Here is a 57,671-nt window from a genome sequence, read left to right as displayed (position 1 = left end):
ATGCCGTACTGCTGGCAAAGCCCGCCTGGTAGGAGATGTCAGTGATGGACAGCTCCGGGTTTGATAAAAGCGTCTGGGCATAGTTTATGCGCATCTGCTGAAGATACTGATAAAATGTTGCTCCGGTATAGTCGCTGAAAATCCTCTCGAAATGGTATTTGCTGAAGCCTGCGTAGGCTGCGATGCTCTCAAGGGTAAGGTCTTCGGTGAAATGCTCCGAGATATAAGCGCATACGTTGCTAAGAGGAATGCTGTTTTTAAAAGTGCCTGACTCTGCAGATAAAGCCGATCCCTGGAAAAGAGAAAGGTTCTTGCCACAGTAGGAAATGAACTGCATCAGTATTGAGTAAATCTCAATCTCGTCGTAGGGTTCAAGCCTGGTAAAGGCAATTGATGTGTCGTCATCATCAATCTGATCCAGCTGCTTTTGCAGAGCAGAACCGAAATATAACTTCATAATTTCATCAATATATTTACAGAGCCTGTCATACACATCCGTAGGACAGGTCTTTTTCTTTATATGAAGAGCAGGAGACATAAGTCTGAATGCTTTCTCAATTTCTTTTAGCGTAATGATCCCTGAAAAGTCGGCCTGAATATAGACCCTTGCACCCGGAGTCGGGGAAAAGATCTCGTGGAGAACCGCAGGGCAGATCATGAGGATATCATCTATCTCGACGTCATAGGTCTGATTTCCGCAGACAACCCTGTAGGGAGCTTCCTTGGGAATGATGATCTCGATGTCCGTGTGCCAGTGCGGAGGAAAGTCGGAATGAAGACGGTTTATGAACATACGAAGATTGGTGCCAACCTTATGATTGACCTTTTCTTTGGCACTGAAACTTAAGTCGAGCTGACTCTTCATACAGATATCCTCCTATCACGATTCTCATAGGCTAAAAATTGCCATAATTCTAAACAGAATATAAATAAAAAGCCTAAATAGTTGCCTTTTTAATGGGTATTATAGCATACAAATTGCGAAATAAATAAAAAATTATGAGCATGTTGCACATTTCAGATAGCAATTTTTGCATGGTGCATAGCAATTATTTGTGAGCATTATTTCGTGAACTCCTTTAAAGTTAAGTCATCGGGGGCAGAAATTATCTGCTAAGAAAAAATAGGAGGGTATAGTATGAGAAATAAAATAATGGCAGTTTTATTTGCATCGGTATTGTCAGTAACAACACTGGCAGGCTGTGGAAGCCAGCCTACAGCTCCGGCAGGAGGCGCTTCTGACACAGGCGCAGCACAGACTGCACAGACAGACACAGCAAAGGCAGATGCTACAACAGCAGATGCACCGGCAGCATCAGCAGGAAAACAGACGGATGGCAAGAATCTTCCTGAGCTTACAACAGAGCCTATGACAATCACTCTTTGGGACATATCCACTGAGGATCCCAACAAGTCTATCTCAGAAGGCGCAGTTGCAAGATTCATGGCTGACTATCCTAACATCACAATCAACCAGGTTCATCAGCAGAACGACAACTACAAGCAGCAGCTGGTTGTAGCAATGAGTTCAGGACAGTGTCCTAACATCTACTGCCACTGGGGCGGCGGTCCTATGGCTGAGTACTACAAGTCAGGCTTTGCAAATGACATCACAGATATGTATGCAAAGTACGATCATCCTGAGTTCGTAGATGCTGCAGTTGCACAGTCAACTTACGATGGCAAGATGCTTGCGATTCCTTTCAGCGGACTTACAGGCTGTGACATTTTCTACAACAAGACAATATTTGCCCAGCTCGGTATCGAAGTTCCTACAACCATCGATGAGCTCGAGGCAGTTTGCGAAAAGCTTAAAGAAAACGGAATCATTCCTTTCTCACTTGCAAACGCATCAAAGTGGACAGGATCTATGTACTACATGTACCTCGTAGCACGTCACTCAGGAAATGCTGAGTTCGATGCAGCCTACACACAGGAAAACGGCGGTTCATTCACAAGCCCTGCATTCATCTATGCCGGCACAAAGATCCAGGATTGGGTTAAGAAGGGATACTTCCCTGACGGCGTTAACTCCCTTTCAGCAGATGATAACCAGGACAGAGCACTCCTCTATGACGGATCTGCAGCAATGATGCTTCACGGCTCATGGCAGGTTGGCGGAATCAAAGCTGATAACGAAGAGTGGTACAACGAGAATATCGGCGTTTTCCGTTTCCCGGAAGATACAGAAGCTAAGGCAGCAGGCGTTCCTCAGAACGTTGAGATCGGAACAGCCATCGGTATGGGACTTACATTTAACTGCTTCAAAGAAGACGGATCTGTTGATCAGGATATGCTTGATGCCTGCTACGTACTTGCAACTCAGTACTTCAATGATGATACCTACAACGCAGCACAGGTTGCAGCAGGAACAGTTCCTTCAATCAAGGGCTTCAACGAGAACATCGAAGATCCTAACAACAAGTACATCATCGATGAGTTCTTCAAAGCATCAAACGTTCAGCTTTGGTACGACCAGTATCTTCCTGCATCTGTAACAGAAGTTCACAAGAACTGCATGACAGAACTCTTTGGACTTGAGAAGACTCCTGAGGAGATCGGACAGGAACAGGATGCAGCAATGCAGAAAGCTTTGGCGGAATAACACACATCCTTAAATATTTTAAACGCTGCCCACGGGGGAGATACTTTCCTGTGGGCAGTTTCCCATGAAAAGATAATTTTGACATAAATCAGGAGGATATATATGGGGAAGGGGAGTAGTAATATAGGGCTCGCAAAGGCTAAAGCCAAGAGTACAGCCCAGGCAGCGACGGTATTTCTTTTACCTGCGCTGATACTTATAGCGGTTTTCATCGTATATCCCGTCATTGATACTTTCTTGATCAGCGGATTTAAGTGGAACGGTATTTCAGCGGACAGGATATATATTGGTCTTGATAACTGGAATTCTCTCATACACGATGAGATGTTCTGGAAGTCTTTTACCCATAATCTCATCGTAATGGTTTTCTCAATCCTGTTGCAGATTCCCATTGGCATGCTTCTGGCTACATTTCTTGATGCCGGAGGCAGGAAATTCAATATCTTTAAGATCATATGGTTTTTGCCGTATCTTATGAGCTCGGTTGCCATCGCATTCCTCTTTGTATATGCGCTTGCGACCAACGGCGGACTTGTTTCCTCCCTCGCAACCATCATTCAGGGTAAAAGAACTACCGTCGACCTTCTCGGTACTGCACCAAATGCTCTTTACACCGTAATAGGGGTTATGGCGTGGCAGTTCACACCCTTTTATATGGTTTACTTTATTGCCGGCTACGGAAACATCGATACGACTATCTATGAAGCTGCGATCATCGACGGAGCAACAAGGGGACAGTACATCCGTCACATCGCGATTCCTCTTCTTGGCCCTATCTTCAAGACTGCCTGCACAATGTCACTTATCGGGTCACTTAAGTACTTTGATATGATCTGGAACATGACCCAGGGCGGACCGGCAGGCACTACAGAGCTCATGGCGACTTACATGTATAAGCTTTCCTTCCAGCAGTTCAATATGGGCTACGGCTCAACGGTTGCTGCAGGAATGTTCATACTGATCACGGCCATAGCACTTCTCTTTAATAGGGTATTCAAGGTTACGGAGGATTATTGATATGAGGGAAAAGACAATTCAGGATGATTATCGTGCATCCAAAATAAAATCAAGAATTGCATGGACCATAGCGATCATTTTTGCGGTTGTTTGGCTCGTCCTTACGCTTACGCCTTTCTTCTTCATGATAATGAACTCTTTCCGTAAGCAGTTTGACATGCTTCAGCAGGGTGTTTTTCATCTTCCGGACCCCTGGTATTTCCAGAACTATGTTGAGGTTGTTACCCATGGATTCTTTGGATATTTCCTGCGAAGCGTTATAGTGGTTGCGATTTCACTGGTGCTTATGCTTGTGATATCTGCATTTGCAGCATATCCTCTTGCAAGAATGAAGTTTAAGCTAAATGTCTTTATATATGCAACAATTGTGGCCATGATGTCGGTGCCTATGCATGTGACTTTGATACCTATCTTCAAGCTCACAACAGCTGTGGGCCTCTATGACAAACTCTGGTCACTGATCGGGCCTTACGTTGCATTTGCACTTCCGATGTCTGTCTTTATCCTGACAGCATTTATGAAAACAATCCCAAAGGAGATCGAGGAATCTGCAGAAATTGATGGTTGCAATCGCTTCCAGAATTTCTTTAAAATGATATTACCACTGTCCAAATCGGGATTATCAACACTGGCAATTTATAACGGCGTTTCAATGTGGAATGAGTTTGCATTTGCTAACACATTTCTCCTATCGCCGGAAAATAAGACTCTCCCTCTGGCACTTGGACAGTTCAAGGGTGAGCACTCACTTAACATACCTATCAACATGGCAGTTCTGACACTCTCAGTCCTTCCCATGATCATTTTGTTTATCGTTTTCCAGGATAAGCTGGTCAAAGGAATGATGGCAGGAGCAGTTAAGGGCTGAGCAAAAACTAATCGAGAAGAAAGAGGTCTTTTATGGTAATTTATGTTGATGCTAATGCAAAGCATGACGGCAACGGAAGTAAGAGTCTGCCCTTTAAGAGAATAAATGAGGCAGCAGCTGTTGCTAAGGCGGGCGATGAAGTCCTGGTTGCACCCGGAACTTACAGAGAATATGTAAATCCCGTAAATGCAGGAAGAGAAGATGCGCGCATTGTTTATAGGAGTCAGGAACCACTGGGCGCTGTTATCACAGGCGCAGAGAAGGTCACGGGCTGGACAAATTATAAGGGAGACGTTTGGACGGCAAGAGTTAAGAACGGTATTTTTGGCGGATACAATCCATACACAACTCTTGTTTACGGCGACTGGTATTTCGCAACTCCCAACAAGCACACAGGCTGTGTGTGGATAAATGACCGCGCTCTCTACGAGGCACTCAGCATTGAGGAGTGCGTGGCAGCAGAGGTTTATGACTGCTCCTGGGATCCGGAGAACTCCAAATGGAAATGGTATGCCGAGCAGGACAAGGAGAAGGATGAAACCGTATTCTACGCAAACTTTGGCGGCGCAGATCCGAACAAGGAAAACGTTGAGATCACCGTAAGGCGCGAGTGCTTTATGCCTGAAAAAGAGGGCGTTGGATATATTACAGTAACAGGCTTTAATATCAACAAAGCAGCAACTACCTGGGCTCCGCCTGCAGCTTATCAGGACGGAATGATCAGTCCTCACTGGAGCAAGGGCTGGATCATCGAGGACTGTGAGATCTGGGGAAGCAAGTGCGCAGGAATCTGTGTCGGACGCTACTACGATCCCGAGAACAGCAATTTCTATACAACCAAGCACGTTAAGAGTCCTACCCAGATGGAGAGGGATTCGGTCTGCCGTGGTCAGTACTATGGTTGGTTAAAAGAGAAGATTGGCGGACATATAATTCGCAGAAACAATATCCATCACTGTGAGCAGGGCGGAATCATCGGCCGTATGGGCGGTGTTTTCAGCATCATCGAGGACAACCATATCCATCACATCAACAACATGATGGAGCTGGGCGGCGCTGAGATCGCAGGTATCAAGATGCATGCAGCCATTGACGTTGTGATGAGACGAAACCACATCCACCACTGCACCATGGGAATCTGGTGCGACTGGGAAGCACAGGGAACAAGGATCACTCAGAACCTCCTTCATGACAATGAGCGTCCTTCATTTGCCAAGCAGCTTCAGGGCGGAATGACCTGTCAGGATATCTTCGTTGAGGTCAGCCACGGACCGACACTTATTGATAACAACATTCTCCTGTCCGATGTTTCACTCCGCATCGCAACTCAGGGCGTAGCTATGGTGCATAACCTCTGCGCAGGCTCATTTACCATGGTGGGAGAGGGAACAACCTGGAGATACACACCATACCATATGCCTCACAGAACAGAGGTTATGGGCTTTATGACAATACTTCACGGAGACGACCGAATCTACAACAATATCTTCATTCAGAAATGGCCTTCTGAGGATCTGGTTCTTGAGAACGACTCTGACCCGAGCCAGAAGCAGATTGAGAACAGAAAGGTCGGAACCTACTGTTTTGACGAGTATCCTACCTATGATGAGTGGATAGAGCAGTTTGATATGGATGAAGAGCATCCGAACATGATGAAGCATGCTGAGCCCCACTTTGGACATCTTCCTGTCTGGATTGATGGAAACGCATACTTCGAGGGTGCAAAAGCCTGGAAGAATGAGAAGAACTCTTTTGCTGATGAATCAGGAAAAGTATTTGTCGACGTTGTGGAGAAGGATGGAGGTTACTTCCTGGATACAAATATCTATGAAGTGCTTAAGGGCTTCAAAGCTGACATGATCTCAACAGATACTCTGGGTGAAGCTTTTGAGCCTTCACAGAAGTTCGAGAATCCTGATGGAACACCGATCACCTTTGATGTGGATTATCTTGGTGAACACAGGGGAACAGAAGTAATTCCCGGACCATTTGCAACTGCAGACGGAGCTTCAGAGAAGCTATACTAAATTGAACATGCTTATGTTATATCCCGCCCGGTCATTTCGACCGGGCGTTTTTGAGCCCTAGGGACGGAGTCAGTGGCTCATTTTTGACCCCTAGGGACGGAGGTAAAGGCGCAGCATAAAGAAACTCCCCCAGTGACTCACACATGCTATAATAGTTCCCAGAGGAGAAAATTGTATTATGAAGATAAAATGTGATTACTGCGGAAATACATACGAGGATACTCTGCACCAGTGTCCTGACTGTGGAGCTCCCAACCCTTCCCACAAAAACGAGAAGGGCCCCAAGACCATTGAAGAACTGCAGCAGTGGTACAAGAACAGAAATCTCCCGGCCCCTGAAGTGACACGATTTTTCATCGGTGTCGATTACAAGGAGCCAAGAGCTTTCGGTATTTATAAAGATGACAACGGAGATTTTATTGTCTACAAGAACAAAGGTGATGGCTCAAGAGCCGTTCGCTATCAGGGCAAGGATGAAGAATATGCTGTAAATGAGCTCTACCAGCGCCTTAAGGATGAGATTGTTCATCAGAAGGCGAATAATAAAGGCGGAGGCGTAACGCGCTCCGGAGGCGGAGGTGGCTTCGGATCAGGAGGGAGATCCGGTTCCGGCGGCGGTTTATTTAATGGTATAAGAAGTCTCTTTTACATAGTAGTCGTCATCATAATGATAAGTGTCTTTGTCAGCAGTCTTCGCGAAAACAGGCACAGAGGCTATTACAGATACGACAATGATGTCTACTACTACATAAGTGATGACTGGTACGTCTATGATGATGGCTGGCGGGAAGTCAGCAGTACTGCTCCCGGCCCTGCAACAATATCGGAGAACTATGATGAATACTATGTTTCAGATACCTGGGATTCATCAATGGGCACAACTGACTGGGATGAATCATCCTACTACGACAGATATCATTCATCCAGCGATGACAATGACTCAGACTACGACTGGGGCAGCGATGACAGCTGGGATTCCGGCGGAACAGACTGGGATTCTGACTGGTAATTCTTTTTTTACGGAGGGACTGTCATGTCCGAGAAATACAGCCTTATTTTTCCTGACCAGAAACTTGAATATAAGAAACTGAGTGACCTCACTGTCCATGACATCGGCATGGACAGTGTTCTTATAAAGCTCTCTAAGGAAAAGAATGAGCAGACCTATATAACAAATGTCATGAAGCTCGTGACTGCCGATGCCCACAACGCACAGTACAGGAGCGATGTCTTTGACGACATTTACAGAAACAAGGCCATGCGGGAAGAACTCTTAGAGCTCTTGGACCGCGTCAATTTCCTGAAAGAATATGGAAGCTATAAGCATGACGGCGACCACGAACCCGGAGTCTGGGACCTGGTCCACAGGCTTGAGGAAATCCGCGACTATATAGACAGCATCGAGGCGATCCAGAAGTGCCTTGATGGCGCTGACCTTCATTCTGAGGGGCTTCTTGGGCTTAAGAAGTATGTAAACGACCTCTATGAGGACAACGGCTTCGAGGGCCTGAAAAAAGACATTGCAGAGCTCAAGGCAGATACCAACAATCTTAAGAGTGTGACCGTCGGCATCAACCTAAATGAGCGCTTTGAAGCCTGCGGAATAGGCCTTATTTCCGTCAATAGCAGGCCATTCTCCAAGTCCACCATGGTCAAGCACTTTGTAGACAAGGTTTCGGCAAAAGACAATGTTCAGGCCTCCACTGACTGGGACGATAATTACAGATTTGATGAGATTCAGGCCAAGGCCCCACTGGGTACAGGTGCAGACTTTATTCCTCCTGTATTCAGCCCGCTTGCCATGATGAGCATGATGAAGGTGTCGGAAGCGGATGATACTACAAAGTCCGTCACCAACTACATGGATAAGATAACAGACAGGATGCTGAGCCAGACGGTCAAGCATCTTAGAACCGTTCTCAATAAATACACTATGGTCACCGTGACCGATATAACCGACCTGATGCCGGAGTTTATCTATTACATCAGGTGGGCTGAATATGTTGAAAGCATGACCGGGAAGGGAGCTGTCTTTTGCAAACCATGTGTCCATGAAGCCGGCAGCAGCGAAAAGTCCATGGATGCACAGGGTATCTACAACATCAAACTCCTGACTGAGCATGCCGGCGAAACAGCTGCAGACATAGTTAAGAACAACCTTGATTTTACTGATGAGCACACGCTTTATATCCTGACCGGCGCCAACATGGGCGGTAAGACTACGATAACCCAGACCGTGGGACAGCTCTTTTTCATGGCACAGGGCGGAATCTATGTGCCCGGAACCAAATTTGAATATGTGCCTGTAGATGCAATTTACACGCACTTCCCGGCGGATGAGGACAAGACCATGGACCTGGGGCGCCTTGGCGAGGAGTGCAAGCGCTTTAAGGAGCTATACGAACCGGCTACGGGAAAGAGTCTTTTGCTGCTAAATGAAACTTTCTCAACCACTTCGTTTGAAGAGGGGTACTTCATTGCCAGAGACTGCTCCAAGGCAATCCTTAAAAAGGGCATCAGGACCATTTACAACACTCACATGCATAAGCTCGCCATCGAGATTGATGAGATCAATGACGACGCAGTTACTGCCAAGGCAGCATCCCTTGTGGTAAAAGCTGATGAGGGGCGACGCCTTTATGAGGTAGAGGTCGGTCCGCCAAAGGGTCTTTCTTATGCAAAAGACATTGCGGAAAAATACGGAGTGACTTATGATATGTTATGTGAAAATTGAGAAAGAGAGGAAGCTTTAATTGAAAACACTTGCAATAATTCTGTTTGTGGCAATGTATGTAGGGCTGATCACATTCCCCAAAAGGCGTGCGATCATAGCGCTAGCCGTTGCTGCAATATATATAGTTACGGGGATACTTCCGTACAACACGGTATTTTCTGTTGTTGACTGGAACGTCCTACTGATGATTTTCGGTACGCTGCTACTTGTTGATTATTTCATCGATTCCAAGATGCCGAACCTGATCGCGGATCACCTATTGGATCTGGCACCCAACGTTATGTGGGTTACGATCTTCATGTCACTGTTCTCAGGTATCATTTCAGCATTTATCGACAACGTGGCTACACTCCTTATGGTTGCGCCCGTTGGACTTGCGGTTTGTAAAAAGCTTAAGATCAATCCGGTTCCTATGATCATTTCAATCGCAGTATCATCCAACCTTCAGGGAGCTGCAACACTGGTCGGTGATACTACATCAATCATGCTCGGCGCTTATGCCAAGATGGACTTCAACGATTTCTTCTGGATGAACGGAAGACCGGGTATCTTCTTTGCAGTTGAGCTTGGAGCTCTTTTAACCGTTCCGATCATGATGATCCTCTTTAGAAAAGACAAAGAGCCTGTATCTGCAGAAGAGAAGACAAAGGTTACAGATTATGTTCCTACCATCATGATGGTGGCACACGTAGTTCTCCTCATGGCTGCTTCATTCATTCCTGAGAAGCCTGAGATCACAAACGGTCTTATCTGTCTTGGATGTTCAATCGTAGGTATGGTTTGGGAGTACTTTAAGGATCACGATGCTGATCGAATCGTGAGAGTTGTCAAGAATCTTGATTATGACACTGTGCTTCTTCTTACAGGTCTTTTCATGGTAATCGGTGGAGTTACAAACGTTGGACTTGTTGACGATCTTGCAAACTTTATCGTTAAGGCAGGCGGAAACAATCTGTTCCTGCTGTTCACAATAGTAGTTTGGGGATCAGTTCTTATCTCTGCATTTATTGATAACATTCCTTACGTTGCTACCATGCTTCCTGTTCTTCAGGGAGTTACTGCATCCCTCGGAATTGCACCTTATCTTCTGTATTTCGGACTGCTATGCGGAGCAACACTTGGCGGAAACATCACTCCTGTAGGCGCAAGCTGCAACATCGCAGGCGTTGGAATGCTAAGAAAAGAGGGACACGAGGTTTCCTTCTGGGATTTTGCAAGGATCGGAATTCCATTTACTCTGGCAGCAGTAATCGGAGCGTATGTTTTCCTTTGGGTTTTGTGGAGATAATGGTATAATCGATTTTAATATTTTGAATATAAAGAGGAGCTTTAGTTATGGCAGAAGTATATAACCATCACGCAATCGAAAAGAAGTGGCAGAAATATTGGGAGGAGCATCAGACCTTTAAGACAGATGTCTGGGATTTTTCAAAGCCCAAGTATTATGCACTTGATATGTTTCCATATCCTTCAGGAGTAGGTCTTCACGCAGGTCATCCGGAAGGATACACAGCTACAGATATCATGTCACGTATGAAGCGCATGCAAGGATATAACGTTCTTCATCCCATGGGATACGACTCCTTCGGACTTCCTGCTGAGCAGTATGCTGTAACAACAGGTAATCATCCTGCAGGATTTACAGAGAAGAATATTCAGACCTTCAGTAAGCAGCTCAAAGAGCTCGGCTTTGACTACGACTGGTCCAAGATGATCGCAACCAGTGATCCCAAGTTCTACAAGTGGACACAGTGGATCTTCAAAAAGCTCTACGAAGCAGGCTATGCTAAGCACATCGACATGCCTGTTAACTGGTGTGAGGAGCTTGGTACAGTTCTTTCAAACGATGAGGTTATTGACGGTAAGTCAGAGCGTGGCGGATACCCTGTTGTAAAGAAGATGATGAAGCAGTGGGTAATCGACCAGCAGGCATTTGCTGAGGAGCTTCTTGATGGCCTCAATGAGATCGACTGGCCTGAGTCAACAAAAGAGATCCAGAGAAACTGGATCGGTAAGTCAACCGGTGTAGAGGTTGATTTCAAGATTGTTGGCGGCGGAGAGTTCTCAATCTTCACCACATGTATCGAGACAATTTACGGTATCACATTCATGGTTCTTGCTCCCGACGGAGAGATTGTTAAGGGACTTATGGACCGCGTTGAGAATCCTGAAGAAGTTCAGGCATACATTGACGAGACACTCAAGAAGAACGACCTTGATCGTACAGATCTTAACAAGACCAAGTCAGGATGTCCTCTTAAGGGACTCTATGCTATCAACCCTGTAAACGGCAAGGAAGTTCCACTCTTTATCGGTGATTTCGTTCTTGCAAGCTACGGTACAGGTGCTGTTATGGCTGTACCTGCTCACGATCAGAGAGACTTCGAGTATGCAGAAGTTCATAAGCTTCCGCTTATCCAGGTAATCAACAATGCAGAGGGAACAGTTGATATCTCCGCACATGCATTTGAGAAGCAGGATTACCTCGGCAAGGGATGCATCCTTATGAACTCTGAGGAGTTTGACGGCCTTACAGTAGAAGAGGCCAAGAAGGCTATTACAGCTAAACTCGTAGATATGGGAGTTGCTAGGGAAAAGGTCAACTACCACTTCCGTGAGTGGATCTTCGCAAGACAGCGTTACTGGGGCGAGCCTGTTCCATGTGTATACAAAGAGGACGGAAGCATCGTATTCCTCGATGATTCAGAGCTTCCTGTCATCCTTCCTGAGCTTGAAGATTACAAGGGTAAGAACGGTAAGGCTCCTCTTGAGAATGCAACAGAGTGGAAGGCCTATGACAAGAACGGACTTAAGGGCACAAGAGAGACATCAACAATGCCCGGTAGTGCAGGTTCTTCATGGTACTTCTTAAGATATATCGATCCGGATAATGATAAAGAGTTTGCTAATCAGGAGCTCCTTAAGCACTGGATGCCTGTTGACCTTTACATCGGAGGACCCGAGCATGCTGTAGGACACCTTATGTACTCACGTATCTGGAACAGATTCCTTTATCATAAGGGCCTTTCTCCTGTAAAAGAGCCTTTCAAGAAGCTCGTACATCAGGGAATGATCCTTGGCGAAAACGGAATCAAGATGGGTAAGAGATTCCCTGAGTTCGTTGTTAATCCAAGTGATATTGTTGAAGAGTACGGCGCTGACACACTTCGTCTCTACGAGATGTTCATGGGACCTCTTGAGGTTTCAAAGCCCTGGAACTCAGCAGCAGTTACCGGCGCAAGAAAGTTCATAGGCCGTGTATATACATTCTTTACAGAGCCTTCTAATATTACTGAGCAGTCAGGCGGAAACCTCGAGAAGGTATATCACCAGACTGTTAAGAAGGTTTCAGGTGATTTTGAGGAACTTGGCTTCAACACAGCCATCGCCCAGATGATGATCTTCGTAAACGCAGTTTACAAGGAAGGCAAGTGCCCAAGAGAGTATGCTGAGAACTTCATCAAGATGTTCTCCTGCATCTGCCCTCACGTAGGTGAGGAAATCTGGCAGCTCCTTGGCCACGATAACACCATCGCATTTGAGCCATGGCCAACCTATGATGAGTCCAAGTGCGTTGAAGATACTGTTGAGATCGCAGTTCAGATCAACGGTAAGGTTAAAGAGAAGCTCTCCATCGGCAAGGAAGATCCTAAGGACGAAGTTATCGCCAAGGGTAAAGAGCTTATTGCTGATAAGCTTGAGGGCAAGACTATTGTAAAAGAGATTTATGTACCGGGCAGGATTGTTAACATTGTTGTTAAATGAGCCATGCAAATAAGTGAAAGAAGTGCGACTTGAGTTTACTCAAAAGTCGCACTTTTTTTGCTTATTTATACGGCGAATGCCGTCAAGCGACACTAGAAGTGCAGAAATCTGCGATTTCGTTGCACTTCTGCGCACAGAGTGGGAATCGCAGGGCGATTTCGAGCGGGCATGGCGGGGTAGAGGGATTCGCCATGCGATTTCGAGCGAGCATGGTCTCTATTGACTTATCGTGTAGACCAAAGTCATGCTCTTGTGCAAATATTTGATTTGGCATGACTTTGGAACCATGGAAAGTCATGCTCTTCTAAAAAATCTTGATATAGCATGACTATGTTATCATGCGCAACAAGAAAAAATGCTATTGGCATGACTTTCACTACAAATATATTCATGCCGAATAGGCGAATTGGTGCATCCGCATGACAAGCCCTAAAGTGCATGTCATGCCAGTTGATATTTTCCTCTATTGGCATGACTTTTGCTAACGCTTTTGAGTAAATTCATAAACAGTGCTGCGCTATTCAATATACAAGCTTGATCAAGTGCTTTATATGAGCGATATTACGTAAAATTCTTAAGATATACCCTCTTAAAATTAATAATTCTTCATAAATTCTTAAAGACTAATCAGTCTAAATTATGCTAATATCATCATCAGTCTGATACGGATTGTGAAGTATAATCTGAATGTTGATCAGTTATATACCGGTAGTGGCGTTCTGCCATCATCACATCAAATCTCACTGTATTCATTACTAAATCTATCAGTTTTATTACACGAGAATTATCCAGATGACCGGTTCCACCAATTTTTAAGAAATGTCATTGTTAATTGTAGATTATACCAGTGACAAAAAATATCAGAGTAAAGGAAAGTAAAAAGTACAGAAAGCTAAAGGAATAACTATGGAAGACAATAAGAGAGAACTGGAAAAGCAGCTTATTCTGCTGAAGAAACTAAAAAAGCGCTCAGATGAGAATTTGAAAAAACTGAAGAATGCGCCTGAAGAATGTATTCGGACATCCTCAAGAGGAAACTTTCATCAGTATTATCGCAAAGATGAAAATTCGGGAAAGCGTATCTACGTGAATAAGAAGAAGTTTGATGAAATCCGTCCTATCATCCAAAAGGAGTATGAGCTGAAGGTTAATAAAGTGATTAACGAGCAGATTAGCATATTGGAGAAATATATAATTCATAGCAATATTAATGCAATCACAGATATTTACAAAGAAACCAGTAATGCAAAGAAAGCTATGATAACTCCTATAATCTCAACCGACGAGGATTATATCAAAAAATGGCTGGCATCCATGCCACCATGTCAGAATCCATATCCACCAAAGAGATCATTTGAAACCATGAATAAAGAGATATCTAAGAGTAAGAGTGAAAAGATAATAGCTGATACTATGTTTAATATGAAAATTCCGTATATATATGAGCCGCGTTTGGATTTAGACAACCGTATTACCAAGTATCCTGATTTCGTGGCTCTAAATATCAAGAAAAGAAAGACCATATATTGGGAGCATTTAGGCAGGCTTGGAGATGCGGATTATTGCCTGGATAATTTTAACAAGTTAATGATATACGAACAGAACGGAATTGTTCTTGGCGATAATCTGATCATAACCATGGAATCCAATGATATAGATCTGGATATTCACAGTGTATATGAGAATATCAACAGATACCTAATGTAGCCCACCCATCCCCAAAAAAGCATTTGCAAATATACAAAGATGTGATACAATTAGATTGCGCGAAATACAAAACAATTCAGCTTGCACAAGCTTTAAATCAAGAATAAAAGCCCGGGATAACAGGCCTAAAAAATATGGAGGCAAAGTATGAGCACATTAGTAACATTTTTCAGTGCTGAAGGCACAACAAAAGCAGTAGCAGAGGGATTTGCAAAGAAGATCGGAGCTGATTGTTTCGAGATCGTTCCGACAGAGCTTTACACAAAGGCAGATATTAACTACCTCAATCCACTTTCAAGATGTAACAAGGAACAGGTTGGTAAAAAAGATGTTCCTGTTAAGGGAAAGGTTGAGGATTTCGATAAGTATGACGTTATCTACATTGGTTTCCCTATCTGGTATGCAGCAGCGCCAAGAGTAATTTACACATTCTGCAAGGATTATAATTGGGAAGGCAAGAAGGTTTACGCCTTCGCAACTTCCGGCGGAAGCGGAATCGGTAAGACAGCCGAGAAACTCGGAGAGTATATCAAGGGCGCTGCGGTATTGGATGCCAAGCTTGTACATAACGCAGATGAAGTAGCAAATTGGTAAAAGAGATATTAACACAATAAACATTAAGGAGGAAAGATAATGATCTACGATTACACACTTAAGACAGGAAAGGGAGAGGAACTTTACCAAGTTCATCATTGACCGCGAAGGAAACGTGGTTGCAAGATTTGAGCCAACAGCCGACGTAGCTGACGTTGAGGCTTGCATCAGCTCACTTCTTTAATATTTTAAATAATTATACAATTTCCTTCACAAGCATTCTTGACTAACACGCTTTAAAGCGTTACAGTATTAAATAGAATGTTTGTTGGAGGGAAAATCTTATGATTATCAAAGCACTGTTACTGGTGGTATTCTTTGCGGTAATGCTTACAATCGGCTTCATCTGCAGGAAGAATTCCACTGATGTCAATGGTTTCGTTTTGGGCGGAAGATCTGTTGGCCCCTGGGTTACAGCTTTTGCTTACGGAACATCTTATTTTTCGGCAGTTATTTTCGTTGGTTATGCCGGTCAGTTTGGCTGGAAATACGGAATAGCATCTACCTGGGTCGGAATCGGAAATGCCCTTATCGGATCACTCCTTGCATGGGTAATTCTTGGACGTAGAACCAGGATCATGACACAGCATCTTAATTCCGCAACAATGCCTCAGTTCTTTGCGGCAAGATTTGGCGGAAGATCTCTTAAGATTGCAGCTTCAATCATCACTTTCATATTCCTGATACCATACACAGCATCATTGTATAACGGTCTTTCAAGACTTTTTGGTATGGCATTTAATATCGATTATTCTATCTGCGTTATTGTTATGGCAGTACTCACCGGTATTTACGTTATCGCCGGCGGATACATGGCTACAGCCATCAACGATTTCATTCAGGGTATCATCATGCTGATCGGTATCTGTGCAGTTATTTTATCTGTACTTAACAGTCAGGGCGGATTCCTTGCAGCTCTCGACGGCCTTGCAAGAATAAGCGATGAGAGTGTTTCAACAACACCCGGCATCTTCGCATCCTTCTTTGGACCCGATCCTCTTAACCTTGTGGGCGTAGTACTTCTTACATCCCTGGGTACATGGGGACTTCCTCAGATGGTTCAGAAGTTCTATGCGATAAAGAGTGAGAGAGCAATTTCCAAGGGAACAATCGTATCTACATTCTTTGCTTTTGTAGTTGCCGGCGGATGCTACTTCCTTGGCGGCTTTGGAAGGCTCTTTTCCGATAAGGTTGATATCGCTAATGGCGGATACGACTCAATCATTCCTACAATGCTCTCAGGCATGCCTGATATCCTTATAGCTGTTGTGGTTGTGCTGGTACTTTCAGCTTCAATGTCCACACTTTCATCACTGGTTCTTACCAGCAGTTCAACTCTGACTTTGGACCTTTTGAAGGGCCATGTTTACAAGGAGATGGATGAAAAGAGACAGCTCCTTATCATGAGGGCTCTCATAATTGTATTCGTTGCCATCTCTGTTGTTATCGCAATCATTCAGTACAAGCAGAACGTGACCTTCATCGCTCAGCTCATGGGTGTTTCATGGGGAGCTCTGGCAGGTGCATTCCTGGCTCCGTTCCTCTATGGACTGTACTGGAGGGGCACAACCAAGGTTGCTGTATGGGTTAACTTTGTATTCTCTACAGTTGTAATGCTTGCAAATATGGCATTTAGAAGCAGCTTCCCTAAGCTTCTTCAGTCACCGATCAACGCCGGAGCATTCTGCATGCTGGCAGGACTTGTTATTGTTCCTGTGATATCTCTTTTCACAAAGAGACCGGATGCTGCACTTGTGGATGGTGCCTTCGCCTGCTACAACAAGGAGGTCATGGTTCACCAGAGCACATCCCTTTCAGACGAAGAGGAGTAATTATAAAGACTATACGCGCGCCCCGGGGAGACCTGGGGCGATTTTAAATTAAGACATGATTGGAGCGATTAACCGATATGGTCATTGATATTCATACACATACATTTCCGGATAAGATTGCTGCCGGAGCAATAGACGCGCTGAGCAGGGAAGCACACATTAAGGCACATACGGATGGGACAGTTAGTGGGATTCTGGCCTCTATGGAGGAAGCTGACATAGATGTCTCGGTGGTTGTTCCTGTTGCGACAGCTCCGTCGCAAGTTGTGAAGGTCAACGATTCATCGCTGAGAAATAATGAAAAATACTTTGATGAGAATAATGACAGTGATGTATCTGGAAGGAGAAGAGTTCTTTCCTTTGGCTGCATCCATCCTGAGTTTTCTGATTATCGGACGGAGCTAAGAAGAATAGCAGAACATGGGATTAAGGGAATCAAGCTCCATCCTGTCTATCAAAAATGTGACATAGATGACGTAAAGTTCCTTAGAATAATTGATTGCGCAGCGGAGAACGGACTTATTGTTCTGACACATGCTGGCATTGATATCGGATTTCCGGGTGTAGTTCATTGCTCACCAAAGATGTGCAGAAATGTTTGGAATGAGATTGAAGGTAATAGCCATAATCTGATCCTGCCGGGAGAAGGTGACAAGAAGGATAGTGGTTTTAAGTTTATACTTGCTCATATGGGTGGCTGGACAAACTGGGATGAGGTTCCGGAGCTTCTTGCTGATACAGGGGTGTACCTGGATACTTCGTTTTCATCTGATTACATTGAGCCTAATGGCGATGGCTACTGGGATGATAAGGACACCAGAATGCTTGATTCTAATGGTTACATGAAGATCATCCGCGCCTTTGGCCCGGAACATATGCTCTTTGGCTCCGACAGTCCCTGGACTAAACAGAAAGAGAGCAGGCGGTTTATTGAAAAATTGCCTTTATCAGAGAAAGAGCAAAAGCTCATCCTTGGAGAAAATGCAGCCAAGCTTTTGGAAATATGAATCAATCAAATAAAAGGAGTCAATGGGGAGTCAATGGGGACGGTTCTTTTTGACTCTTTTTTGTTGCCTAGTCCTTTAAGACGGCTGTATACATGCAAAACCTATGTGCATACCGTAAGCGGAAATCACTGCATCATGCAAAGCTACTGTATATGAACGAAAAGTTTGTATTTACAGTCAGAGAGAGCACAAGATTCAGTGAGATGCTACTGTATGGAAATAGATTTGCAATAGATACTGTTGAAAAAGTTGCTAAAAAGCTCTTACATATGGATATGGTATGGTTTAACAAGGAAAATCTTACTGTATAGAAAGTAAAAACATGCATATACAGTAGGTACTTGCGTAGATAGTAAAAAACGCTACTGTGCCAGGATAAAAATAACTTCTATACAGTAGATCAGACGAAAATTGTCCTATGACTCCGTCCAGGGACCCCAAAATGAGCCACTGACTCCGTCCCCGGGGCTCAAAAAGTGGTATAATGGTGGCTGTAGTTTTTTTAGAGGAGAAATGTTATGAAAAGACGAATACTTACGATAATTACAGCCACTGCGCTGATTACAGCATCATTGTCGGCATGCGGGAAGACTAATGAGAACGCGGGAACAGAGAGCGCCAGCGTTGAGGCAGCAGAGACGGATGCAAGTAGCGAAGAAGGCGCAAGTGAAGGGACTGCCGAAGGTACAGGAGATGAAGATGCCAAAACAGACGAAAAGCCCATCACCATCGTAACCCACCCGGTATCCTGCGAGGTTTCAGGAAAAGAGGTTTCTACCGGAAGCTACCCGGAGATTGCGATGACTCCAGAGTTTTCCGGCCAGTACTTAAACCTGTATTCTGAAATATATAACCTTAACGCCTTTTGGAAAGACAGCGTTGAGTACAGCGTTAACGAGTACGCTTTCTATCAGATGGACAGCGAGACACCTATCGATTATCCCTATTCATCTGAGATATCTGCTGATGTAGTAAGGGCAGACGATGCTCTGTTCACCGTTCTTGTAAGCTACTACGACTACTCAGGCGGAGCACATCCAAGTCACAGCACTGAATCAGTCAATATTGATCCGGCAACAGGCAAAACCATGGAGTTCGCAGAGGTTTTAAACGACACAGCCAAAGCAGCCAAGGCAATCCATGACGAGCTCTACGCCTCATACCCTGAACTAAAAGATGAATTTGATTCCTTTACCTTCCTTGATGAGGGTCAGACAATTAACGATTATTACGAGGCCAAGATCAATAATAACCTCTACACCTGGAATATCACCACAGAAGGACTTCACATAGTATTCTCGCCCTATGAGATGGCTTCCTACGCTGCAGGATATCAGGAAATCCTTCTAACCTATGATAAGTATCCTGACCTTATCAAGGAAGAGTACATCCCCACATCTGACCTGGAAAAAGAGACAATGGTCGGAGCAAGAGAGATGGAAAAAGAGATGATACAGCCCTCAAGTCCCAACTATGTAGAGGACGAAAACGGCGAGTTCCACCTGGTAAATAGCGAGGGTATCAAGGTTGCAAACAAGAGCTGGAAAGCCTTCACAGAGGACGGAAGAGGCCCCGATGACGGAGAGCACATTACCCTGACGAAGACCAATGAGGAAAAGACAGACTGGCTTGATACCGAGGCCTGGGCAGACCAGCACGGGTTCGAGGTTGCAAAGCTCCCTTATTCCGATGATGACTACACCTACGTTGGTGAAATGCCAATGGACTACGCATACATGTACAACCGACTGGATATTTACGACCACTCAGGAGACACACTTCTCTACAGCCTTGATCTGTACGATCTCTGCAACGGACCTGATGAGGAGACAGGCACTTACTCAAGGACAACCCAGTACATCAGGTGGGCCAAGATCTACGACGGAACACTTTATGTTTCAATTGGCCACAACGGCTATTCTTCCGAGGAGCCAAACAGCAGCTACATGGTAGCAATTGCTCCCGACACCGGATACGTTCTCTGGAGAAGTGAACCTCTTGTTGCCAACAGCAACAACTTCCTTCTGGTAAAAGACACTATCATCTGCGGATACGGATTCACAGCCGAGCCTGACTTCATCTATCTTCTTGACAGATTTACAGGTCAGATCATGGAAAAGATCCCTGTAAGGAGCGCGGCATACCAGTTTAATGCAGTAGGCGACACCCTTTACGTAGCGACCTATAACACGGCTTACGAATTTGAAATAACAACTAAATAACCATAAAAAGTTATTGTTTTTTAATACATTTATCCCGCTGAATATCGTACAATTTTATTATGGAATATTATGCAGAAATATGTCCTGTCAACGAATAACGGAGATGATAGCGTGGGATATTGGATAGCTGTAGTAGATGATGATGCATTGTTGCTTAGAAGCGCAAAAGACCTGCTTGAAGGGTATGCTATGCGCGTTAGCCCTTTGCGCTCAGGTGCTGCGCTTTTAAAATTCATGGAGACAAATACACCGGACCTGGTAGTCCTGGATATTCTCATGCCCGATATGGATGGATTTGAAACATTCCATGCCCTTAGGGCTCTTGAGGAGAAACTGGGAAGACATACCACTCCGGTTATTTTTTTGTCCGGCGAAAACGATACGGCGGCAGAAAGAAGAGGCCTTAGAGACGGCGCTTCAGATTTTGTAAGAAAGCCGATTGATAAAGATATTTTTATAAGCCGTATTTTCAATACTATCGAAAGTCATAAAACCATTGAGCTCCTGACTGAAAAGGCTACTCTCGATAAGCTTACCGGTTTTATGAATAAGGCCAGCGGAATTGAGAAAATAACAGAGATATGTCAGGATCACACCGGGGCAATGCTGCTCTTTGACCTGGATAATTTCAAGCTGGTCAATGATATCTACGGTCACGATATGGGAGATCAGGTGCTGATCGCCTTCTCTGAGATCGTGAAGCATAACACAAGAGAAGAGGATGTAATAAGCAGGATAGGCGGCGATGAGTTTCTGGGATTTTTCGGAAACATTACTTCTGAGAATGCGGTAAAAAGTCTCACTGACAGATTAAACGATCAGATCCTGAACAGGTGCGTAAAGCTGATGGGAGAAGAGTTTGATCTGCCTATAGGTATTTCAGTAGGCGCAGCCTTTGTTCCGAAGCATACAAGAGATTATACCACTCTCTTTAAGTGCGCCGACTCCGCCATGTACAGAGCAAAGGAAAGTGGCAAGCATGGTGCCCAGATTTATGATGAGGAAATTTATGATAAGGCCTCGGACGATGAGAGCGATTTAGAGGCTGATCTTTCAAGACTTAGCCGTATCATGGAGGAACGTGGCGAAGCCGACGGTGCAATGGTCATAGGAAAAGAGACTTTCTACCAGATCTATAGATTTTCAATCCGCTTCCTCTCCAGATATAAAAAAGGTGCCGAGAAGATACTCTTTAACCTGTCGGTTGATGAAGATGAGAACTTATCAGACTTTACAAAGCAGTTCATTGAAATGCTTAAGAATAAACTCAGGAAAAGTGATGCCATAGTACAGATCAAGTCAGACCAGATTCTGGTATTCTTGCCCATTATCACCAAAGAAGAAGGCGATATGGTTGCAGGGCGCATAGAAAAAGCCTTTGCTGAGATGAATACCGGATCGGCCAAGATGGAATATATAGCTAAGCACGTTTCTTTTGAGAGTAATGAGGAATAATATGAACCGTAGTAATAACGAGAGACTTATCATTCTGCTTATATCCATTGGCTGTATCGGGCTTTCAATCGAGAGCCTTATGCTTGGGTGGGAATTCTGGGTTCCGCCACTTCTTATGGTAGGAGCTGTTTCGTTGTGGGGCATGCACATCACAGGAAACCCTGAATATAAAGTAAGGCAGGTGGCATATCTGGTCTATGTTATGCTTATGGTATTCTATCATGGCGTACATGGAACTTCTTATTATGATGTAGCCATAGTCATTGTTCTTGTTATGGTTGCGCTTTCCCTCTTAAATCATATTTACATCTTAAATCTTCTCTTTGTTGAATACTGGATCGTCCTTGGAATCCAGCTTTATCTTGCGGGAAAAGAGAAGAGCGCTCCCTTTGACACAGTAAATACCTCAAGACTGCTGCTTCATATAGCCATAGTTACTATGGTTTATTTCATCTGCATAAGATTTGTAAGAGACAGGATTGAAATGATAAATGAAGGAGAAGAAAAAGAAGCCCGAATAGAAGCAGTAGATGCCGATATGGAGGACTTTCTTTCGAATATCTCCCATGAGCTGAGAACTCCTGTAAACGTTGTGCTTGGCATGAGTGAGATGCAGATTAAAAAAGATCTCGGCAAAGAGGCGTACTCCATCAAACAGGCCGGAAACAGGCTTGCCTATCAGATTGAAGATATTCAGGATTACACAGAGTGTAAGCGTGAAAATATGATTCTCGAAGAGGATGTATACACCTGTACATCGCTTATAAATGATATAGTCGTAGAATACAGAATGCTGGAAAACGACAAAAATCTGGATCTGATAGTTGACCTTGATCCAAGAGTACCTTTAAAGATGCAGGGAGATTCCAAAAAGCTTCATAAGATATTCAGGCACCTTTTGGAGAATGCAGTTAAGTTCACCAGAAGGGGTGGCATCTATGTAAGAGTATATGCAGAGAAAACTGACTATGGCGTTAATCTTTGCATAGAAGTGACTGATACCGGTATTGGTATCGATCGCAAATCCATTGCAATGGTTTCCGAAAGCATGTATCAGGTTAATAAAAAGAGAAATCGTAACACCGGAGGAATAGGACTGGGTCTGTACATTGTATATGGTTTTGCCCACAGTATGGGCGGTTTTGTTAAGATTGAGAGTACACCGAAAAGCGGAACCACAGTCAGAGTAACAATCCCTCAGAAAGTAATAGATCAGACTCCCGGTTTGTCCATTTCAGAAAATTATTCGGGAGATATTATTTTCCATTCACGTTCGGATAAGTTTAAAGTGCCTAAGGTGCGCGATTTCATAAAGGCTATGGCTACCAATCTCGCAACCGGATTGAAGGTATCTCTTTATTCTGCTGAAACAGTAAAAGAAATTGAACACATAAGAGAGAAGAGCGAAATATCGGCCATTTTTATGGGTGAGCAGGAGTATCAGGATAACACGGGATACTTTGAAGAGCTGAGCAAAAACGGCGTTGTTATAGCAGTATCCTCCAATCCCGGATTTAAACCAATACCCGGAAGCCGTGTCATCGTTCTGCCCAAGCCTCTGTACGGCTATCCTGTCACCAGGGTTATAAATGAGGGCTACGAGGCAACCGGTCTTGATAGCATCGATCAGGTCACTCACCCTAACCTTAGAGGCATAAGAGCTTTGATTGTAGATGATGAGCCGATGAATCTGATTGTTGCGGAAGGAATCTTTAAAGATTTCGAGATGTACACAGATGTCGCAGGAAGCGGAAAAGAGGCTGTCGAAAAATATCGTAAACATGATTATGATGTTATCTTCATGGATCATATGATGCCTGAAATGGATGGTGTGGAAGCAATGAAACTCATCAAAGCGGCGGCAAAAGAAAGAGATAAGAAAGCAATTGTAATTGCTCTTACTGCCAACGCAGTTTCAGGAGCCAGAGAGATGTTCATGAGGGAAGGGTTTGACGGATTTATCGCAAAGCCCATGAGTATCCCGGAGTTTGAGCATGTTATGCTCAAGGTACTTGCCCAAAACGGCACAGATAGAGGAGGGCAGGCATCATGAAGAAAGACGCGGTTATAATCAGAATAATAAAAGCGATAATGGACCCGGAGAGGGAGTTTAGGGAGAGAGTCTATCTTGCACTGACAGTTGTCTGTGAAGTGACGGCCATTATAGCCCTGTTCGGAGATATTATCTTAAAAGAAAATCCATATGAAATATGGGTTATTGTCGGTGCTGTCATTTTTATTCCCGGCGTCATGCTTTATGGCTTTCGCAGAAAAAAGATTGAGTTTTCCATAAAGGTTACGGTTCTGGGACTGGTATTTTTGATCCTTCCGGGACTGTACTTCTTTGGCGGTGGTATCAGAGGCGGAGGCATTATCTGGTTTATATTCACCTTCACCTATGCAGGCCTTGTTCTTGCCGGAGCCTGGAGGATAGTCACTTTTGTCTGTATTGTGATCATGGCTACTATCTGTTATACACTTGAATACCTTTATCCTGAGCTTATCTACAAGCACTCCAATGAGATGTTCCTGGTTGACTCGTTTATATCTATTGTTCTTGTGGGCTTTGTCTGCTTTTCCATGACATGGCTCCAGAATTATATGTATATGGGCGAGAACAAAAAAGCCAGAGAATCAGCAAAAAAAGCTGAGGACCTTTCTCGCGCTCAGAACAGATTCTTTTCCAGCATGAGCCATGAGATCCGCACGCCTATAAATGCCATTCTTGGACTTAATGAGCTCATCCTGCGTGACAAGAGCGCTTCGGATGAGGTTATAAGAGAGGCATCGGGAATCCAGGGCTCCGGTAAGATGCTCCTTACTCTTATTGATGATATTCTGGACTTCTCAAAGGTGGAAGCGGGAAGTATGGAGCTTGTACCGGTCAACTATAATGTAGGCGACATGTTTTCTGAAATTGTAAACATGTTCTGGGGACGAGCCAATGACAAGGGGCTTAAGTTCAACGTTATCATAGATCCTAAGCTTCCGAGCGTCCTTTATGGCGATGAAGTTCGTATCAAGCAGATTCTGGTAAATCTGATCAATAATGCCATAAAATACACATCCGAAGGTTCTGTGGATCTTAGAGTTGAGAGCGAGATCAGAGGCGGAGATATGGTAGATATTACCATGTCTGTTTCTGATACCGGAATTGGAATCAAGAAGGAAGCCCTGCCCTTTATTTTTGATGTGTTTAAGAGAGTTGATGAAAGTAAGAACAGACACATTGAAGGAACGGGACTGGGTCTTTCAATTGTAAAGAACCTGACAGAACTCATGGGCGGAACAGTGTCTGTAAACAGTATTTACGGAGAAGGCTCTACATTTACTGTTTCGTTTTCTCAGGAGATTGCGGATTCTACAGCAATTGGAAATCTTAATATTCACAGCGAGAGTGAGTCAAAGAGAAAGACCTATGAGAATCTTTTCCATGCTCCTGAGGCAAAGGTTCTTATCGTTGACGATAATGAGATAAACCTTGAGGTTGAGTGTAAGCTTCTTGAAGGAACTCAGATGGTGATTCACGGAGCAATGAGCGGAAAAGAAGCATTGGAGATGTGCCTTAAGGAAAAATACGACGCCATACTCATGGACCACATAATGCCTGAGATGGATGGAATAGAATGTCTTTCAAACATTCGAAATCAGGATGGCGGACTTAACAGATCAACACCTATAGTGGTACTTACGGCCAATGCCGGCTCCGTTGACAGAGAGACCTATTACAGAGCAGGATTTGACGGATATCTGGTAAAGCCCGTCTCCAGCGAATCTCTTGAGAGCACGCTTATGAGATATATCGTTCCTGATAAGCTTATTGTCAGGAAGAGCAATATGGTTGTTGATAAGGCGGACATTAACGCCTCTGCCGGATACTCGGGCAAGATGCCTCTTCTTATAACATCGACCAGTATGTGTGATCTGCCGGAGGTACTTACCAGCAGGTTTATTCCTATTTTGCCTTTCCTTATCAAGACAGAGGAGGGCGTATTCAAAGACGGTGTACAGATGAGTGCCGATGAACTTGTGCGTTATATGAGCACAGGAAAACAGGCCGAATCTTCGCCACCGGATGAAGCTGCTTACAGAGATTTCTTTGCAATGAATCTCAAGCAGGCTCACCATATCATTCACATAGCTATATCGACAGGTATGAGTGAGGACTACAAACTTGCATGTGAAGCAGCAAGGTCTTTTGACAATGTTACCGTAGTAAATTCTGAGTCTGTATCCTCAGCTACCGGAATTTTAATTCTTATCGCCATCAAGCTTGCACAGATGAATGCTTCCGTAGAGGAAATTGTATCAGAGCTGGAGGACGTAAAGAAGAGATTAAGATGCAGCTTTATTATCGATGATACAGAAACCATGGCTAAGAGGGGATTTATCAGACCGGAACTTGATCAGCTTGCAAGGAGTCTCTCCCTTCATCCATGCCTTAGATTAAGAGATGATGCCTTAAAGATCGGAGGCATCTGGCTTGGCAGTACCCAAAGAGCATATAGGAAATACATAAATAAGGTATTTCCTGTAGATGTGATTCCGGATCCGGAAGTTGTAATTGTAACTTATGTCAACGTTCCGATAGAGACCCTCAGGTGGATCAAAGAGGAGATCAGTAAGAAAGCTTATTTCGAGAACGTTGTGTTCAAGCAGGCTTCAGCTGCCATATCTTCAAACTGTGGCCCCGGAACCTTCGGTATCATATACTTTGTTAAGTCCAACAAGTCTTACAACTTAAATTCCTACTTCAATGAAAGCATGCGCCTTTTCAGAGATGAGCAGGAGGATTACGATGCAGTAGATGAAGAGGAGGTAAAAGAGCCTTTGAAATGGTATGAGGCCATTGACGGAATCGATGGTAAATTAGCGATCAAGAACAATGGATCAGAGGAAGGCTTCAGGAAAATTCTCAAGTTCTTCTATGATTCCATAGACAGTAAGGCAGAGGAACTCGACAGATACTATTATGAAGAGGATTACAGCAACTATGTTATCAAGGTGCATGCGCTGAAAAGTTCATGCCGTCTTATAGGTGCGATGGGAATATCCGAAAAGGCACAGCTTCTTGAAAACGCGGGAAAAGAAGAAAGATACGATTACATCAAGCAGAACCACTCGGTATTTTTGCGTGAGTATAGAAGCTTTAAAGATGAACTCAGTGAATTATTTGAAGAGGATACACCTGCGGATGCAGAAAAAGAGCCAAAGCCTCTTGCGGATGAGTTTCTTATGGAAAGCGTCTATGAAGGACTTAGGGATGGCGCTGATGCCATGGACTGTGATGCTATCGATGCTGTCTTTAAGGAAGTAGAAGGTTATGCAATACCGGAAAATGAGGCTGAAAAGTTTAGTGCCCTTCGCATGATGGCTGATCAGTTTGACTATGAGGGAATGTTGGAGATACTAAATGGAAACGGTAATTCAGGTAAATAATGAGATAAATAACTTTGTATGGGACATCTCTGATACCTTCAACGGACTTATGATCATACCTAATCTCATAGGTGTGCTGTCGCAGCTTCCGCTTATCATTAAGCTTACCAGGAATTATACTGACAGGAAGATAATGGGGAAAGACATAGAACCCATGCTTTCCTACGATCATGATATTCAGGAGGCGCTAAGGAATGTTCAAAAGGGAGCAGACTAAAATAAAAAATGAAAAAGGGCTCCGTCATAAAGGCGGGGCCCTTTGGTATTACTGTAGTGTCAGATGTTGGAAATCTCTTCCTGGGTAAGAACCTTGACACCTGCGCCTGTAAGACGTGCTTCAGCAGCCTTGGTGTCTGCAACACGGAAGATCATGCAGGCTCTGTCTGTGTTCCTGCCACCCGGGAAAGCATACATATACTCAATATTTACGGACTCATCCGTAAACTTATCAAGGAGCTTATCAAGTCCGCCGGCTTCATCTGGAATCTCGATTGCGAGAACCGGTGTAAGGCTTGCTACAAAGTCGTGCTCCTTAAGAGTGCTGACAGCTTCCAGAGCATCATCCACAATAAGTCTTGCAATTCCAAAGTCCTTGGTCTCTGCCAGGGAAGTTGCTCTGAGGTCGATGCCGTGGGAAGCAAGAACGCCTGTCATTTTCTTCAGGGTTCCGGGTTTATTCTCAAGAAAAACGGAAATCTGCTGTACGCTCATTCTCTTATCCTCCTGAATTAATTATAACATCAGATCTTTCTCTTATCTATAACTCTGACAGCCTTGCCCTCTGATCTTGCGATGGACTTAGGAGCAAGAAGTGAAACCTTAGCCTTGATGCCGAGCATTGACTTAAGGTCAGCCATGAGTTTCTTCTGTCTCTCTTCAACTTCACCGACATTATCATTGAACATCTCAGGTGTCATCTCAACCTGAACATCAAGAGTATCAGTGTTGTTTACACGGTCAACAACGATCTGGTAGTTAGCTGCATAACCGTTGTTGAGAAGAACAGTCTCGATCTCGCTCGGGAATACGTTGACACCTCTGATGATGAGCATGTCGTCTGATCTTCCCATAGGCTTAGCCATTCTGACATGGGTTCTTCCGCAGGAGCATTTCTCTCTTGAAAGTCTGCAGATATCCTTGGTGCGATAACGGATCATGGGGAAAGCTTCCTTGTCGATAGCTGTAAACACAAGTTCACCCTGCTCGCCTTCAGGAAGCACCTCGCCGGTATCGGGATCGATTATCTCAGCAATAAAGTGATCTTCATTGATGTGCATTCCCTGCTGAGCTGAACATTCAAAGGCAACTCCGGGACCGGAGAGCTCTGTAAGACCGTAGATATCGAAAGCCTTGATGCCCATGGTCTTCTGGATGCTCTGTCTCATTTCTTCACTCCAGGCCTCAGCACCAAAGATGCCTGCCTTAAGAGGAATATCATCTGGGCCGTATCCCATTTCCTGCATACGCTCGCCAAGATATGCAGCATAGCTTGGTGTACAGCACAGGATTGTAGCGTTAAGGTCTTTTATAAACATGATCTGTCTGTCGGTATTACCTGAACTCATGGGGATTGTAAGGCTTCCGACCTTGTGTGAACCGCCGTGAAGTCCTGCACCGCCTGTGAACAGACCATAGCCGTAGGAAACCTGAACAACATCCTCATTGGTTCCGCCTGCAGCCATGATGGCTCTTGCGCAGCAATCCTCCCAGAGGTCTATATCATTCTGTGTATAATAGGCAACAACTCTTTTACCGGTTGTGCCTGATGTTGAGTGGATTCTGACAACGTCGTCCTTGGGAACTGCAAGAAGTCCGTCGGGATAGGTCTCACGCAGATCTGCTTTGGAGAGGAAAGGAAGCTTATGAAGATCATCAACAGATTTGATGTCGTCAGGTGTAACTCCTTTTTCTTCCATCTTTTTGCGGTAGTAAGGGACATTGTCCCATACGTGCTTTACCTGTTTTACAAGCTTTTCTGATTGAATCTTCCTTATTTCCTCATTAGGGGCACATTCAATCTCGGGTTGATAATAATGCTCCATAAGATACTCCTCCCAATTAAAAGAATTACTGATTTTTGCCAAGCTGGAATGCTTTCTTGTTCATTTCCAGGAATTTCTCGGGTACATTTGCTTCAAGAGACTTCATCCATGCTTCTTCAGGAAGATCGAAGTAGTGGGAGAGTCTTCCGAGAAGAACAATGTTTACAGCCTTTGCTGAGCCGGCCTCTTCTGCGAGAGAGAGGCAGTCGAGGGCATCAACTTTGGCACCGGACTCCTTAAGCTTTTTTACCAGGTCAGAAGGATACTCTGCTGCTCCTGTGATAACAGGCATGGGATCGATCTGCTGGGTGTTGGTCACGATCTGGCCGTCCTTCTTAAGGAAGGGAAGCCATCTTGCAGCCTCCAGAATTTCAAATGATACGATGTAGTCTGCCTCGCCCTTGTCGATCACAGGGGAAAAGACCTTGTCGCCGTATCTTACGTATGTGACAACGGATCCGCCTCTCTGGCTCATTCCGTGTACTTCTGAAACCTTAACGTCATAGCCCTGGCTCATTAAGAGATGTCCAAGGAGTTTACTTGCAAGAAGTGAGCCCTGTCCGCCAACGCCCACGATCATTATATTCTTTGTTTCCATCTTATTTGTCCTCCTTCATTCCTTCAAAAGCCCCAACAGGACAAAGCTGACTGCATACGTTGCATCCTACGCAGAGAGTATTGTCGATGGTTGCCTTGCCATCCTTCATGGAGATGGCGGGACATCCGATCTTCATGCAGCTCTTACAGCCAACGCACTTATCTCTGTTGATGCTAAGAGGTGGATTGTGCTTGACGTACTTAAGAAGAGCGCAGGGACGTCTTGAAATGATAACTGAAGGAGCAGCTGCTGCAAGTTCCTCTTTAAGGACCTTGTCACACTGATCAAGGTTATAAGGATCAACAACTCTGACTCTCTCAAAGCCCATAGCTCTGCAAAGGGCTTCAAGATCGATCTTGCCAGCAGGGTCACCTTTAATGTTGTAGCCTGTTGTAGGGTTCTGCTGATGTCCTGTCATACCTGTGATTGAGTTATCTACGATGACAATTGTTGAATTGGACTGGTTGTAGGCAACGTTTGCAAGACCTGTCATACCTGAGTGCATGAAGGTTGAGTCACCGATAACAGCGACGGTTTTGTTCTCGCTCTCAGCGCCTCTTACCTTGTTAAAGCCGTGAACAGCACCGATTGAAGCACCCATGCAAAGTGTCATCTCGATGGCACCAAGCGGAGGAACAGCTCCGAGTGTGTAGCATCCGATATCACCAAGTACGGTGCAGTTATTCTTTTTAAGAGTGTAGAAAAGACCTCTGTGAGGACATCCTGCGCACATAACAGGAGGTCTGTTTGGAATTGCATCCTCAAGTGCAAAGGAGTCATTTGTGTCTTTTCCGAAGGCCTTTGCAATGAGGTTCTGAGAGAACTCATCGCATACAGGAAGAAGGTCTTTTCCTGTAACAGAAAGACCAAGGGCCTTAACGTGATTCTCGATGATCGGATCAAGCTCCTCAACAACAAAGAGCTTGTCAACCTTGGCTGCAAAGTCCTTGATGAGCTGATTTGGAAGAGGATTGGTCATACCAAGTTTAAGAACTGATACGCTGTCACCAAATACCTCTTTTACATACTGATAAGAGGTTGAGCAGGTGATGATACCAATCTCGGTTCCGCCCATTTCAACGCGGTTGAGTGGGCAGTTCTCAGCGTACTCGATAAGCTTTTTTGTGCGCTCCTCAACGATTGGGTGGCGCTTCTTGGCATTACCGGGCATCATAACGTATTTGCCGATGTTCTTTTCATATGGGAAATCCGGAACGTTTCTGTCACCTGTCTCTACAAGGGACTGGGAGTGCGCAACTCTTGTGCACATCTTAAGAAGTACCGGAGTATCGAATTTCTCTGAGATTTCGTAGGCGAGCTTTGTAAACTCAAGGGCCTCAGCTGAATCTGAAGGCTCGATCATGGGAACCTTGGCAGCGATGGCGTGATGCCTTGAATCCTGCTCGTTTTGGGATGAATGCATTCCTGCATCATCTGCAACTACGATGACCATTCCGGCATTTACACCGGTGTAGGACATTGTATAAAGAGGATCTGCTGCAACGTTAAGACCAACGTGCTTCTGTGCGCAGAAGCTTCTGCGACCTGCAAGGGATGCGCCGAATGCTGACTCCATGGCAACCTTCTCGTTGGGAGCCCACTCACAGTAGATCTCATCATATTTAGCAGCTTCCTCAGTAACCTCTGTACTGGGAGTTCCGGGATAGCTGGAAATAAAGCAGACTCCGGCCTCGTAAAGACCCCGGGCAACAGCCTTATTGCCCAGTATGAGCTGCTTGTTCTCATTATTGTTCATTACATAAACCTCCTACCTTCATATCCGTGCTTTAAAGCACTAAAGTAAAGTATACATAATTAATGAAAAAAGGTCAAACCGGAAATGAGTATCTATTTGATTTTTTTCTAAAAAAAATGTATACTCTACTTTAGTGCTTTAAAGCGCATTAGTGGGTGCACGTTATTATTTTTAGGGGGTTATACAAAATGCCAATTACAGATTTACTTGAACGAAACAGTAAGCTCTATGGGGAAGAGGTTGCTCTTGTTGAGATCAATCCTGAGATCAAGGAAGAGCAGAGGGTTACCTGGAGAGAATATGAACTCATTCAGCCCACTTCCACAGCTTACTATAGAAGACAGATCACCTGGTCGGTTTTTGATGAGAAGGCAAACAGAGTTGCCAACATGCTTATCGAGAGAGGTATCAAGAAGGGCCAGAAGTGCGCGATCCTTCTTATGAACTGTCTCGAGTGGCTGCCTATTTACTTCGGTGTACTTAAGGCTGGAGCAGTGGCTGTTCCTCTCAATTTCCGTTTTGATTCGGAAGAGATTGATTACTGTCTTAAGGCTTCGGACTCGGATGTTTTATTCTATGGACCTGAGTTTATCGGACGTATCGAAGATATCGCCCAGAAACTAAAAAAAGAGATGCTTCTTCTTTTCGTGGGAGATCAGTGTCCTTCATATGCTGATGACTATTACAGATATGCATCCAATGCTTCATCCCAGGCTCCCAAGATCCTGGTTGAGGACAAGGATGATGCAGCTATCTATTTCTCATCGGGAACAACAGGTTTTCCTAAGGCTATTCTTCATATCCACACTGCTCTTATGCAGTCAGCCAAGATGGAAGCCATGCACCATGAGACTACTCATGCAGATAATTTCCTTTGCATCCCGCCTCTGTATCATACAGGTGCCAAGATGCACTGGTTTGGTTCATTATACACAGGCTCAAGAGCAGTTCTTTTGAAAGGAAATTCACCTGAGGCCATCTTCAGAGCGGTATCTGAGGAGAGATGTACCATCGTTTGGCTCCTTGTTCCGTGGGCACAGGATATCCTGGCAGCTCTGGATTCCGGTAAGCTCAAGATGGAAGATTACAGGCTTAAACAGTGGAGACTGATGCACATCGGTGCACAGCCGATTCCGCCATCACTGGTTCGCCACTGGCTTGAGTACTTCCCTGATCACAAGTACGATACAAACTACGGACTTTCAGAGTCCACAGGCCCAGGCTGCGTACACCTTGGTATGGAGAATGTCCACAAGGTAGGCGCCATCGGTATTCCCGGATATGGATGGAAGACCAAGATTGTCGACGAGGATGGAAACATCGTTGAGAAAGGCGAGATCGGTGAGCTCTGTGTTAAGGGCCCCGGAGTCATGGTTGAGTACTACAAGAACCCTGAGGCTACAGCTGAGATACTTAAGGATGGCTGGCTCTTTACCGGTGATATGGCCCGTCAGGATGAGGACGGCTTCATCTTCCTTGTTGACCGTAAGAAAGACGTTATCATCTCCGGAGGTGAGAACCTGTATCCTGTACAGATCGAGAGCTTCCTGATGAAGAATAACAAGATCCACGACGCAGCAGTTATCGGTCTTCGCGACCAGCGTCTTGGTGAGATAGCAGCAGCTATTATTCAGGTAAAAGAGGGTATGACCTTAACCGAGGATGAAGTAGAGGAGTTCTGCCTCGATCTTCCAAGGTACAAGAGACCTCGTAAGATTATTTTTGCAAATGTTATAAGAAATGCTACCGGAAAGATAGACAAACCTAAGCTCCGTGAGATATACTGTGGTGTGCATATTGTAGAAGAGCAAAATCAGTCATGATATTATTGAACTGATTTTAATGATTGGAGCTGTATAAATGGGTAGTTTTGAACCGGTATCACTACTTAAATGTGAGACATATGAATACAGTGAAGTTAGAAAGGCTCTTGAAAAGAGCCTTTCTTTTATTCATGGGCTTGATTTTGTCAGGGAAGGCATGAAGGTTGGCATCAAGGCCAATCTTGTCACCGGAATGGCACCTGAAAAGGCTGTTACAACACACCCGATATTGATCAAAGTAGTGTGTGATATGTTAACAGAAAAAGGAGCATCGGTTGTTATTGGTGACAGCCCCGGAGGCCTGTATACATCTGCGTTCTTAAAGGGTATTTATAAGAACTGCGGACTTCTTGAGCTGGAGGGTGACAAGGTTAAACTTAACGATGACTTTTCTGTTAAAGACGCTGAGTTTCCTGAAGCTGTTTCCATCAAGAACTTCATCTACACCGGCTGGCTTGATGAGTGCGATGCGATAGTCAACATCTCCAAACTCAAGACCCATGCAATGATGGGCATGAGCTGCGCAGTCAAGAACATGTTTGGCACGATACCCGGAACCACCAAGCTTGAGTACCACATGAGATTTCCTGTGGAGAAGGCCTTTGCCAATGTAATGGTGGACCTCAACGAGTTCTTTAAACCTGTGCTCTATATTGTTGACGGAATCGACGGTATGGAGGGCAACGGCCCTACAGCCGGGGAAAAGAGACATGTAGGAGTTCTGCTCTCGTCTAAGAAGCCTTACGCCCTTGATATGGTCTGCGCCGACATCATCGGAATGACTATGAATGACGTGGCAACCATTGGAGCTGCCTACGAGAGAGGCCTTGGCCCCAAGGATATCAGCGAGGTGGAGGTCCTTGGTGATATAACTCCTGCTGATGTGAGGATTGCTGATTTTAAGCGTGCTACTGAGCACCAGAGCATTACCTTTGAGGGAAACGGGGCATTTAATGCTGTTAAGGCATTTGCCTTTAAGATTGCGTTCAGTTCCAAGCCTCAGGTTAAGAAAAATGAGTGCATCGGCTGCAAGAAGTGCTTTGAGACCTGCCCTGCTTCTGCCATAACGATGGTCTCTGCAGCGAATAAAAACGGCAAGAACGGTAAGGTTCCGCAGATAGACAGAAGCAAGTGCATTAAGTGCTTCTGCTGTCAGGAGTTCTGCCCTGTCGGAGCCATGAAGGTCAAGAATAACGCCCTTGGCAGACTTGTTAAGAAGATAGGTTAAATCTGTATGTTCACGTATGAGATTAAGTCTGATAAAAAAGATGAACATAAGTATATAGAGATTACGGGCTACGAGGGAAGCGTAGCCCATCTTAATGTTCCGAAGGAGATTGACGGGATCAGTGTTGAGGCTATCGGCAATCACTCTTTTTCCGGAAGAAGTGACCTTGTCAGTGTTTCGCTACCCGAGAGCATAAGGACTCTTTACGGCTTTGCGTTTCATAACTGCAGAAATTTAAAAAAGATTTCTCTTTATGACAGCATCGATGATTACTACGACGGAGTCTGCAGGCAGTGCGACAGCTTAAAAGACATAGAGATTGTTTTAAACCGGGGATGGTTTGAGGTTGTCAGAAACTTCCTTGCGGATTATGATGGTAATCTACGCTTTATGCTGACTCTCCCTGATGGAGAGAAAGCTCTTCTTACGTTCCCGGGGTATGTTTATGACTTTAACGAGAACACCATGGCCAGGACCATTCAGTTCTCGATAGCCGGTTCGGGGATGTTTTACAGGGAGTGCGTAGACAGACGTTCTATGGATTACCGCGGCTATGACAGGCTCTTTGAGAAGGCGCTTATTGATGGTAACGCGGTTTCCGAGGATATTGCCATTGGAAGACTGTTGTATCCGGTAGAGCTTTCTGAGAACTTCAGGGACATGTACGAGAGCTATGTAAGTAAGAACTCTGAGTCTATATTGCTACGGCTTGTGGCGATGGCTGAGAGCGAGCCTGAGACTGTAGAGGTGATAAAAGCTCTTTTGACCTATAAAAAGAACTCTCCGGGCAGCAGTTCATTGCTCGATGGGGATAGCGTTGATAAGGCGATCAAAGTGACTGCTGATAAGAAGATGGCTCTTTTGTCGGCGGTTCTTATGGAGTCAGCAAAAGATAAAGCCGGTGCAGCGGCGGACGTATTTGAGTTTTAAATTTTACATTAGAAAGATTGGATTTGTTTTTATGGAAAATAAACAGCGTGAGGGCTTCGGCTCAAGACTTGGATTTTTGCTTGTTAGTGCAGGCTGTGCGATAGGAATCGGAAATGTATGGAAGTTTCCGTATGTTGCGGGAGAAAACGGCGGAGGAGTGTTTGTAATGTTCTACCTCCTGTTCCTTCTCATCATGGGAATTCCCGTTATGTCAATGGAGCTCGCCATAGGAAGAGCCAGCGGAAGGACGCTGGTTGGCGCATATAAAAAGCTTGAAAGAAAGGGCAGCAAATGGCACATCCACGGATGGACATCAATGATTGGATGCTATCTTCTGATGATGTACTACACCACGGTTTCCGGCTGGATGATGAATTACTGCTACAAGTTCATGATAGGGGATTTCAGGGATCTTGGTGAGGGAGAGGTTTCACAGGTATTTGATAACCTGCTTAATAGCCCGATTGAGATGGGAATCTTTACAATGATAACTATTATTCTGGGATTTCTTGTATTGTCATTCGGTGTTCAGGGCGGACTTGAGAAGGTAAACAAGGTCATGATGTTAGGACTCCTTGTACTGATCTTCGTTCTTGCGGGAAACAGCCTTACCCTCAGCGGAGCAGCACAGGGAATGAAGTTCTTCCTTCTTCCTGATTTTGAACAGGCAAGGCAGGTTGGATTCAAGAACGTGATAACAGCTGCAATGAATCAGGCGTTCTTCACCTTGAGCGTCGGTATGGGCTCAATCGAAATCTTCGGAAGTTATATGTCCAGGGAAAAGACACTTCTGGGAGAGGCAGGAAGGATCGCTATCCTTGACACCCTGGTTGCCATTGTGTCAGGTATCATCATTTTCCCTGCATGCTTTAGCTTTGGAGTTGCACCTGAGCAGGGACCGTCACTTATATTTGTGACTCTGCCAAACATTTTCATCGGAATGCCCCTTGGTATGGTCTGGGGAACATTGTTCTTTGTGTTTATGTCTTTTGCAAGCTTCTCAACTGTAACAGCTGTTTTCGAAAACCTGGTTGCATGCATTACCGATAACTTTGGAATTGACAGATGGAAAGCAATTGTTTTTAATTGCATCTTCATGATATTTGCCAGCCTTCCATGCGTCCTTGGATTCAACAAATGGAGCGGCATAAATTTCTTTGGCAAAGGAAATGTTCTTGATTTTGAGGACTTTATCGTAAGCAACTTAATGCTCCCTATCGGATCACTTATCTTTGTTATTTTCTGCGTATTCAGTTTTGGCTGGGGATTTGATAATTTCCGCCGGGAAGTCAACGACGGAGAGGGCTTAAGAATGCCAAGGGCACTTAGACCTTATCTTAGATTTGTATTGCCGATAATGATACTTGTGATCATTGTCAGAGGATTGATGTAAAAAAGTGAGTCAGTGGGGACGTTTCAGTTTGACTCATTTTGCCACGCAAAATGAGTCAAACTGAAACGTCCCCACTGACTCACTTTTTTTATCTTTCTTTTCCGTAGAAGAACAGTCCGAGCATTCCGGGACCAACGTGTGAGCCGGAGAAGGGCTCGTGCATAGCGATAGTGATTGGAACATTCGGAACAATCTCTTTTACCATCTTCTCAAGAGCCTTGGCATCATCAAGGCAGTCGCCGTGGGAAATGCAGATATGCTGATCCGGTGTATCCATTACCTTTTCTTTGAATTTCTTGACCAGAGCACTGATTGCCTGGCTTCTTCCTCTTACCTTGCCGCAGGTTACGATGTGACCTGTGCTGTCTCCGTAGAGAATAGGCTTGATGTTGAGAACAGTACCGATACTTGCTGCAACACCGCTTACACGGCCGGTTCTCTTAAGGAAGTTAAGATCATCGACAGTGAAGTACTGACAGGTGTGAGGTACAGCATCATCCACAATTGCTGCAGCCTCTTTTACATCGACTCCGTCTTTGGCAAGTGTTGCTGCCTTAACAGCGAGCAGACCATTTCCAAAACCGCAGCCGTGTGAATCAACGATATGGATAAAACGTCCCGGGAACTCCTCCATAAGTTCATCTGCTGCAATCTTGGCAGCGTTGTAGGTTCCGCTGATACCTGAGCTCATTGAAACATAAATGATATCGTTTCCCTGCTCGAGCTCGGGACGAAAATGTGTCTCAAAAAGGTGAGTGTTTAAAAGAGATGTCTTTGCAACCTTGCCGGCGCGAAGCTGATCATAAAAAGACTTGCCATCAAAATGATCAACATCCCCAAGATAAACCTGTGGTACATCCTCCATTAAATATTCATCAGGAATCAGTTTGATCCCTTCAAGCATTTCCTGTGGAAGATTTGCACAGCCATCTGCAAATACAACAAAACTATAGCCCATAATAATCCCCATTTCTTTTGATTAATTCTCATCGAATATATAGTATTATAATGCATAGGAGTTTATTATAACACCAAAAAGTCTTAAAAAACGGTATAAAAATGGCAGATAGAGATGTAAGTCTTCGGGAAAACCTTGAACAGACAGGGAAAAGCGTCCTCGGAGCCTCAAGAACAGAACTTTATATAGATATGCGATTCATGGCATCAAGCCTATCAAGCCTTGGCTATGAGATGGATCTTTCCACCACAAGTATTGGCACGGATGCAGTAAACATCAGGTTTAATCCGACTTACGTGCTAAGGCTCTTTGTGGAGGAACCGGGCAAGCTCAGCAGGACCTATGTCCACATGCTCCTTCATTGCATATTTAAGCATATGTATTACTCAAAAACTTATGAGGATGTGCGGCTCTATGATCTCTGCGCCGACATCGTTGTGGAGTCAATCCTGGATAGCCTGGATTATCAGTGCATCTACCGGGTGACATCAGACTATCGCGACCACTGGTATGCTCTTTTGGAAAAAGAGCTAAAGGTTCTGACGGTACAAAAACTCTACCGGTACTTTTCCAATCCTGAGCACGAACTTGAGGAGTTGGAATATGAGAAATTAGAGCGGGAGTTTAAGCTTGATGACCATGGCTTTTGGCTGCGCCTTCCGGAAGATGAGCCTGATCAGGAAAAAGATAAACCGCCTTTGGATGACGATATGGACTCGCCCGAGGGTAAGCCCGATGATACTCAGGATAATACTCCTAAAAAAGAAAAGTACATAAACCCAAGGCGCCTTAAGCAGATAGAGAGAAAAGAAAAGGACTGGGATAAGGAAGCAAAGCGCCTCCAGACTGAGATAGAGACCATAGGGAAAAATGCAAGCGACAGGCTAGGAAAGCTGGACTGGGTACTTAAGTTTGAAAATACCTCCCGCACGGATTACAGAGAGTTTTTGCGGCGCTTTAAGGTGCTGAGGGAGGAAGGCGGAATCGACATGGACAGCTTCGATTACGGAATGTACTCTTTTGGCCTTGACCACTATGGCAATATGCCTCTTATCGAGGAGAATGAGTTCAGGGAGGTCAAGAAGATACAGGAGCTGGTCATTGCCATAGACACATCCGCTTCCTGCAAGGAGACAACAGTCCAGCAGTTTTTGAATGAGACAGCAGCTCTTTTGCTGACAGGAGACAGCTTTTTTCAGAGGATAAAAATAGTTATCATAGAGTGTGACGATCAGGTGCAGAGAATCGAGAATATAACCTCTGTCGATGATATGAAGAAATATTCCGAAGGCATACATGTTGAAGGTGGCTATGGAACGGATTTCAGGCCCGTGTTTGAGAAGGTTGAAGAGCTTAGAAAGAGTGGAGAATTTGAAAATCTGAAGGGCCTTATCTATTTTACCGATGGCTACGGAACATTTCCGGAGACACCGACCGGGTACGATACAGCCTTTGTGTTTGTGGAAGATTCGGATTATGATGATGAAAACGTTCCGGACTGGGCGTACAAACTGTACGTATGAAAAGATCTTTTGACATAAAAGACAGATAGAAGAAGGGAAAGACATGAACATAAATCAGGCAAAAGAAGAAGTTAAAAACGCAGTCAGGGTCTATCTTCAAAAGGACGAAGCCGGGCAGTACGAGATACCGGTTGAAAGGCAAAGGCCCATCCTTTTGATGGGACCTCCAGGAATCGGTAAAACTGCCATCATGGAGCAGATCGCCCACGAGCTTTCGGTGAACCTTGTGGCTTACACCATTACTCATCACACAAGGCAGAGCGCCATCGGACTTCCCATGATCTCCGAGAAGGAGTTTGGAGGAAAGATGTATTCCGTTACCGAGTACACCATGAGTGAGATAATAGGAGCTGTGTATGAGCAGATTGAAAAGAGTGGAGTGCAGGAGGGAATTCTTTTCCTGGATGAGATAAACTGTGTATCTGAGACACTTGCGCCCACCATGCTACAGTTCCTGCAGTATAAGACCTTTGGAAGCCACAGGCTTCCTGACGGCTTTGTTATCGTGACAGCCGGAAATCCGCCTCAGTACAATAAGTCCGTAAGGGACTTCGATATAGTTACTTTGGACCGTGTAAGGCAGATCAATATCGAAGAGGATTTCGATGCCTGGAAGGACTATGCTTACAAGGCTTCGGTCCACGGAGCTATCATGGCTTATCTAGAGATCAAGAAAGACAATTTCTATAGTATAAAGACAGATGTTGAGGGAAGGAGCTTTGTTACCGCCCGTGGTTGGGAAGACCTTTCGAGGACCATGAAGGTCAGCGAGAAGCTTGGAATCCCGATTGATGAGAATCTCACAGCCCAGTATCTTCAGAACAAAGAGATCGCAAGGGATTTTGCAACTTACTATGAGCTGTACCAGCGCTACAATGAGCTCTACAAGATTCCGGAGATCCTGGAAGGAAGATTTCCTGAGGATAAAGAGAGCATCAGGAAAGGCTCTTTTGACGAGAAGCTCAGTATCATAGGCCTTCTTACAGACAGACTCATGGAGGAATTCAGGAGCTATGGCAAGGAGCAGGCAGTTCAGAAGATTTTGTTTGATACTATCAAGGAGTTTGGCGCTTTCTCGGAGGATGAGGAGTCCAAAAAGGCAAACGCAAACAGATGGTATAAGGACCGCATCGGAGTCATGGAGCTCAAGCTTGATAATGACAGAGAAGCCGGAATGGTCAGCCACGAGGATGAGCGCATAAGGGCACTGGCCATAAGCGCCCTGGAAGACCTTGTATCATACCTCACCTCCAACATGGGACCTACCCCTGAGGTTACAAGCGCCTTTGTGCTTTCAAAGAACTGGTTTACCAAGAGAGAAAATGTCCGCCAGGAGAACATCAAGGTGACAGGAGAGCACCTCACTAACAGCTTCAGGTTCCTGGAGGAGACCTTCGGAGATAAGGAGTCCCTGACCGGCAGCCAGGAGATGGTCATCTTCCTCACAGAACTCTCAAGCGCTTATCACAGCCTCAAGTTCGTCAGGGAAACCGGAAACGATGCATATTACGAATACAATAAACTTTTGCTCCTTTCGGATCGGAAATCCGAACTGAAGGAGATCGCAGAAAGCCTCATCTTTTGAGGCTTTCTTTTTTTGAGCCCTAGGGACGGAGTCAGTGGCTCATTTTTTGAGCCCCGGGGACGGAGTCAAGGGCTCATTTTTACGTCACAAGTAGCTGATTCTTTAAATGATGGTTGGAAACGTAATTCCGACCGCCCCACAACTTACTTCTATATGAAAAATAGTTGGAAATTCCAAAGTGCTTTCATCGGTCAGAAGATTATATTTGCCCAGAACTACATCACACGACACCCGTAGGCCGGGCAATGGTATGTAGGAAAAGAGTAAGGCATCAAATTTTTAATGCCATGGCTTTCAAAAGAGTTTGTAATTTCCAACTAATTTTTCATATGACAATTTTTGTGATGCAATAAAAAAATCGATTCATACCAACATAGCAATATACTATGTCATGTGATGCTATGTGATGTGACGCATGTAATCCATGCTATTTGGCTCTCCAAAATGAGCCCTGGGAATGAGCCCTGGGGACGGGGTGAGGGACCATTTTTTCGCATAATATATAAAATTTAATGATAAACATTAAAAAATAGTTGACAAAGAATAAAATGAATTGTATTATACATTTAACGATAAACATTAAAAATTAAATGTTTTCGTTAACCCCGGGACTGAAAGAAAAAATGAACAACAAATAGCAAACCACAAACTACAGTATATAACACAACATCAGGAGGAAATGAAATGAACAAGGAAAATGCAATCAGCAAGATAAACAGCATCGGTAAGGCAGGAAGGATCCTCAGCAAGATAGCAATGATCGCTCTTGAGATCGGATGCGTAGCTATGATAGTAAGCGGAATAATGTTCCTTACAATTCCTAAGGAAGATTTCGTATTCAAGATGAATGATGAAGCAACACTCACCGTTAACCTGGATTCCAAGATGGTCGGCTCGCTTACATCAGCAAGGAAAGACGCTGAATCCAGGAACCTTCCACAGGGTTCTACATCAATCAACGGAGTCGACTATTCTTTTGAAGATGTGACATTTGATCAGGATGGCAAGATAGCTACCTTTAAGCTCCAGGGTGACGGAGCAACCATTACAAGTGGAAGAATAGCAGCAATCTGTTTCGTGGCAGCAGTATTCATGGCAATCAACGCACTTCTTTTCTTCTACGTAGGTAGGCTCTGCAAGTCACTGGAAACCTGCAATTCACCTTTCGAAGAAGGTATCATAAAGGGCATGAAGAACTGTGCATGGATACTGATTCCCTGGTGTGTTTTAGGAGGCGGATTTGAGAGCTTTATGGCTACAGCATTTACAAGTAACATCAGAACAGGCTTTAACATCGATATCCCAACTGTTATCGTGATCCTGCTTCTCTTTGGACTTGCATATGTATTTAAGTATGGTGCAGTTCTTCAGACAGAGTCTGACGAGACACTTTAAGGAGGCGCTTATGGGTAAAATAGTACTTAGACTGGACCGTGTGATGGCCGATCGCAAGATGAGTCTTAACGAGCTCTCTGAAAAGGTCGGTGTCAGCAACGTAAATCTCTCCAAGATAAAGACCGGAAAGATAAGCGCCGTGCGCTTTTCAACCCTGGAGGCCATCTGCGAAGCCCTTGACTGTCAGCCGGGAGATATCCTGGAATATGACAAAAACCTTGAGTAAGAATCTTGAATGAAAACCTTGAATAAAAATCTATAAACAAAAATCTATAAACAAAAATCTAGAAATAAAAAACAGAGACAGTAGGGAACGATAAGATCCCAGCTGTCTCTGCTTATTTATACCTTTAATTTTATCTGCTGCTACTTCTGTACTGTACAGGAGTCATTCCGTATTTTTTCTTAAAGAGCCTGTTGAAGTGCTCAACGTTCTGATAGCCTGCTGCCTCAGCAACCTTCTCAACCTTCATGTTTCCGTTCCTAAGGAGTGTGCTGGCCTTGTTGAGTCTTATTCTCTTTACGTTCTCTCCAAAGGTCATGCCTGACTTCTCCTTGATGTACTTGGAGAGGTATGGCTTTGAAAGATAGAACTGGCTTGAGAGATCATCCAGAGTTACTGTCAGGTAGTTCTCCTGAATGTAATTGATGATGGAGTTGATCCTCTCGTCCTTGCTGTTCTTGATACTTCTTACTGCATCGATCTGGTTTACTGCGATTACCAAAGCTCCGATTGATGACTTGATGATATCCTCGTCAATTCCTACACCCCAGTACTTCTGACCGTTGTAGGTAATTCCAACGTAGGAGCAGGCCTTTGAGGATGAACCTCTTGAAAGAGCGTGCTCTTCGTAGGTTGAGAGTTCGTAGCTGATGTTGAAGTACTGCTTGATGGCATTACTTACAGCATCGAGACGTCCGTTTCCGTTAGCCTCTACGATGTGATCCTTGTCTGCGTGAGAGATTGTAACCTCAGCAAGAATACCGTCTATCTGCTTGAAGTGTACTTCAGGAATCCTGAATACATTGTCGTTGTGTACGTATTTATCCTCAAATATCTGATAGATTCTTGCAGGTGAAAGCTCAGCATGCTCTCTGTCTGAGATATCCTTGATGGTATAGCTGATGTCTGCCTGCATTTCCTTTGGAACCATCATGCCGTAGTTGGTCTTGAGGATGTAGCTTACGCCGCCCTTTCCGGACTGACTGTTGATCCTGATAACATCTCCGTCGTACTCCCTTCCAAGGTCCTTGGGATCAACGGGAAGATAAGGTACTGACCAGATTCCCTTGTCCTTCTTCTGATCATGCCAGGAGAAGCCCTTTGAAATAGCATCCTGATGTGAGCCTGAGAAAGCGGTAAATACCAGCTGTCCTGCATAGGGCTGTCTCTCATAGATGCGCATTCTTGTAAGTCTCTCGTAGGTCTCGCCCACTTCCATGATATGTGAGAAATCAAGTCCCGGATCTACACCGTGTGAGTACATGTTGATGGCAAGTGTAACGATATCAACATTTCCGGTTCTCTCGCCGTTTCCAAAGAGTGTACCTTCTATTCTGTCAGCTCCTGCAAGGCATCCGAGCTCTGCGTCGCTCACACCCGATCCTCTGTCATTGTGAGGGTGAAGTGAGAGAGTTACGGCCTCGCGGTGCTTTAAGTTCTTGCTTATGTATTCAACCTGAGTTGCAAATACGTGAGGCATTGCGATCTCAACGGTTGTAGGGATGTTGATGATGACTTTGTTCTTCTTGGTCGGTTTCCAAACATCAAGGACAGCGTTGCAGACTTCAACCGCATAGTCTACTTCTGTGCCTGGGAAGCTCTCAGGTGAGTATTCAAAAGAGAAATTACCGTTGGTTTCCTTTGCCAGCTTATCAAGGAGTTTAGCTCCCTCTACCGCGATCTTCTTAACTTCTTCCTTACTCTTTTTGAACACCTGCTCACGCTGAGCTACGGATGTTGAATTGTAAAGATGGATGATGGCTTTTGGAGCACCCTTAACGGCTTCAAAAGTTCTTTTGATAATGTGCTCTCTTGCCTGGGTGAGAACCTGAACCGTAACATCGTCAGGGATCATGTTCTTCTCTATCAGAGTTCTTGCAAACTCAAACTCAGTCTCTGAAGCTGCCGGGAAGCCGATCTCGATCTCTTTGAAACCAAGGTTGACCAGCATGGTAAAGAACTCAAGCTTCTCATCAAGGCTCATGGGCTCTATAAGGGCCTGGTTGCCATCGCGAAGATCTACGCTGCACCAAATGGGTGGGTGATCCAGATAGTCCTTCTTAACCCAGTCAAAAGTAGGCTTGGGTGGCATAAAATACTGACGCTGGTATTTCTCAACATTCTTCATAACTGTGCTCCTCTTTCTGTCATTCATTTGCTAAATATTGATTTATTTTCACCTACAACATTAAATATATCGGGTTAAATTTGATATATATTATGTTAAAAGTGTAAATTTTAATCAATTTAGCTGATGGATATTATCATAGCACAATTATGTACAATTACATCATGGTGAAATTAATCACTTTTCTTGATATATTTTAATGAAATGAGTCAAAGTGAAACGTCCCCGGTGTCTCAAAATGAGTCAAAGTGAAACGTCCCCGGTGTCTCATTATGAGACAACGGGGACGTTTCACTTTGACTCATTCATCTTTATGAACTATTACGACAGTTCCGACAGTGACTATATTAAAGAGCTCCTCTGCCTTGTCGTGTGGCAGGTTTACGCATCCGTGTGAGCCGTTTGTCTTGTAAATGTTTCCACCGAACTTCCTCCTCCAGGTGGCGTCATGCAGTCCACAGCCGCCTCTTGAAAACGGCATCCAGTAGTCAACCCAGTTGTGCCAGGTAGGACCGGTCAGATAGGTTCCGGCGACGTGGCCATACACTGCGAAAACTCCGGTGGGAGTGCTTCTTTGTTTGCTGACATCGCCTGATACACAGTCGCTTTCCCAGACAGGTGCGCCATCCAGAATGTAGATTACATGCTGGGTTGTGAGGTTGACGTCAATATAAGTGTTAAGCGGGGTTCCGGCTGCTTCCTCCGCAGCGTTCTGAAATCTCCCTTCACCGATCCCGAAGGTCAGATAATGATTTATCAGAGCCGGCTGGCTTGTTCCTACAGCTGCTGCCACATCCGGGTATCTCTCGGCGTAGTAGACGGGATCAAACCCGCTTGCCATAGCCTGCATCGGGAAAAGAATGATCGCAATCGCCGCCAATATACAGCTCAGAGCCATGCAAAAGAGTCTTTTCTTCATTGTTCATGCTCCTGTTGAATAAACGAAAAATTAAGCAAGTCAATTATTCATCAAAAAGTAATCGCTGTGCCGTACTAAAATTATAGCGCATTTAATATAAAAAATGTATAAATATTGGCTGTTTGAGGGATGCCTGACCTTTTCCGGCACCATAGAAAAAAAACGCCAAATTTGCTATAATCAGAGGTGACCGGTTTTGCGCAGCAGGTCAGGGGAGGAACACTTTGGATATCATCAGAAAACAGGAAACAAGGTCAGGGTTTGAAAAGTTTATTACCATGCTGGCCCTGATAATAGTGTGTATTCTAATTAACAGCGGCGGAGCACTTATATGTAACAGCTTAGGGCTTCCCTTGTACCTTGATCTTATTGGTACAATGATAGCTGCAATGCTTGGCGGATATATACCGGGCATAATTGTGGGCCTTATGGGGCCGGTTCTGACGACCATAACCTCGGACCCTATGGCTATTTCATATGGAGCTTTAAATGTTTCTGTGGCAATAGTCACTGCATTTTTCTACGACCGCGACTGGACTAAAAAGATACAGGGCATAATTTCCATGATCGTCATTGATGCGATCATCGGTGGCGTTTTAGGTGCACTTATCACCTGGTATCTCTACGGCTTTGGAGCGGAAGATACTTCTTCGGGCCTGGTTGCATTCATCCATAATCTTGGTATTTTTTCAGCTTTTACTTCAGAACTTATAGCAGACTTTCTTATTGATCTGGTTGATAAGGTCATCAGTGTGTCTTTTGCCCTTATAGTAGTGCAGATACTGCCTCGCAAATTCAGGGAGCGCTTCCATATTCATGCCTGGAAGCAGGCGCCTCTTACTTCCGAGATTGTAAAAGAGTTCCGCAAAAAGAAGAGCAGACAGATGTCTCTGAGGCTAAAGCTGGTATCCCTGATTACCGTGGCATCGTTCCTTATCGGTGCATCAGCTATGGCCATCAGCTACTACATCTACTACAACAGCCTTGTAGACAGAGAGACTGAGCTTGCAGAGGTCATTGCCAAAAGAGCTGCTTCCTTCGTTGACGGAGATCGCATAGATGAGTTCATTGAAAAGGGCGAGTCAGCAGAAGGCTACAACGAGATATATAAAGAGCTTGAGGAGATACTTACAACTTCCGATGACATAGTTCAGTATGTCTATGTCTACAAGATAATGGAAGATGGCTGTCATGTCGTGTTTGACATTGATACTGAAGATGTGCTCGGAGGAGAACCGGGAGATGTAGTGGGATTTAAAGAGACCATCGGAGAGTACAGGACAGGTCTTTCTGAGGCAGAAGAGGTTGAGCCTATAGTTGTCAATGACAAGTTTGGCTGGGTCCTTACAGTCTTTGAACCCGTAATGAATTCTGCCGGTAAAGTCGCTGCCCATGCAGGTGTCGACATTTCCATGCACCAGATCATGATGCAGGCAAGGAGCTTCAGAGTCAGGATAATCTCTCTTTTCTTCGGTATCTTTGCCTTTATCCTTGCTGTGAGCCTGTACTTTGTTGAGTACCAGATGATCCTTCCGCTGAATACTATGGCATATACAGCTTCTATCTTTACGCAGGACAGGGATGAGTCCCTCCATGACACGGTTGAGCTCTTTAACAAGATCGACATCGAAACCGGTGATGAAACAGAGAACCTCTATCTGGCGTTCTCTGAGATGACAGAAGATAACCTGAACTATCTGGAGGATATAAAGCACAAAAACGAGACCATCAGTATCATGCAAAACGCGCTGATCATGGTGCTTGCGGACATGGTAGAGAGCAGAGACCAGAACACCGGTGAGCATGTTAAAAAGACTGCCCGTTACACCGGTATCATCATGGATGAGCTTAAGAAAGAGGGAATCTATTGTGACATGCTGACGGATAAATTTGTGTCAGATGTCATTAAATCCGCGCCTCTTCATGATATCGGCAAGATCAAGGTCTCCGACAGGATCCTCAATAAGCCATCAAGACTTGATGATGAAGAGTACAAGAAGATGAAGGATCACACTCTTGCAGGAGCTGATATAATAGACCAGGTTATTGAAAAGGTTCCTGATTCCGATTATCTCAAGGAAGCAAGGAATCTGGCGCTGTACCATCACGAGAGATGGGACGGCAAAGGCTATCCGATGGGACTTTCAGGGGAGGATATTCCTCTCTCTGCCAGGATAATGGCAGTTGCGGATGTCTTTGACGCACTGGCTTCAGACAGGTGTTACAAAAAGGCATTTTCAATTGAGGAGTCCATGGATATAATATTGGAGGGCTCCGGAACACACTTTGACCCCAACATCGCCCTGGCTTTTTCAAATGCCAGAGATGAGGTAAGAAAAGTGATAGAGAGCACCAGAAATCAAAAAAGGAGTATTTATGACTAAGAATTATGATGTAGTAATTATCGGCGCAGGCCCCGGCGGAATCTTCTGTGCCTACGAACTTATGGAGAAAAGGCCTGACCTTAAGGTTCTCATAGTTGAGAAGGGCCGTTCGATAGAGAAAAGAAATTGTCCCAAGCGTGTGACCAAGACCTGTGCAGGCTGTAAGCCCTGCTCCATCACAACAGGTTTTGCTGGAGCCGGAGCATTTTCAGACGGTAAGCTATCTCTTTCACCAGATGTAGGAGGAAATCTTCCCGAGATCCTCGGTTATGACAAGGCCACAGATCTCATCCACGAGTCGGACGAGATCTATCTTAAGTTTGGCGCAGACAAAAATGTCTACGGTATCGACAAGGAAGCAGAGCTTCGCGAGATCAGAAGAAAAGCTATCGGAGCAAATCTTAAGCTCGTTGAATGCCCCATCAGACATCTCGGAACAGAGGAAGGCTACAAAATCTACTCAAGACTTCAGGAGCATATCCTGAAGCAGGGCGTAGATATCGAGTTTAACACTATGGTGACAGACATCGTTGTCGAGGATGGAAGAGCCACAGCTATTACCACCGACAAGGGTGATACCTTTACTGCAAAAGAGATCGTCAGCGCCGTTGGACGTGAAGGAGCAGACTGGTTTAAAGACAAGTGCGAGGAGATCGGTATTGAGACAAGCCCCGGCACTGTTGATGTGGGCGTAAGAGTAGAAGTCAGGGATGAGGTAATGCAGTTCCTTAACGAAAACCTCTACGAGGCTAAGCTCATTTACCACACACCTACCTTTGACGACAAGGTAAGAACCTTCTGTACAAACCCTTCAGGCGAAGTTGCCACTGAGTACTACGAGGGCGGACTTGCTGTTGTAAACGGTCACGCTTATAAGGGAAAAGAGTTTAAGACAAACAATACAAACTTTGCACTTCTTGTGTCCAAGAACTTTACCAAGCCTTTCAAGACACCTATTGAGTACGGCAAGAAGATAGCAGAGCTCTCGAACATGCTCTGTGGAGGCAAGATCCTGGTTCAGACCTACGGCGATTTCAAGCGCGGCAGAAGAACCACAGAGGAGAGACTTTGCAGAAATAATCTGATACCTACACTTAAGGATGCTGTTCCCGGCGATCTTTCGCTGGTATTCCCTCACAGGATCATGGTTGACCTCGATGAGATGATACAAGCACTTGATAAGGTAACTCCGGGTATTGCTTCTGATGAGACACTGCTCTACGGCGTAGAGGTTAAGTTCTACTCCAACAAGGTTATAGTAAACAAGGACTTTGAGACCAGCATTAAGGGCCTTAGGGCTATCGGAGACGGCGCGGGAGTTACAAGAGGACTTCAGCAGGCCAGCGCCAACGGACTCTCTGTTGCCCGCAGCATGATAAAGGCACTTGAATCATGAAAAAACGACTAACGGCAGCAGCTCTTTTGCTAATGCTAATACTGTCAGGGTGCTCGGCATCCCTCCCATATAACAAAGTGGTATTTACCACCGGCTTTGAGAAGGATGAAGTCTTTCGGATCGAGGATTCAACCTGCTCTTTGGCTGAGGCATATGTCTACCTTGTGGGAACCCAGTCAGGTTATGAGAATACCTTCGGAAAAGACATCTGGATGGCCCAGACAGACTCGGGCACAGTCGAGGAGAGGTTAAAAGAGTCAGTACTTGCCAAGATTGCTCAGATAAAGGTCATGAATCTTCTGGCAAGAGAAAATGAGATCACACTTGATGAGTCCGAAGAACAGCTCGTTTCGGCAGCAGCGCAGGAATATTTCGAACAGCTCTCCGACGCTGACAAAGAGGCCATGAACGGCGTTGCCTATGAAGATATTGAGGGCATAATAAGAGAACAGGCAATAGCGGATAAGCTCTACGATTACATTATAAGAGACATCAACCCCGAGATTTCTGATGATGAAGCCAGAACCATAACCGTTGAACAGATTCTGATAAAGACCTATTCCCTGGATAGCGAAGGAAACAAGGTTCCCTTCAGCGATGGTGAGAAGGATGCTGCTTACAGAAGATGCAGAGAGGTTTTCAAGAACCTGTTAAACGGCGGAAGCTTTGAAGAACTTATGGCCCAGTACAACGAGGCGGATGAAGGCACAATCTCTTTTGGCAAAGGCGAAAAAGATGCTGAATTCGAGACAGCAGCCTTTAATCTCGGAACGGAGCAGACGAGCGAGATCATAGAAACAGAAGACGGCTATGTGATACTTAAGTGTATCAGCACCTTCAACCGCGAGGAGACCGAAGCCAACAAGGTAAAGATCGTGGCAGAGAGAAAAAGGGAGGTTTTCGGAGCTCAGTACGATGCCTTTGTGGCAACTCTTACCAAGCAGCTCAATGAAAAGCTCTGGGACAGCGTTAAACTCATCGAGGATGAGAACGTTACTGCTACGGGGTTCATGGAAGTCTACGAGAAATATTTCAACTCATAAGCAGATTTTTTACTTTTATCCGTCATAATTTACAACGGTTTAGCACTTGTGTAAAAACAAGTGCTTTTCTTTTTGTCTAAAATGCATAAAATTTGCAAACAAACAATTAACTTTCTGTTAAAGAAGTAAAAAATGTGCTTGTTGAGGTAAAAGAAATCCATTCTATCAGACAACTCGATTGGATATAGTTAAGTTGTAGTAAGTTTTACTGAAACGGGGAATAAGAGTATGAAAAAATTAAGAGTATATAGTTTAGCAATTGCAATGCTGTTTGTTCTTACCGTACTTGGAGGATGTGGAAGTAAAACTGAAAAATGGGCTTATATCCATGAGCCAATGGAAGCTGTCATTGCTCTCTCAGAAGATGGTAAGGCTACTTACAAGGGGAATGAGTACACTTACACCAAGGATGATACCTATATAACCCTCACGGATGAGAACGGAGAGCAGCAGCGTATCCGCTACGAGATGGACGGAGAGAAGATGCTTCTGTATGAGGAGTCCACCTACACAAGGAGCGGTACAGGTGACGGAATTGTCGGAAACTGGCTCCAGTCAAACGGCTGGTCCTATGTGTTTACGGACAAAGGGGAGTTTAGTGAGGAGAACATTTTCTACGGACACTATACCATTGATGAGGACAAATCCAGGATCAAGCTTATGTATAATGACCCGATGGAGGATGCGTATCTTTATTACACCTTAAACGGTGACAAACTTACGGTTGCTTACCCATGGCCAATGGTCAGGGTTCAATAAAATAATACTTACAACAAAGGAGAGGTGTGTTATGAAAATGAAGCGAATTGTTTCAACCTTGTTGGCGGGAGTTATGGCTATGTCTCTCGTCGCATGTGGCGGATCTTCTGCACCTGCAGAAACCGCACCTGCTGAGCCTGCAGCAACAACCGCAGAGCCCGCAGCTGAGCCGGCAGCAGAGCCTGCTGCAGTAGAGAATACCGACTCTTCAGAGCCTATTTCTCTTACAATGTGGTGTATCGCAACTGAGAGTGATTCAAACCGTCACGCTTATGAAGCAGCTATAGCTGATATGCAGGCTAAATATCCTGATATCAACTTCACATGGGAAGCTTTTGAGAACCAGTCTTACAAGACAAAGATCAAAGCTGCTGTATCTGCTAACGAGATGCCTGATATCTTCTTCACATGGTCATGTGCATTCCTTGGTGACTTCGTTGATGCAGGTAAGGTTTACTGCCTCGATGATGCTTATCAGAACTGGAAGAGCGAACTTCCTGAGAACATGCTTGGCAACACAACTTATGATGGCAAGCACTACGGCGTTCCTACAACAATGAACATCGTTGGTCTTTTTGCTAACATGGAGCTCCTTGAGCAGGTTGGCTACACAGAGATCCCCGGAACATATGATGAGTTTATCGCATGCTGCGACAAGCTTAAAGCAGCCGGAATCATTCCTTTCGGATGTGCAGGAAAAGAGACATGGTGTGTAACTGAGTATCTTGAGTCTGTTATCGAGAAGAGCGCAGGCGCTGACACACTTAATGACATCTTCCTCGGAAGAGCAACATGGGATAATCAGGACGTTACAGACGCTGTTGATACATTCCAGAAGCTTGTAACAGATGGTTACTTCGATCCTTCAGGAATCGGCCTTACAAACGACGAAGTTAAGAACAACTTCATGGCTGGCAAGTATGCATTCTACATGAACGGAACATGGAACTGTGCAGACTTCGCAGCAAACGAAGAGTTCTTCCCTAAGGTAAAGGTTGGTGAGTTCCCTGTAATCAACGCTGACAAGGCTAAACTTGGACAGCTCATCGGTGGACCTTCAGATACACTTGCAGTAGCAGCTTCTTCACCTAACGCTGCAGCAGCTGCTGACTATGCTTTCGAGCTTGGTAAGCTTATCTGCCACTATGGCTACCTTGATGGATGTGGACTTCCTGCATGGACACCTTACGGTGACACAAGCAGCGTAAACGGACTTACACAGACTGTATCAGAGATCTGCAGCAAGGCTGACAGCTTCGTACTCTTTGGTGATACAGCTATGTCTGCTGACGATGCAAATACATATCTTTCATATGTTGATCAGGTTTATGGATGCCAGGTTGACGGAAAAGCATTTACTGACGGTCTTGCAAAAGACATTAGGTAATATTTAACATTACATCGGTCCTTCCTGCGTTTCTTTGGGAATACAGAAAGGACCGATTTTTTTGGAAGGTTGCTTGTATGAATAAAAAAACTGCGGATATACAAAAAGGGATTACCATATTTTTGTTTCTTCTCCCTGCATTACTGCTATTTGTGAGCATTCTGATCGCACCTATCGCTGTGTCTGTTTACAGAAGTATGTATGACTGGAACGGTTTCTCGGAAGGAACTTTTATCGGGTTTAACAACTACATCGAATTATTTACAAACGGATCTATCAAGTTCATGACAGGTCTTAAGAACTCACTTATACTGGCTTTCTTTTCAGTGTTTGTTCAGCTGCCGTTTTCTCTTTTCCTGGCACTCCTTCTTGGAAGACGCCCAAAGAAAGAGAGATTCTTTCTGTCAGTATTCTTTATGCCTGTACTGATTTCAACTGTGGTAATTGGCCAACTTTGGCTTAAGATATATAACCCTGATTACGGTCTTTTAAACAGATTCCTCGATGCTGTTAATCTCGGAAGCTGGAAGCACGTATGGGTTGGTGAAGTAAAAACTGCTCTTGGAGCGATCATAGTTCCTACTGTATGGCAGTATATCGGATACCATATGCTCCTTATGTACGCCGGAGTAAAAGGTGTATCCACTGACCTCAGGGAAGCAGCAATGCTTGACGGCGCAACACCTACGCAGGTTGACAGATACATTGTTATACCTATCATCAAGCCTATCATCAGAGTAAGTGTTATCTTTGCGGTTACCGGTTCACTTAAGACCTATGACCTTGTAAGGATCCTGACAGAGGGCGGACCATTCCAGACCACTGAAGTTCCGAGTACTCTTCTTGAGAACATGCTGTTCCTTAGGAACAGATACGGAATGGGAAGTACCATTTCTGTAATGCTTATTTTGCTCTGCTTTGCATTTGCGCTGGCGATAACAGCAATATTTAGGGAGAGGGACTAAACAATGGGGAACACTAATTCAGATATAATCAAAAAAACTAATCCGGCCGCCAAAGTCCTGATGTACATTTTTCTTGGGATCTGGGCGCTGATAAATCTCTTCCCTATTTACTTCATGTTCACTTTCTCACTTAAGTCAAACGAAGAGATTTTCGGAGCAAACATTGTCGGACTTCCGAGGGAATGGCTCTGGACCAACTACACCAGAGCACTTGGCACCGGCAACATGCTTCTTTACTTTTTTAACAGCTTACTTGTAACAACACTTGCCATTGCGATTTCTCTTTTCGCAGCAATGATGGCAACCTATGCGATAACAAGAATCAGCTGGAAACTCAATAAGCTCACCAACGCATTCTTTATGCTGGGACTTACCATTCCGATCCAGGCTTCGATCGTTCCTGTTTATGTAGTACTTTCAAAGCTTCACTGGCTCAATAAGTATTCAACACTTATTGTTCCTTACTCTGCATTTGCTCTGTCAATGTCAATCCTTATCTGTACAGGATTCATGGTAGAGATACCCTATGCTTTGGACGAAGCTGCAAGGATAGACGGATGTTCTCTTACGGGAACGTTCTTCAGGATCATTCTTCCTCTTATGAAGCCTGCAGTATCAACGGTTGGTGTCTACTCATACCTTCAGTGCTGGAATGAGTTCATGTTTGCCAATGTATTTATTTCAGACTCACAGCACAGAACACTTCCTGTTGGTATCAAAGCTCTTTCCGGAGCCTACACCACAGACTGGGGCCCGATTGGTGCGGCGCTTTGTATAGCTACATTCCCTACACTGATCTTTTACTTATTCTTAAGTGGCAAGATTCAGGAGAGTTTCATTGCCGGAGCGGTAAAGGGATAAAGGATAAGATTATTAGCAGACCTGTCACCCGGGCTCATGGGCCCGGACGGCAGGTTTCTTTAATGTTGAAAACATGGTATCTTATATTTTATGAAGGAAAAAAATCAGGAAAAAATGAATACTTCCTTATCTAACAAGCTTAAACAGCTGATCCTCGGGATCGGACTGGTTGTGACGGTTGTCTTTTTGGTGTCCATCTATTTCATCACTGAAAGTGAAAAAAAGAATTACGGAATGAGAGAGTCCGAGAAAGTCCTGCGTACTCTGTCAAGCAATATATCCAGTGATATAGCAAGGTATTCTGAGCTCTCAAGACTTATAATGACTGAGGACAGGGTGGTAACGTTCCTCAGGGCAGACTCGGACATAGTGGATATCAGTATGATAAATGATGCCAGATACGGCGTCATGGATATCCTCAATGTCACTGAAGGTGTGGACACGGTCATGGTCTTCAGGGAAGATATGATCATGTTTGCCACCAACAGATTTACCTACGAATATGACTACGAGCGTATGACTTCAGATACGTGGAGAAAAGACATATATGAGGGCAAGGGAAAGGCTGTTGTATCCCTAAACTCAAACCACATCGCCAGAAAGCTTGGAAACAAGCCGATGGTAACCATTGCCAGAGCTATCTATGACCTGGATTCCCAGCAAAGGACCGGTCTTATGATGATGAATATTTCTTCCACCATCTTTAACAGGATGCTGGGAGATCTTAGATATACCGATATCTGTATCATGGGAAGCGACGGCTCATTTCTTGCCGGCAACAGAAATCTTGCGCCTTACTACGACAGCTCTTTTATCTCAAAAGACATTGTCCATAAGGATATAACAATAGAAGGCGAAAAGGGACTTGCTTCCGGCTGCAGAGTTGGAAATATGCCTATTGTTTTGCTTAAGGTTTCTACTTACGGCAACGAGGTGGTGCCTTTTACCGCGATAAACGTCCTGATATTTATGCTTGCCATATTTGTTGTACTGGCGCTCTTTACAGGCTCTTTTATCAGCAGGAACATAACCGATCCGGTGTTCAAGCTCTCCTCTGCAATGGAGAAAAACAGAGCATCGGGTGAGCTGAAAAAGATCGACGTTGAGGTCAGCAGCAGCGAGTTTGACATGCTTGAGGGCGACTACAATAACATGATCGACCACGTTAACGAGCTGATCGACAGACTTATGGAGAAAGAAAAGACTCTTCAGAGGGCCGAGATGCGTGTGCTTCAGGAGCAGATAAAACCGCATTTCCTCTACAACTCCATCGAGACCATAGGCTACATGGCGCTGGATGCGGGAGCTGACAAGGTTCATGACGCGCTGGAGACCATGGGAAGCTTCTACCGCAACTTCCTTAGTAAGGGTGGCAGAGATATTCCGTTCTCAAGGGAGATTAAGATTGTACAGGACTACCTGTCCCTGCAAAAACTCAGATATGGGGATATAATAGAAGATGAATATGATATTCCCGAGGAGACAGAGAACTTTATTATTCCTAAGCTTATCCTTCAGCCACTGGTTGAAAACAGTATCTACCACGGCATCAGATTAAAAGGCGAGAAGGGTCTTATCAGTATTTCGGCCTACATCGATGAGATCGAGGGCGAAGAGTATCCCGAGAGGGAGCTTCACATTATCGTCAATGATACCGGTGTTGGAATGGACCAGGATAAGATCGACAAGATCCTCTCTGCGGATGAGAAGGACAGGCCCAAGGAGGCTGATGAGAGCTTCGGACTTTGGGGAACAATTCAGAGGATCAGAATGTACACGGGCAAGAAAGACTGCGTTAAAATAGAAAGTGAACCCGGTGAGTACACCAGAATTGAAATAACCATTGGAGCAAAATGATGAACAGAGCACTGAGAGTAATGATAATAGATGATGAGGAATCCGCAAGAAAGCTGATGCGAGCGGCCATTGACTGGGAGAGCCTCGGAATGGAGGTTGTGGGAGAAGCAGCCAGCGGAATCGAGGCCATCAATATCATTGACGACCTTCGCCCGGATATTGCCTTTGTTGACATCTCCATGCCCTTTATGGATGGAATCGAGTTCACGGAAGTTGCTACTGCGCGTTACCCTAAGCTCATTATCATCATCATGACCGCCATCGATAAGTTCGAGTATGCCAGAAAGTGCGTAAGCCTTCCGGTATTCGACTACATGTTAAAGCCCATGGTAAGGGCTGAGATCACACCGGTTTTAGAGAGAGCGGCGGAGAAGCTCAAGAAGGAAAAAGACTACTGGGAAGAGCAGAAGGCAGATGAAGAGGGCGGATCATCCGAAGAGAGCTCCACGGATCTGATAACCAGGTATCTTGAGGAGAACTTCACGGACAAGGAATTAAACCTTGCGTTTATAGCCCAGCACTTCGGCTTCTCGGCAAGCTATTTATCAAGAAAGTTTAAGGCAGATACGGGTAAAAAGTTTGTTGAATATCTTACGGACCTTCGAATGAAAAAGGCCATGGAGATAGCAAAAGGAAATGTAAAGATGTATCAGGCTGCTGCAGAAGTGGGAATTCCCGATCCCAACTATTTCAGTCGCTGTTTTAAGAAATATACCGGAATGAGCTATTCCGACTATGTTGCAGAACACGTTAAATGATAAGAAATACATTTGTTAGCACTCGCCACTGGTGAGTGCTAAATTTTTGTTGACTTTTGGTTGTGGGGGTCTTAAACTATTTTCTGTACGATGATAGATGTACATTTTTTGCCCTGATGGGTGAATGCAATACATAGAAAAGGGAGTGAGAATTATGGCTTCAAAAAAAGGTAATTTATCAATCAACAGCGAGAATATGTTTCCGATCATCAAGAAATGGCTCTATTCAGACCACGATATCTTTTACAGAGAAGTGATCTCTAACGCCTGCGATGCCATCACCAAGATCAAGAAGATGGATATGATGGGCGAGTACCAGCTTCCCGATGATTTCAAGCCTCGCGTGGACATTATATTAAACGACAAGGACAAGACCATCAAGATCGTAGATAACGGTATCGGTATGACTGCTGAGGAGGTTGAGGAATACATCAACCAGGTGGCATTTTCAGGTGCTACAGACTTCCTTAACAAGTACAAGGACAAGG

44 protein-coding genes and 1 pseudogene (2 of these 45 only partly in view) are annotated in these 57,671 nt (G+C 44.6%); 37 read left to right on the top strand and 8 right to left on the bottom strand.

Annotated features, from left to right (window positions below; genetic code table 11):
• Positions 1–865 carry the 5' portion of an AraC family transcriptional regulator gene (locus G633_RS19595; RefSeq protein ID WP_022768615.1) on the bottom strand. It extends 110 nt beyond the left edge of the window, so the window shows 865 of its 975 coding nt (coding positions 1–865); the start codon lies at positions 863–865; the stop codon falls past the left edge of the window.
• A 273-nt stretch (positions 866–1,138) separates the two neighbouring features.
• Here G633_RS19595 and G633_RS18845 point away from each other — a divergent pair, with 273 nt between their 5' ends.
• The 19 genes and pseudogenes from G633_RS18845 (at position 1,139) to G633_RS0116100 (ending at position 27,489) form a co-directional block, all read left to right on the top strand.
• Positions 1,139–2,605 carry an extracellular solute-binding protein gene (locus G633_RS18845; protein ID WP_022768614.1) on the top strand — a complete coding sequence of 489 codons (1,467 nt, stop codon included), beginning with the start codon at positions 1,139–1,141 and terminating at the stop codon, positions 2,603–2,605.
• Positions 2,606–2,707: 102 nt separating this feature from the next.
• Positions 2,708–3,622 carry a carbohydrate ABC transporter permease gene (locus G633_RS0116185; RefSeq protein ID WP_022768613.1) on the top strand — a complete coding sequence of 305 codons (915 nt, stop codon included), beginning with the start codon at positions 2,708–2,710 and terminating at the stop codon, positions 3,620–3,622.
• A 1-nt stretch (position 3,623) separates the two neighbouring features.
• A complete protein-coding gene (locus G633_RS0116180) occupies positions 3,624–4,490 on the top strand; it encodes a carbohydrate ABC transporter permease (RefSeq protein WP_022768612.1) in 867 nt (288 codons plus the stop codon).
• A gap of 32 nt (positions 4,491–4,522) precedes the next feature.
• On the top strand, positions 4,523–6,517 hold the full coding sequence (locus G633_RS0116175; protein WP_022768611.1) for a right-handed parallel beta-helix repeat-containing protein: 1,995 nt from the start codon (positions 4,523–4,525) through the stop codon (positions 6,515–6,517).
• 178 nt (positions 6,518–6,695) lie between these two features.
• Positions 6,696–7,526 carry a hypothetical protein gene (locus tag G633_RS0116170; protein ID WP_026520553.1) on the top strand — a complete coding sequence of 277 codons (831 nt, stop codon included), beginning with the start codon at positions 6,696–6,698 and terminating at the stop codon, positions 7,524–7,526.
• A gap of 24 nt (positions 7,527–7,550) precedes the next feature.
• The gene (locus tag G633_RS0116165) at positions 7,551–9,251 is read left to right on the top strand and encodes a MutS-related protein (RefSeq protein ID WP_026520552.1); all 1,701 of its coding nucleotides are present in this window, start codon (positions 7,551–7,553) and stop codon (positions 9,249–9,251) included.
• A gap of 19 nt (positions 9,252–9,270) precedes the next feature.
• Entirely contained in the window at positions 9,271–10,539 is a 1,269-nt protein-coding gene (locus tag G633_RS0116160) for an SLC13 family permease (protein ID WP_026520551.1), read from the top strand.
• A 47-nt stretch (positions 10,540–10,586) separates the two neighbouring features.
• Positions 10,587–13,016, top strand: coding sequence for a leucine--tRNA ligase (gene leuS, locus G633_RS0116155; RefSeq protein WP_026520550.1), 2,430 nt, complete (start codon positions 10,587–10,589; stop codon positions 13,014–13,016).
• A 906-nt stretch (positions 13,017–13,922) separates the two neighbouring features.
• The gene (locus tag G633_RS0116145) at positions 13,923–14,723 is read left to right on the top strand and encodes a hypothetical protein (protein ID WP_022768606.1); all 801 of its coding nucleotides are present in this window, start codon (positions 13,923–13,925) and stop codon (positions 14,721–14,723) included.
• A gap of 147 nt (positions 14,724–14,870) precedes the next feature.
• Entirely contained in the window at positions 14,871–15,317 is a 447-nt protein-coding gene (locus G633_RS0116140; protein WP_022768605.1) for a flavodoxin, read from the top strand.
• Between the two features lie 79 nt (positions 15,318–15,396).
• Positions 15,397–15,501 (top strand): annotated as a pseudogene (locus tag G633_RS20500) (glutathione peroxidase); the annotation flags it as partial.
• 100 nt (positions 15,502–15,601) lie between these two features.
• The gene (locus G633_RS18840; protein WP_022768604.1) at positions 15,602–17,149 is read left to right on the top strand and encodes a sodium:solute symporter family protein; all 1,548 of its coding nucleotides are present in this window, start codon (positions 15,602–15,604) and stop codon (positions 17,147–17,149) included.
• A 77-nt stretch (positions 17,150–17,226) separates the two neighbouring features.
• Positions 17,227–18,156 (top strand): amidohydrolase family protein, encoded by a 930-nt coding sequence (locus G633_RS0116130; RefSeq protein ID WP_026520548.1) that lies wholly within the window; start codon positions 17,227–17,229, stop codon positions 18,154–18,156.
• Between the two features lie 152 nt (positions 18,157–18,308).
• Positions 18,309–18,467, top strand: a complete 159-nt coding sequence (locus tag G633_RS20020; protein WP_022768602.1) for a hypothetical protein — start codon at positions 18,309–18,311, stop codon at positions 18,465–18,467.
• A gap of 207 nt (positions 18,468–18,674) precedes the next feature.
• A complete protein-coding gene (locus G633_RS0116120; RefSeq protein ID WP_022768601.1) occupies positions 18,675–20,378 on the top strand; it encodes a DUF3298 and DUF4163 domain-containing protein in 1,704 nt (567 codons plus the stop codon).
• 111 nt (positions 20,379–20,489) lie between these two features.
• Positions 20,490–21,833, top strand: a complete 1,344-nt coding sequence (locus G633_RS0116115) for a GGDEF domain-containing response regulator (RefSeq protein ID WP_026520547.1) — start codon at positions 20,490–20,492, stop codon at positions 21,831–21,833.
• 1 nt (position 21,834) lies between these two features.
• A complete protein-coding gene (locus tag G633_RS0116110; RefSeq protein WP_022768599.1) occupies positions 21,835–23,886 on the top strand; it encodes a hybrid sensor histidine kinase/response regulator in 2,052 nt (683 codons plus the stop codon).
• Positions 23,883–27,272 (top strand): DegV family protein, encoded by a 3,390-nt coding sequence (locus tag G633_RS18835; RefSeq protein WP_022768598.1) that lies wholly within the window; start codon positions 23,883–23,885, stop codon positions 27,270–27,272. The genes G633_RS0116110 and G633_RS18835 overlap by 4 nt, the downstream gene beginning before the upstream one ends.
• Positions 27,247–27,489, top strand: a complete 243-nt coding sequence (locus G633_RS0116100; protein ID WP_022768597.1) for an alanine:cation symporter family protein — start codon at positions 27,247–27,249, stop codon at positions 27,487–27,489. The genes G633_RS18835 and G633_RS0116100 overlap by 26 nt, the downstream gene beginning before the upstream one ends.
• A 59-nt stretch (positions 27,490–27,548) precedes the next feature.
• Here the strand turns inward: G633_RS0116100 and G633_RS0116095 are convergent, their stop codons facing one another.
• The 4 genes from G633_RS0116095 to iorA are packed head-to-tail and all read right to left on the bottom strand — an operon-like array spanning position 27,549 to position 31,668.
• The gene (locus tag G633_RS0116095) at positions 27,549–27,983 is read right to left on the bottom strand and encodes an ACT domain-containing protein (protein ID WP_022768596.1); all 435 of its coding nucleotides are present in this window, start codon (positions 27,981–27,983) and stop codon (positions 27,549–27,551) included.
• 29 nt (positions 27,984–28,012) lie between these two features.
• Positions 28,013–29,314 (bottom strand): phenylacetate--CoA ligase family protein, encoded by a 1,302-nt coding sequence (locus G633_RS0116090; RefSeq protein ID WP_026520546.1) that lies wholly within the window; start codon positions 29,312–29,314, stop codon positions 28,013–28,015.
• 25 nt (positions 29,315–29,339) lie between these two features.
• On the bottom strand, positions 29,340–29,912 hold the full coding sequence (locus G633_RS0116085; protein ID WP_022768594.1) for an indolepyruvate oxidoreductase subunit beta: 573 nt from the start codon (positions 29,910–29,912) through the stop codon (positions 29,340–29,342).
• A gap of 1 nt (position 29,913) precedes the next feature.
• A complete protein-coding gene (gene iorA, locus G633_RS0116080) occupies positions 29,914–31,668 on the bottom strand; it encodes an indolepyruvate ferredoxin oxidoreductase subunit alpha (RefSeq protein WP_026520545.1) in 1,755 nt (584 codons plus the stop codon).
• Between the two features lie 188 nt (positions 31,669–31,856).
• Between iorA and G633_RS0116075 the strand changes: the two genes are divergently transcribed.
• Genes G633_RS0116075 through G633_RS0116060 form a run of 4 tightly spaced genes read left to right on the top strand, consistent with a single transcriptional unit; the run spans position 31,857 to position 37,042 of the window.
• On the top strand, positions 31,857–33,491 hold the full coding sequence (locus G633_RS0116075) for a class I adenylate-forming enzyme family protein (RefSeq protein ID WP_026520544.1): 1,635 nt from the start codon (positions 31,857–31,859) through the stop codon (positions 33,489–33,491).
• A 37-nt stretch (positions 33,492–33,528) separates the two neighbouring features.
• Positions 33,529–34,719, top strand: a complete 1,191-nt coding sequence (locus G633_RS0116070; RefSeq protein ID WP_026520543.1) for a DUF362 domain-containing protein — start codon at positions 33,529–33,531, stop codon at positions 34,717–34,719.
• 6 nt (positions 34,720–34,725) lie between these two features.
• A complete protein-coding gene (locus G633_RS18830; protein ID WP_051200321.1) occupies positions 34,726–35,649 on the top strand; it encodes a leucine-rich repeat protein in 924 nt (307 codons plus the stop codon).
• 31 nt (positions 35,650–35,680) lie between these two features.
• On the top strand, positions 35,681–37,042 hold the full coding sequence (locus G633_RS0116060) for a sodium-dependent transporter (RefSeq protein ID WP_026520542.1): 1,362 nt from the start codon (positions 35,681–35,683) through the stop codon (positions 37,040–37,042).
• A gap of 88 nt (positions 37,043–37,130) precedes the next feature.
• Here the strand turns inward: G633_RS0116060 and G633_RS0116055 are convergent, their stop codons facing one another.
• Positions 37,131–38,000 (bottom strand): DegV family protein, encoded by an 870-nt coding sequence (locus tag G633_RS0116055; RefSeq protein WP_035771685.1) that lies wholly within the window; start codon positions 37,998–38,000, stop codon positions 37,131–37,133.
• 101 nt (positions 38,001–38,101) lie between these two features.
• Here G633_RS0116055 and G633_RS0116050 point away from each other — a divergent pair, with 101 nt between their 5' ends.
• The 4 genes from G633_RS0116050 to G633_RS0116035 all read left to right on the top strand — a co-directional run bounded on the left by G633_RS0116050 (position 38,102) and on the right by G633_RS0116035 (position 42,729).
• Entirely contained in the window at positions 38,102–39,523 is a 1,422-nt protein-coding gene (locus tag G633_RS0116050; protein WP_035771684.1) for a vWA domain-containing protein, read from the top strand.
• 43 nt (positions 39,524–39,566) lie between these two features.
• Positions 39,567–41,108, top strand: coding sequence for an ATP-binding protein (locus G633_RS0116045; protein ID WP_026520539.1), 1,542 nt, complete (start codon positions 39,567–39,569; stop codon positions 41,106–41,108).
• A 684-nt stretch (positions 41,109–41,792) separates the two neighbouring features.
• A complete protein-coding gene (locus tag G633_RS0116040; protein WP_026520538.1) occupies positions 41,793–42,503 on the top strand; it encodes a hypothetical protein in 711 nt (236 codons plus the stop codon).
• A 10-nt stretch (positions 42,504–42,513) separates the two neighbouring features.
• Positions 42,514–42,729, top strand: coding sequence for a helix-turn-helix domain-containing protein (locus tag G633_RS0116035; protein WP_022768585.1), 216 nt, complete (start codon positions 42,514–42,516; stop codon positions 42,727–42,729).
• Between the two features lie 130 nt (positions 42,730–42,859).
• On the opposite strand, the gene G633_RS0116030 is transcribed toward G633_RS0116035, so the two are convergent.
• Together G633_RS0116030 and G633_RS0116025 are read right to left on the bottom strand one after the other, a co-directional pair.
• The gene (locus G633_RS0116030; protein WP_022768584.1) at positions 42,860–44,854 is read right to left on the bottom strand and encodes a 2-isopropylmalate synthase; all 1,995 of its coding nucleotides are present in this window, start codon (positions 44,852–44,854) and stop codon (positions 42,860–42,862) included.
• 301 nt (positions 44,855–45,155) lie between these two features.
• Positions 45,156–45,773, bottom strand: coding sequence for a L,D-transpeptidase (locus G633_RS0116025; protein WP_022768583.1), 618 nt, complete (start codon positions 45,771–45,773; stop codon positions 45,156–45,158).
• A gap of 224 nt (positions 45,774–45,997) precedes the next feature.
• On the opposite strand from G633_RS0116025, the gene G633_RS19590 reads away from it, so the two are divergent.
• The 10 genes from G633_RS19590 to htpG form a co-directional block, all read left to right on the top strand.
• On the top strand, positions 45,998–48,157 hold the full coding sequence (locus G633_RS19590; protein WP_022768582.1) for an HD domain-containing phosphohydrolase: 2,160 nt from the start codon (positions 45,998–46,000) through the stop codon (positions 48,155–48,157).
• On the top strand, positions 48,150–49,553 hold the full coding sequence (locus G633_RS0116015) for an NAD(P)/FAD-dependent oxidoreductase (RefSeq protein WP_022768581.1): 1,404 nt from the start codon (positions 48,150–48,152) through the stop codon (positions 49,551–49,553). The genes G633_RS19590 and G633_RS0116015 overlap by 8 nt, the downstream gene beginning before the upstream one ends.
• Positions 49,550–50,596, top strand: a complete 1,047-nt coding sequence (locus tag G633_RS0116010; RefSeq protein WP_026512478.1) for a peptidylprolyl isomerase — start codon at positions 49,550–49,552, stop codon at positions 50,594–50,596. Before G633_RS0116015 ends, G633_RS0116010 begins: the two co-directional genes overlap by 4 nt.
• A 228-nt stretch (positions 50,597–50,824) precedes the next feature.
• The gene (locus G633_RS0116005) at positions 50,825–51,355 is read left to right on the top strand and encodes a hypothetical protein (RefSeq protein ID WP_022768579.1); all 531 of its coding nucleotides are present in this window, start codon (positions 50,825–50,827) and stop codon (positions 51,353–51,355) included.
• A 31-nt stretch (positions 51,356–51,386) separates the two neighbouring features.
• Complete coding sequence (locus tag G633_RS0116000) at positions 51,387–52,742, top strand: ABC transporter substrate-binding protein (RefSeq protein WP_022768578.1); 1,356 nt, start codon at positions 51,387–51,389, stop codon at positions 52,740–52,742.
• Between the two features lie 77 nt (positions 52,743–52,819).
• Positions 52,820–53,707, top strand: coding sequence for a carbohydrate ABC transporter permease (locus G633_RS0115995; RefSeq protein ID WP_026520537.1), 888 nt, complete (start codon positions 52,820–52,822; stop codon positions 53,705–53,707).
• Positions 53,708–53,767: 60 nt separating this feature from the next.
• On the top strand, positions 53,768–54,568 hold the full coding sequence (locus G633_RS0115990; protein WP_242838886.1) for a carbohydrate ABC transporter permease: 801 nt from the start codon (positions 53,768–53,770) through the stop codon (positions 54,566–54,568).
• Positions 54,569–54,682: 114 nt separating this feature from the next.
• Positions 54,683–56,425: a cache domain-containing sensor histidine kinase gene (locus G633_RS0115985; RefSeq protein ID WP_022768575.1), complete on the top strand. Its 1,743-nt coding sequence runs from the start codon at positions 54,683–54,685 to the stop codon at positions 56,423–56,425.
• Entirely contained in the window at positions 56,422–57,183 is a 762-nt protein-coding gene (locus tag G633_RS0115980) for a response regulator transcription factor (RefSeq protein WP_242838885.1), read from the top strand. Before G633_RS0115985 ends, G633_RS0115980 begins: the two co-directional genes overlap by 4 nt.
• Positions 57,184–57,337: 154 nt before the next feature.
• Positions 57,338–57,671: the start of a molecular chaperone HtpG gene (gene htpG / locus G633_RS0115975; protein ID WP_022768573.1), read on the top strand. Its footprint extends 1,817 nt past the window's final position; 334 of the gene's 2,151 nt are visible here — the first part of the coding sequence; it begins with the start codon at positions 57,338–57,340; its stop codon lies beyond the right edge, outside the window.

The sequence above is a fragment of the Butyrivibrio sp. FCS006 genome, from assembly GCF_000424525.1.
Lineage (GTDB): Bacteria > Bacillota > Clostridia > Lachnospirales > Lachnospiraceae > Butyrivibrio.
Note: the sequence above shows the minus strand (reverse complement) of the source record. Positions and strands in the feature narration are given on the sequence as shown.

Coding starts and splice junctions, on each gene's coding strand:
- G633_RS0116015 (WP_022768581.1), top strand. CDS start 48,150: ATGACTAAGAATTATGATGTAGTAATTATCGGCGCAGGCCCCGGCGGA.
- G633_RS0116140 (WP_022768605.1), top strand. CDS start 14,871: ATGAGCACATTAGTAACATTTTTCAGTGCTGAAGGCACAACAAAAGCA.
- G633_RS0116175 (WP_022768611.1), top strand. CDS start 4,523: ATGGTAATTTATGTTGATGCTAATGCAAAGCATGACGGCAACGGAAGT.
- iorA (WP_026520545.1), bottom strand. CDS start 31,668: ATGAACAATAATGAGAACAAGCAGCTCATACTGGGCAATAAGGCTGTT.
- G633_RS0116185 (WP_022768613.1), top strand. CDS start 2,708: ATGGGGAAGGGGAGTAGTAATATAGGGCTCGCAAAGGCTAAAGCCAAG.
- G633_RS0116060 (WP_026520542.1), top strand. CDS start 35,681: ATGGAAAATAAACAGCGTGAGGGCTTCGGCTCAAGACTTGGATTTTTG.
- G633_RS0116050 (WP_035771684.1), top strand. CDS start 38,102: ATGGCAGATAGAGATGTAAGTCTTCGGGAAAACCTTGAACAGACAGGG.
- G633_RS0116100 (WP_022768597.1), top strand. CDS start 27,247: ATGGAAACGGTAATTCAGGTAAATAATGAGATAAATAACTTTGTATGG.
- G633_RS0116145 (WP_022768606.1), top strand. CDS start 13,923: ATGGAAGACAATAAGAGAGAACTGGAAAAGCAGCTTATTCTGCTGAAG.
- G633_RS0116085 (WP_022768594.1), bottom strand. CDS start 29,912: ATGGAAACAAAGAATATAATGATCGTGGGCGTTGGCGGACAGGGCTCA.
- G633_RS20020 (WP_022768602.1), top strand. CDS start 18,309: ATGAACGAAAAGTTTGTATTTACAGTCAGAGAGAGCACAAGATTCAGT.
- G633_RS18845 (WP_022768614.1), top strand. CDS start 1,139: ATGAGAAATAAAATAATGGCAGTTTTATTTGCATCGGTATTGTCAGTA.
- G633_RS0116180 (WP_022768612.1), top strand. CDS start 3,624: ATGAGGGAAAAGACAATTCAGGATGATTATCGTGCATCCAAAATAAAA.
- G633_RS0116090 (WP_026520546.1), bottom strand. CDS start 29,314: ATGGAGCATTATTATCAACCCGAGATTGAATGTGCCCCTAATGAGGAA.
- G633_RS18830 (WP_051200321.1), top strand. CDS start 34,726: ATGTTCACGTATGAGATTAAGTCTGATAAAAAAGATGAACATAAGTAT.
- G633_RS0116030 (WP_022768584.1), bottom strand. CDS start 44,854: ATGAAGAATGTTGAGAAATACCAGCGTCAGTATTTTATGCCACCCAAG.
- G633_RS0116170 (WP_026520553.1), top strand. CDS start 6,696: ATGAAGATAAAATGTGATTACTGCGGAAATACATACGAGGATACTCTG.
- G633_RS0116070 (WP_026520543.1), top strand. CDS start 33,529: ATGGGTAGTTTTGAACCGGTATCACTACTTAAATGTGAGACATATGAA.
- G633_RS0116010 (WP_026512478.1), top strand. CDS start 49,550: ATGAAAAAACGACTAACGGCAGCAGCTCTTTTGCTAATGCTAATACTG.
- G633_RS0116130 (WP_026520548.1), top strand. CDS start 17,227: ATGGTCATTGATATTCATACACATACATTTCCGGATAAGATTGCTGCC.
- G633_RS0116055 (WP_035771685.1), bottom strand. CDS start 38,000: ATGGGCTATAGTTTTGTTGTATTTGCAGATGGCTGTGCAAATCTTCCA.
- G633_RS0116005 (WP_022768579.1), top strand. CDS start 50,825: ATGAAAAAATTAAGAGTATATAGTTTAGCAATTGCAATGCTGTTTGTT.
- G633_RS0116075 (WP_026520544.1), top strand. CDS start 31,857: ATGCCAATTACAGATTTACTTGAACGAAACAGTAAGCTCTATGGGGAA.
- G633_RS0116110 (WP_022768599.1), top strand. CDS start 21,835: ATGAACCGTAGTAATAACGAGAGACTTATCATTCTGCTTATATCCATT.
- G633_RS18835 (WP_022768598.1), top strand. CDS start 23,883: ATGAAGAAAGACGCGGTTATAATCAGAATAATAAAAGCGATAATGGAC.
- G633_RS0116120 (WP_022768601.1), top strand. CDS start 18,675: ATGAAAAGACGAATACTTACGATAATTACAGCCACTGCGCTGATTACA.
- G633_RS0116035 (WP_022768585.1), top strand. CDS start 42,514: ATGGGTAAAATAGTACTTAGACTGGACCGTGTGATGGCCGATCGCAAG.
- G633_RS0116025 (WP_022768583.1), bottom strand. CDS start 45,773: ATGAAGAAAAGACTCTTTTGCATGGCTCTGAGCTGTATATTGGCGGCG.
- G633_RS0116165 (WP_026520552.1), top strand. CDS start 7,551: ATGTCCGAGAAATACAGCCTTATTTTTCCTGACCAGAAACTTGAATAT.
- leuS (WP_026520550.1), top strand. CDS start 10,587: ATGGCAGAAGTATATAACCATCACGCAATCGAAAAGAAGTGGCAGAAA.
- G633_RS18840 (WP_022768604.1), top strand. CDS start 15,602: ATGATTATCAAAGCACTGTTACTGGTGGTATTCTTTGCGGTAATGCTT.
- G633_RS0115985 (WP_022768575.1), top strand. CDS start 54,683: ATGAATACTTCCTTATCTAACAAGCTTAAACAGCTGATCCTCGGGATC.
- G633_RS0115990 (WP_242838886.1), top strand. CDS start 53,768: ATGTACATTTTTCTTGGGATCTGGGCGCTGATAAATCTCTTCCCTATT.
- G633_RS0115995 (WP_026520537.1), top strand. CDS start 52,820: ATGAATAAAAAAACTGCGGATATACAAAAAGGGATTACCATATTTTTG.
- G633_RS0116000 (WP_022768578.1), top strand. CDS start 51,387: ATGAAAATGAAGCGAATTGTTTCAACCTTGTTGGCGGGAGTTATGGCT.
- G633_RS0116040 (WP_026520538.1), top strand. CDS start 41,793: ATGAACAAGGAAAATGCAATCAGCAAGATAAACAGCATCGGTAAGGCA.
- G633_RS0116095 (WP_022768596.1), bottom strand. CDS start 27,983: ATGAGCGTACAGCAGATTTCCGTTTTTCTTGAGAATAAACCCGGAACC.
- G633_RS0116045 (WP_026520539.1), top strand. CDS start 39,567: ATGAACATAAATCAGGCAAAAGAAGAAGTTAAAAACGCAGTCAGGGTC.
- G633_RS0115980 (WP_242838885.1), top strand. CDS start 56,422: ATGATGAACAGAGCACTGAGAGTAATGATAATAGATGATGAGGAATCC.